The sequence below is a fragment of the Streptomyces sp. NPDC047841 genome, assembly GCF_040704085.1.
GTDB classification, from domain to species: domain Bacteria; phylum Actinomycetota; class Actinomycetes; order Streptomycetales; family Streptomycetaceae; genus Streptomyces; species Streptomyces argyrophylli.
This window is the reverse complement of the sequence record NZ_JBEYRP010000003.1, coordinates 115,344-170,314: the sequence shown is the minus strand read 5'-3', so window position 1 is coordinate 170,314 and position 54,971 is coordinate 115,344. Positions and strand designations below refer to the sequence as shown.

Sequence of the window (54,971 nt, the reverse complement as noted above, 5' to 3'; positions counted from 1 at the left end):
GGTGATCCGGTCGGCGACGGCGGTCACAGCGCGTCCAGGTCGAGCTTGGCCGCCGCCTTCTGGATGTCGTCCTGGTGCTTGAGGATCACCCCGAGGGTGTCCCGTACGACGGTCCCGTCCAGCGTCCCGGCGCCCAGCGCGAGCAGGGTGCGGGCCCAGTCGACGGTCTCCGCGACGGACGGCGCCTTTCGCAGGTCCATCGCGCGCAGCGCCCCGACGACCCGGACCACCGACTCGGTCAGCGCCGCGCCGAGGCCCGGCACCTTCAGCCGTACGATCCGCCGCTCCAGCTCCTCCTCGGGGAAGCCGATGTGCAGGAACAGGCAGCGCCGGCGCAGCGCCTCGGACAGCTCGCGGCCGGCGTTGGAGGTGAGGACGACGAACGGGCGGCGGGTCGCGGTGACCGTGCCCAGCTCCGGGACCGTGACCTGGAAGTCGCTGAGCACCTCCAGCAGCAGCCCCTCCATCTCCACGTCGGCCTTGTCGGTCTCGTCGATGAGCAGCACGGTCGGCTCGTCGCCGCGGATGGCGGTCAGCAGCGGGCGGGGGAGCAGGAACTCCTCGGTGAAGATGTCGGTGCGGGTCTCGTCCCAGCTCTCGCCGCGGCCCGCGCTGATACGCAGCAGCTGCTTGGCGTGGTTCCACTCGTACAGCGCCCGGGACTCGTCCACGCCCTCGTAGCACTGGAGCCGTACCAGCCGGGCCCCGGCCACCTGGGCGACGGCCTTGGCCAGCTCGGTCTTGCCGACCCCGGCGGGGCCCTCCACCAGCAGCGGCTTGCCCAGCCGGGCGGCGAGGAACACGGTCGTGGCGACGGCGGGGGAGGCGAGGTAGCCGGTCCCGGCGAGGCGGGCGGAGACGTCGTCGACGGACGTGAACAACGGGGCCTCCGGCGAGGTCGGGGACGGGGTCCGTGAGGAGCGGTTGGCGCTCTCCTATCTAAGCGCTTGTTCAGCTTGCGCGCCATGCTGTACACCGATCGGTCTCCTCCGCCCGGCGTCGCGGTAACCTCGCAGTATGACCAGCAAAGAGAAGGCGTCCCCCCGCGACCGGCTGCTCGACGCCGCCGCACGGCTCACCTATCGCGACGGCGTCTCCATCGGCATCGAGGCGCTGTGCCGGGAGGCGGGCGTCTCCAAGCGGTCGATGTACCAGCTCTTCGAGAGCAAGGACGAGATGCTGGCCGCCAGCCTGGAGCGGCGGATGCCGGCGTACCAGGCCCGGCTGACCCACCCCGATCCGGCGGCCGTGACCCCGCGCGAGAGCATCCTGTACGTCTTCGAACAGATGGAGAAGGGCTCCGTGGAACCCGAGTACCACGGCTGCCCGTACCTGGCCGTGCTGGTCGAGGTGAAGGATCCCGGGCATCCGGCGAGCGTGGTCGCCCGCGAGGCCAAGGACACCCTGCTGAGCACCTTCCGCGAGGCCGCGCAGCGAGGTGGCGCGCGGGACCCCGAGCTGCTCGCCCGCCAGCTCCTGCTCGTCTTCGACGGCGCCAACGCCCGCGCCGGCGCCCGGGTGGAACACCTGGACGACGGACTCGCCACGACGACGGCGACGGCCCTGCTGGACGCGGCGGGAGTCCACTGACGCGGATGCGTACGCGGCCCCGGCCGCAGGCCACATGCCGCTTGGCTGGGGTCGGCGGGGCACAGGGGGGCCGGGTGGGGGTCGTTGCGGGCGCGCCTCGGTGCCGCCGCCAGGCTGGGACGGGCAGGGGCACGTACCGCCTCGCTGTGGGCGGGCGGGGCGCGCATCCCCCTGCCGGCCCCCCCCGCCGGGGCCCCACGGCACTCGCCGTCCCCGTCCGGGTCACCACAACGTGCCGCCGGGCTCGTCCGTCCGGTGCAATGGAGCCGTGATCGCCCCTCCGGACGACTGCCTCGCGCGCAACGAGTGGATCTGCGGCGCCTATCTGAGCACCCGCCGCCAGATCCTGCTCGACGCGGTCGTCCAACACCTTCGGCTGACCTTCCTGGCGGTCCTCGTCGCCATGGTCATCGCGCTGCCGCTGGCGGTGCTGGCCCGCCGCTGGGGCTGGGCGGCCGGGCCGGTCCTCGCCGTGACGACGATCCTCTACACCATCCCGTCGCTGGCCATGTTCTCCCTGCTCCTGCCGCTCTACGGCCTCTCGGCCACCCTGGTCGTCGCCGGGCTCGTGCTGTACTCGCTCACCCTGCTCGTCCGCAACATCCTCGCCGGCCTGCGCGCGGTCCCGGAGGAGACCCGGCAGGCCGCGCGGGGTCTCGGCTACGGCCCCGTCCGCCTGCTGCTCACCGTGGAGCTGCCCCTGGCCCTGCCCGCCGCGATGGCCGGCCTGCGCATCGCGACCGTCTCGGCGGTCTCCCTGCTCACGGTCGGGGCGATCGTCGGCTTCGGCGGTCTCGGCAACCTCATCTACGCCGGCATGAACACCTACTTCAAGGCGCAGGTGCTCACCGCGTCCGTCCTGTGCGTGCTGATCGCCGTCGCCGCCGACCTGCTCCTGCTGGGCGTGCAGCGGCTGATCACCCCCTGGACGCGGGCGGCCCGCACGTGAGCACCCTCGCCGCCGCCTGGGACTGGCTGGCCGACGCCGCGCACTGGCCGGGCGACGACGGCATCCGGCACCGGCTGCTCCAGCACCTCCTGCTCACCGTCGGCTGCCTGGTCCTCAGCTGTCTGACCGCGCTGCCCGTCGCGCTCGTCCTCGGCCACCTCGGCAGGGGCGGCGCGCTCGCCGTGAACCTCTCCAACGTCGGCCGGGCCGTGCCCACCTTCGCCGTGCTGGTCCTGCTCCTGCTGACCCCGGTCGGGAGGTGGGGGGACGGCCCCACGGTGGTCGCCCTCGTGCTGTTCGCCGTACCGCCGCTGCTCACCAACGCCTACGTCGGCATGCGCGAGGTCGACCAGGGCGTCGTCCAGGCCGCCCGGGGCATGGGCATGACCGGCCGGCAACTGCTGTTCCGCGTGGAGCTGCCCCTGTCGCTCCCCCTGCTGCTGAACGGCGTGCGGATCGCCGCCGTCCAGCTCGTCGCCACCGCCACGATCGCCGCGCTCGCGGGCGGCGGCGGCCTCGGCCGGATCATCACGGCGGGCTTCAACCTCGCCAGCACGCCCCAGGTGGTGGCGGGCGCCCTGCTCGTCGCGGTGTTCGCCCTGCTCGTCGAGGGCGTCTTCGAGATCGCCGAGCGAGTGGCGCCGGCATGGGTGCGGGGCGGCCGATGAGAGCCGGAGCCCGTGCCGCACTCGCCACCGCCGCCCTCCTCGCCCTGGGGGCCTGTGCCACCGGCCCGTCCCTGGAGGACCGCGGGCAGGTCACCGCGCCGCCCGGGGACAGCCGTCACCTGACCATCGGCTCGGCCGGCTTCACCGAGAGCGATCTGCTCGCCCAGATGTACGCCCAGCTGCTCGACCAGGCCGGCTACAGGACGTCCCTCCTCACGGTCGCCAACCGGGAGCTGTACGAACCCGCCCTGGAGTCCGGCCAGATCGACGTCGTACCCGAGTACGCGGCGACCCTGGCCGACTGGCTGAGCGCCAGGACCCACGGCGCGGACGCGCCCCCGGCCGGCTCGCCCGACCTCGACACCACGATGAAGGCCCTGCGCGCCCTCGCCGCACCCCGCGGCCTCACCGTCCTTCCGCCCGGCCGGGCCGTCGACCAGAACGCCTTCGCGGTGACCGCCGCCTACGCCCGCCGCCACCACCTCAGGACCCTCGGCGACCTCGGCGACTCCGGGCTGAAGGTACGGCTCGCGGCGGGCGACGAATGCGTGCGACGGCCGTACTGCGCGCCCGGTCTGAAGAAGGTGTACGGCATCGACGTCACCGGCGTCGACCCCAAGGGCGTCGGCACCACCCAGGCCAAGCGGGCCGTGCAGGAGGGACGCGACCAGATGGTGCTGACCACCACCACCGACGCCACCCTCGACGCCTTCGGCCTGGTCCTGCTCGCCGACGACAGGCGACTGCAGAACGCCGACTACGTCGTCCCCGTCGTCAACCGCGCCCGCGCGGGCGGCCCCGGCGTGGCGAAGGCGCTCGGCAGGCTGAACGACGTGCTCACCACCGCCGACCTGGCCGCCATGAACCGGCAGGTCGACAGCTGGCGGCGGCTGCCCGCCGACGTGGCCCGTGCCTACCTGAAGGACAAGGGCCTGCTGAGGTGACCCGGGTCAGGCGTCCGCCACCGAGTCGAACGGCACCTGCCCCCGCGTCACCCCGCGCGCGTCGGCGTCCACCGAGCGGCGCAGCGCCTCGTGCAGCCTCGCCGGGGTCAGCACACCGAGGAACCGGTCCCCGTCCAGCACGGCGACCCACCCGGCGTCGTGCTGGAGCATCACCCCGAACGCCTGCTTCAGCGGTGCGCCGACCGGCACCCAGGCGGTCATCCGGTGGGCGAGGTCCCTGACCGTGCCGCCCGCCGGCAGCTCGTCGACGCCGACCCAGCCGTGCAGGTCACCGCCCGCGTCCAGGACCACCGCCCAGCGGGCGCCCGCGGACCGCAGCCGCTCCAGGGCCCGCGCGGCCGGCTCGTCCGGGCGGGCGACGGGCGGCTGCTCCAGGTCGTCCGGCTCGATCGCGGTGACCGACAGCCGCTTCAGCCCGCGGTCGGCGCCCACGAAGGAGGCGACGTACGGCGTCGCGGGCGTCCCGAGCACCGCGCCCGGCGTGTCGAACTGCTCGATGCGGCCCTGCCCGTACACGGCGATCCGGTCGCCGAGCCGGACGGCCTCCTCGATGTCGTGCGTGACCAGCAGCACCGTCTTGCGCACCGCCGCCTGCATCCGCAGGAACTCGTCCTGCAACTGCTCCCGCACCACCGGGTCGACCGCGCCGAACGGCTCGTCCATCAGCAGCACCGGCGGGTCCGCGGCCAGCGCCCGCGCCACCCCGACCCGCTGCCGCTGACCACCGGACAGCTGCTGCGGGTAGCGCGGCCCGTAGGTCTTCGGATCCAGCCCCACCAGGTCCAGCAGCTCGGCCGCCCGCGCCCGTGCCCTCGACCGCTTCCAGCCGAGCAGCGCGGGCACGGTCGCGGTGTTGTCGAGGACGGTGCGGTGCGGGAAGAGGCCCACCTGCTGGATGACGTACCCGATCCGGCGGCGCAGCCGGACCGGGTCGACGGCCGCGACGTCCTCGCCGCCGACGAGGATCCGGCCCGAGGTCGGCTCGATGAGCCGGTTCACCATCATCATGGTCGTCGTCTTGCCGCACCCGGAGGGCCCGACGAGCGTGACGAGTTCCCCCTCGGCCACCTCGAAGGAGAGACCGTCCACGGCCGTCGTACCGTCCGGATACCGCTTGGTGACCTGCTCGAACCGGATCATTCCCTCAACGTACGGCAGGACGCGGCCCGCCTCATTCCGTCGTGCCCCGACCGGCGGACGCCCGGGGGTGCGGTCAGCCGAGCAGGATCACCTCCAGGGTGCGGGGGCCGTGGACGCCCTCCACCCGGTCCAGCTCGATGTCGCTGGTGGCCGACGGGCCGGAGATCCAGGTCAACGGGCGGGTGGGGTCGAGGCGTTCGAGGGCCTGGGGTACGGAGGAGACGACCTGGTCCGGGACGCGCACGACACAGATGTGGTGGTCCGGGACGAGCGAGATGCGGCGGCGGCCCTGGTCGGGGGAGCCGTCGAGCACGATGGTGCCGGTCTCGGCGATGGCCACGGCGCATCCCGTCACCACGCTGTCCACCCGGTCCAGCCGCTGGGCGGTGTCCGCCGCCCGGTCGTGGATGCGTACGGGACCGGCGGCGGACAGCCACTCCGGCGGCAGCCCCGGAGGAACCAGCACCTCCTGGGAGCCGCGCTCGGCCAGCAGCCGCATGACGAGCAGCGGCAACTCCTCCGCGTCGCAGCGGTGCACGACGGCCCGGTAGTCCACCAGGTTCTCCGCCAGCAGCTCCACCGTCTCCTCGGTGGTCCGCCGCCCGTGCTCGCGCAGGTAGTCCCGGGGCACGGCCTCCTCGTACGGCACCTCGTCCGCGGGCACGTCCGCGAGCGCGCGCCGCACCCGGCCCAGGATCCGCTCCCTGCTGCTCACTTCGCACCGTCCTTCCCGCCGCGCGTCCGCTGCCACCAGTCCCGGAACGGTTCGGGCGGTAGGGCCGGCAGGTCGCGGGTGCCGGTCCACGCCCGGCCGGGGCCGGGCAGGGTACGGGGGTGCAGCCGGCGGGTGCGGGAGGCCAGCCGCTGGCCCGTGCGCAGGGCGCCGGGGTGCGTGAACGCCCAGCGTGCCGCCCGCATCGCCGCCCGTTCGGCCGCGTGCCCCTTCGCCGGCCGGAGCACCACCGTGTTGCCCTGCCGCACCGCCGGACCGCCCTCGACCACCCGCTCCCGCAGGTGCACCAGCACCTCGGGGATGTCGATGGCGACCGGGCACACCTCGTAGCAGGCCCCGCACAGGCTCGACGCGTACGGCAGGGAGGCGTCGATCTCGCTCGCCGTGCCCCTGAGCTGGGGGCTGAGGATGGCGCCGATGGGGCCCGGGTAGACCGAGCCGTACGCGTGCCCGCCCGCCCGCTCGTACACCGGGCACACGTTCAGGCAGGCCGAGCAGCGGATGCAGCGCAGCGCCTGGCGGCCGACCCGGTCGGCGAGGGTGTCGGTGCGGCCGTTGTCGAGCAGGACCAGGTGGAAGGCGCGCGGACCGTCGCCGTCCGTCGTGCCCGTCCACGTGCTGGTGTACGGGTTCATGCGCTCGGCGGTCGAGGAGCGGGGGAGGGTCTGGAGGAAGACCTCCAGGTCGCGCCAGGTGGGCACCACCTTCTCGATGCCGACGACCGAGATCAGCGTCTCCGGCAGGGTCAGGCACATCCGGCCGTTGCCCTCGGACTCCACGACGACCAGCGTGCCGGTCTCGGCGACCATGAAGTTGGCGCCGGAGACGCCGACCTTGGCGCGCAGGAACTTCTCCCGCAGGTGCAGCCGGGCCGCCTCGGCGAGTTCGGCGGGCGTGTCCGTCAGCCCTTCCGGGGCCGGGCGGCCCCACTCGCCCATCTCGGTGCGGAAGATGTCCCGGATCTCGCCCCGGTTGCGGTGGATGGCCGGGACCAGGATGTGCGAGGGGCGGTCCTTGCCCAACTGCACGATCAGTTCGGCGAGATCGGTCTCGTAGGCGCGGATGCCCGCGGCCTCCAGGGCTTCGTTGAGGCCGGTCTCCTGCGTGGCCATCGACTTGACCTTCACGACCTCCGACTCGCCGGTCTCCTTGACCAGCCGGGCGACGATCCGGTTGGCCTCCTCGGCGTCCGCCGCCCAGTGGACCGTGCCGCCGGCCGCGGTGACCGACTCCTCCAACTGGACGAGGTAGCGGTCGAGGTGGCGCAGGGTGTGGTCCTTGATCCGCCGGCCCGCCTCGCGCAGCGCCGCCCAGTCGGGCAACTCGCCCACCGCCTTGGCCCGTTTGGCCCGGATGGTGTGGGTGGCGTGGCGCAGGTTGCCCCGCAGGACGGGGTTGCGGACGGCGTCGTGCGCGGCCTTCGGGAAGGCCGGCATGCCGAGATAGGTTCCGTTCATACCGCCGGTTCCTCCTCCGTGCTCGCCAGGATCTCCGCGATGTGCACCGGCCGCATGCCCGTGCGCAGCCGGGTCATCGTGCCGCCGAGGTGCATCAGGCAGGAGTTGTCGGCCGCGCACAGCACCTCCGCGCCCGTCGACTCGGCGTTGCGCACCTTGTCGGCGCCCATCGCCGCCGACACGTCCGCGTTCTTCACCGCGAACGTGCCGCCGAACCCGCAGCACTCGTCCGCGCCGGGCAGCTCGACCAGTTCAAGCCCCTTGACGGCCTGGAGCAGCCGGCGCGGCCGGTCGCCCAGCCCGAGCCCGCGCAGCCCGTGGCAGGTCGGGTGGTAGGTCACCGTGTGCGGGTAGGAGGCGCCGACGTCCGTCACCCCGAGCACGTCGACCAGGAACTCCGTCAGCTCGTACGTCTTCGGCACGACCGGCGCCAGCGTCCGCGCCAGCGCGTCCCCGCGGCCCTCGGCCCGGGCCCGCTCGCCCATGCGGGGATACAGCTCCCGCACCATCGCCCCGCAGGACCCGGACGGGGTCACGATCGCCTCGTACTCCCCGAAGACATCGGAGAAATGACGGGCCATAGGCTCGGCCTCATGCCGGTAGCCGGTGTTGTAGTGGGCCTGCCCGCAGCAGGTCTGCGCCATCGGGAAGTCGACATCGACACCCAGTCTGGTCAGCAGCTTCACCACGGCCCGGCCGGTGTCCGGATACAGCGTGTCGTTGACACAGGTCAGGAACAGGGCGACACGCATCGCGGCTCCTCGGTGTCGGTCATCGGACGAGTGCAGAGTAATCGGCGGGCGGCGCCGAGGGGAGACCGCGGCTCACCGCGTGGCGAGCCGGGACTGGGCCGCCCGCCACGGGCCGGTGTCGCCGCGGGGCGTGTACCGGGTGAGCGGGTGGGTCCGGACGAGCAGCCGGCGCAGGGCGGCGAGATCACCGGCGAGCCCGTCCGCGCGGGCCTGCACGAGGACGTTGCCGAGGGCCGCCGCCTCGGTGGCGCCGGCCACCACCGGCAGCCCGCAGGCGTCGGCCGTCAGCTGGCACAGCAGCGCGTTGCGGGTGCCGCCGCCGACCAGGTACACCACGTCCACCGGATGGTCGGCCAGCCGCTGCGCGTCCAGCACGGCCCGCCGGTGGGCGAGGGCCAGCGAGTCGAGGATGCAGCGGGTGATCTCGGCCGGGGTCCCCGGCACCGGCTGCCCCGACGCGCGGCACGCCCCGGCGATCCGCTCGGGCATCCGCCCCGGCGCCAGGAACTGCTCGTCCCCGGCGTCCACCACCGAGCGCAGCGCCGGCACGCCGGCCGCCTCCCGCAGCAGCGCCCCCAGATCCGGCTCGCCCCAGGCCCGCAGGCACTCCTGGAGCAGCCACAGCCCCATGATGTTGCGCAGATAGCGGACGGTGCCGTCGAGGCCCAGCTCATTGGTGAAGTTCGCGGCCCGGCTCTCCTCGGTGAGCACGGGAGCGGACAGCTCCAGGCCGGCCAGGGACCAGGTGCCGGTGCAGATGTAGGCGAAGCGCTCCCCGTCCGCCGGGACGGCGGCCACCGCCGACGCGGTGTCGTGCGAGCCGACGGCCGTCACCGGCACCGGACCGGTCAGGCCCGTCTCCGCCAGCACCTGTGGCCGCAGCGTTCCGGCCGGATCGCCCGGCTGCCGCAGCGGAGCGAACAGGCCGAGGTCGATCCCCAGCCGCCCGGCGACCTCGTACGACCAGTCCCGGGTCCGGGGATCGACGAGCTGGGTGGTGGAGGCGTTGGTCAGCTCGGTGCCCTGTTCGCCGGTGAGCCAGTACGTCAGCAGGTCCGGGATCAGCAGCAGCCGCCCGGCGTGGGCGAACTGCTCCGAGGCGCGGGCGGCCGCGAGCTGGTAGAGGGTGTTGAACGGCGCGTACTGGATGCCCGTCGCCGCGTACAGCTCCGCCGCCGGCACGGTCGCCCACACCTTCTCCGCGACCCCCTCGGTGCGGGCGTCGCGATAGTGCACCGGGTTGCCGAGCAGTGCCCCGTCGGCGTCCAGCAGGCCGTAGTCGACGGCCCAGCTGTCGACGCCCACGGAGGCGAGCCGTCCACCGCAGTGGGCCCCGGCCGCCCGCAGTCCGTCGAGGACACCGCCGTAGAGCGCCAGGACGTCCCAGCGCAGCCCCTCCGGTACGCGCACCGGCCGGTTGGGGAACCGGTGCGCCTCGCTCAGCTCCACCGAGTCCGCGCTCACCCGCCCCACCATCACCCGCCCGCTGGACGCGCCGAGGTCGACCGCGGCGTACGACTTCACGCCCGCGCTCATCGCAGGAACGCGGCCGCCACACCCGCGTCGACCGGGATGTGCAGTCCGGTGGTGTGGGTGAGGTCCCCGCCCGTGAGCGCGAACACCGCGTTCGCCACGTGCTCGGGCAGCACCTCGCGCTTCAGGATCGTCCGCTGCGCGTAGAACTCGCCCAGCTTCTCCTCCGGCACCCCGTACACCGCGGCCCGCTGCGCCCCCCAGCCGCCGGCGAAGATCCCGGACCCGCGCACCACACCGTCCGGGTTGACGCCGTTCACCCTGATCCCGTGCTCGCCCAGCTCCGCGGCCAGCAGCCGTACCTGATGGGCCTGGTCGGCCTTGGTGGCCGAGTAGGCGATGTTGTTGGGCCCGGCGAAGACGGCGTTCTTGGAGGCGATGTACACGATGTCGCCGCCCAGCCCCTGCGCGGTCATCACCCGCGCCGCCTCCCGCGACACGAGGAAGGACCCGCGGGCCATGATGTCGTGCTGGAGGTCCCAGTCCTCGACCGACGTCTCCAGCAGCGGCTTGGAGATGGAGATCCCGGCGTTGTTGACGACGAGGTCCACCCCGCCGAAGGCGAGGACGGCCGCGTTGAACGCGGCGGCGATCCGCTCCTCGTCGGTGACGTCCACGGTGACGGCGACGGCCTTGTCCGGCCCGCCCAGCTCCTCGGCGACGGCCACGGCGTTCTCGCCGTTCAGATCGGCGACGACGACACACGCCCCCTCCGCCACCAGCCGGTGCGCGATGGCCCGCCCGATGCCGCTGCCGGCCCCCGTCACCAGCGCGACCCGGGTGGCGAGCGGCTTGGGCTTCGGCATCCGCTGGAGCTTGGCCTCCTCCAGCGCCCAGTACTCGATCCGGAACTTCTCGGCTTCCTCGATCGGCGCGTACGCCGACACGGCCTCGGCCCCGCGCATGACGTTGACGGCGTTGACGTAGAACTCGCCCGCCACCCGGGCGGTCTGCTTGTCCTTGCCGAAGCTGAACATGCCGACGCCCGGGACGAGCACCACGGCGGGGTCGGCGCCGCGCATGGCGGGGGAGTCGGGCAGGGCGTGCCGCCGGTAGTAGGCGGCGTACTCCTCGCGGTAGGCCGCGTGCAGCTCCCGCAGCCGGGCGACGGCGTCCTCCAGCGGCGCGGCCGGCGGCAGGTCCAGCACCAGCGGCCGGACCTTGGTGCGCAGGAAGTGGTCGGGGCAGGAGGTGCCGAGGGCGGCCAGCCGGGGGTGCTGGGCGCGCGCCAGGAAGTCGAGGACGACCTCGGAGTCGGTGAAGTGCCCGACCTGCGGCCGGTCCTGGGACGCCAGACCCCGGACGTACGGCGCGAGCGCGGCGGCCCGCTCCCTGCGCTCGGCCTCGGGCAGGGGCTCGTACCCCGCGACGACCGGCCCGAACGGCTCCGCCTTCCCCTTCTCGGCGAGGAACGCCTCGGCGGTCCGGATGATGTGCAGCGAGTTCCGCTCGCACTCCTCGGACGTCGATCCCCACGCGGTGATCCCGTGCCCGCCGAGCACGCACCCGACGGCCCGCGGGTTGGCCTCCTTGATGGCGGCGATGTCCAGCCCGAGCTGGAACCCGGGCCGCCGCCACGGCACCCACACCACGCTGTCCCCGAAGCACTCGGCGGTCAGCTTCTCCCCGTCGGCGGCGCACGCGAGCGCGATCCCCGAGTCGGGGTGCAGGTGGTCCACGTGCGGGGCGTCGACCAGACCGTGCATGGCGGTGTCGATGGAGGGCGCGGCCCCGCCCCTGCCGTGCAGGCAGTAGTCGAACGCGCCGACCATCTCGTCCTCGCGCTCGACACCGGGGTACACGTCCACGAGGGCGCGCAGCCGGTCCAGGCGCAGCACGGCCAGCCCCGGTTCGGTGAGCGTGCCCAGGTCGCCCCCGGAGCCCTTCACCCACATCAGCTCTACATCGCCCCCGGTGACGGGATCGGTGGCGGTGCCTTTCGCCGACGCGTTCCCGCCGGCGTAGTTGGTGTTCCGGGGATCGGAGCCGAGCCGGTGGGAGCGATCGAGGAGGGCGTCGACTTCGGGATGGGTGGTCATGACTACGGGTTCCTTCCGGGAGAGGGGGCGTGGTGAAGGGCGCGGGGCCGTGTCGGTACGCGGCTCCGCCGCGTGGGCGCGACGGGCCGGGACGGACCCGCACCCCGCGACGGCGCTTCAGGGGCAGACGCTCACGCCCCCCAGCCGGCCTGCTCGCCCCCGACCCGCTCGGCGACGATCCGCTCGGCCCAGCCGGACCGGGCGTACGCGCCCATCGGGTCGGGGTCCAGCCCCAGCTCCTGGCGGACCTCGCCGAGAAGTCCGCGCACATCGGTGTTGTACGCGTCCATCAGCACGGCGTTGGCCCCCAGCACGTCACCGGAGGACTGCGCCTCGGCCAACGCCGCCCGGTCGACCAGCAGCGCCTTCGCCGTGGCCTCCTGCACGTTCATGACCGACCGGATGATCGCCGGGATCTTCGCCTCGATGTTGTGGCACTGGTCGAGCATGAACGCGACGTCGGCGGTGAACCCTCCGCCCCGGATCACCTCGTACATGATCCGGAACAGCTGGAAGGGGTCGGCCGCACCCACCATCAGGTCGTCGTCGGCGTAGAAGCGCGAGTTGAAGTCGAACCCGCCGAGCCTGCCCTCCCGCAGCAGCAGCGCCACGATGAACTCGATGTTGGTCCCGGGCGCGTGGTGCCCGGTGTCGACGACCACCTGGGCCTTGTCGCCGAGCTTCAGGCAGTGCGCGTAGGCGGTACCCCAGTCCGGCACGTCCGTCGTGTAGAACGCCGGCTCGAAGAGCTTGTACTCCAGCAGCATCCGCTGCCCGTCGCCCAGCCGCGCGTACACCTCGGCCAGCCCCTCGGCCAGCCGGTCCTGCCGGGCCCGTACGTCGTCCTGCCCGGGGTAGTTCGTCCCGTCGGCGAACCACAGCTTCAGGTCCCGTGATCCGGTGGCGTCCATGATGTCGACGCACCGCAGCAGGTGGTCGACGGCCTTGCGCCGCACCGCCGCGTCCGGGTGGCAGATGCTGCCCAGCTTGTAGTCGTCGTCCTGGAAGGTGTTGGAGTTGACCGCGCCCAGCCGCACCCCCCGCTCCTCGGCGTACTTCGCGAGCGCCGCGTAGTCCTCCACGGTGTCCCACGGGATGTGCAGGGCGACCGTCGGCGCGACCCCGGTGAAGGCGTGCACCTGGGCGGCGTCCTCCAGCTTCTCCCAGGGCGTGCGCGGCACACCGGCCTGGGCGAACACCTTGAACCGGGTGCCCGAGTTCCCGTACGCCCACGACGGCGTCTCGACGGCCTGGGTCTTGAGCGCGGCCTTCACCGCGGCGAGGTCGGTCACTTGGGGGCTCCTGTGGTGTCGGGGGGGACGACTGAGCGGATGTCGGACGGAACGACCGAGCATGGGAACGCGTTTGTGAAACGATTCAGGACGGCAAGCTAGGTGCCGCCCGCAAGGGTGTCAAGGACTCCGACGCACCCCGTCTTCCGTGATCGGGCCGTGACCTTTGGCTATCGCAAGTTTTTCGACACGGACCCATTGACGTGACATGACTGTGGTGCCTACGGTCCCCGCAATCCACTTGAAACCTTTCACGACACCGTGGCGGCCTCGCGGCCCCTTCGCCGGTGTCGTCGAGGAGCCCCCATGACCCACCCGCCTGACACGGGACCGGCCCCGGTGCTGGCACTGAAGGGCGTCTCGAAGTCCTTCGGCGCCGTACGCGCCCTGAGGGACGTCTCCCTGGAGCTGCTGCCCGGCGAGGTGCACGCCCTCGCCGGTGAGAACGGCGCGGGCAAGTCGACGCTGATCAAGACCCTCGCCGGAGTGCACCGGCCGGACGCCGGTCAGGTGCTGCTCGACGGCGAGCCCGTCGTCTTCCACGGCCCCGGCGACGCCCGCGACGCCGGCATCGCCGTGATCTACCAGGAACCCACCCTCTTCCCCGACCTGTCGATCGCCGAGAACATCTTCATGGGCCGCCGTCCCCGGCGCGCCCTCGGCCGGATCGACCACAAGGCCACCCACGCCGCCACGGCGGCCCTGATGCGGCGGCTCGGCGTCGACCTCGACCCCGACCGGCCGGCCCGCGGCCTGTCCATCGCCGACCAGCAGATCGTGGAGATCGCCAAGGCGCTCTCCTTCGACGCCCGGGTCCTGATCATGGACGAGCCCACCGCCGCGCTGACCGGCAGCGAGGTGGCCCGCCTCTTCGGTGTGGTCCGCACCCTGCGCGAACAGGGCGCGGCCGTGCTGTTCATCTCGCACCGGCTGGAGGAGATCTTCGAGATCTGCCAGCAGGTCACCACGCTGCGGGACGGCGCCTGGATCGCCAGCGAGCCGCTCGCCGGCATGAGCGAGGACGACCTGGTGCGCCGCATGGTCGGCCGCGACCTGGCCGAGCTGTATCCGAAACAGGAGGTCCGCGCCGGCGAGGTCGTGCTCAGCGTGCGGCGGCTGACCCGCGAGGGCGTCTTCACCGACGTCTCCTTCGAGGTCCGGCGCGGTGAGATCGTCGGCCTCGCCGGGCTGGTCGGGGCCGGCCGCACCGAGGTCGCCCGGGCCGTGTTCGGCGTCGACCGCTGGGACGCGGGCGAGGTCGAGGTCGGCGGGCGCCGGCTGACGAACGGCGCCCCGTCCGCCGCGATGGCGGCCGGACTCGCCCTCGTGCCGGAGGACCGGCGGGCCCAGGGACTGGTCATGGACATGTCCATCGAGCGGAACATCGGCCTGACCGGACTCCGTACGACCGCCCGGGCCGGGCTGGTGAACCGGACCGCCGAACGCAGCCGGTCGCTGGACTGGGCCGTGAAGCTCCAGGTGAAGTACGCCCGGATCGCGGACGCCGTCTCCACCCTGTCCGGCGGCAACCAGCAGAAGGTCGTCCTCGCCAAGTGGCTCGCCACCGGCCCCCAGGTGCTCATCGTGGACGAGCCGACCCGGGGCATCGACGTCGGCACCAAGGCCGAGGTGCACCGGCTGCTCAGCGAGCTGGCCGCCGACGGCGTCGCCGTCCTGATGATCTCCTCCGACCTGCCCGAGATCCTCGGCATGGCCGACCGGGTCCTGGTGATGCACGAGGGCCGGATCACCGCCGAGATACCCCGCGCCGACGCCACCGAGGAGACCGTGATGGCCGCAGCCACCGGGAGGGCCGCCGCATGACGGTCACCACCGACGAGACCCCCGTCGCCGGGGCGCCCCGCTCCGGCGGCACCCGGCTGGTCGACCGGGTCTTCAAGATGCGCGAACTCGCCATCCTCGCCGTCTTCCTGGTGATGATCGCCGTCACCCAGGCCGGCAACAGCGAGTTCCTGTCCGAGCAGGGCATCAAGGACCTGCTCCTCAACGCGACGATCCTGGTGCTGGTCGCCACCGGCCAGTCACTGGTCGTCCTCAGCCGCAACGTCGACCTGTCCGTCGGCTCCACACTCGGCATCAGCGCCTTCGCCGCCGGAACCTACCTCCAGGGCGGCGGCAACGCGGTCGTCGCGATCCTCCTCGCCGTCCTGCTCGGCATCGGCCTCGGGCTGCTCAACGGCCTCCTCGTCAGCCTCGGCCAGGTCCCCGCCCTCGTCGTCACCCTCGGCACCCTGTACGTCATCCGGGGCGTCGACTCCATCTGGGTCGGCTCCCGCCAGATCACCGCGGCCGACCTGCCCGGCGGCTTCGTCGACTTCGGCTCCGGCGGCGTCTCCGCGATCCCCTGGCTCGCCGTGATCGCGCTGGTGGTGCTGGTGGCGACGGGCTACTACCTCAAGCACTACGGCAGCGGGCGGGAGCTGTACGCCCTCGGCTCCAACCCGGAGGCCGCCCGGCTGGCCGGCATCCCGGTCCGCAAGCGCATCCTCGCCGCGTACACCTTCTGCGGAGCGCTCGCCGGACTCGCCGGCGCCATGTACCTGGCCCGGTTCGGCAACGTCGACTCCGGCACCGGCAACGGCTACGAACTCACCGTCGTCAGCGCCGTGGTGGTCGGCGGCATCGCCTTCACCGGCGGCTCCGGCAGCGTCTACGGCGCCGCCCTCGGCGCCCTGCTGCTCACCTCGATCAACAGTGTGCTCCCCGCGCTCGGCGTCAGCTCCGTGTGGGTGCTCGCCATCAACGGCGTCCTGCTGCTGCTCGCCATCGCCGTCGACCGGGTCGTGGCGCTGCGCGTGGCCGCCGCCCTGAAGAAGAAGTCGGCCCCCAGGAGGTCCGCCATGGCGAAGGAGAAGGCCGGTGCCTGAGTCGCTCACCCGCGCGGTCCGCTGGGACACGGTCGTCGGCGCGCTGCTCATCGTCCTGTTGCTGCTGTCGTTCGGCTTCGTCGACGGCTTCGGCAACGCCCTCAACCTGTCGTTCCTCATCGGCAACACGCTCCCGATCGCGCTGATCGCCCTGCCGATGACTCTGCTGGTCGTCGCCGGCGAGATCGACCTGTCCGTCGCGTCCACGGCCGGGCTGTCCGGCGCGGTGATGGGCAAGCTGTGGAACGAGGGCATGGCCATCGAGACGATCATCCCGCTGTGCCTGCTGCTCGGGGTGGCGTGCGGGCTGGTCAACGGCCTGCTGGTGACCCGGCTCGGGCTGCCGTCGCTGGCGGTCACCATCGGCACGCTGGCCGCCTACCGGGGTATCGCCCAGATCGTGCTCGGCTCCGACGCGGTGACCGACTTCCCCTCGCAGTACCTGGACTTCGCCGCCGGCCGCATCGGCGACTCCTTCCTGCCGCAGGCCTTCCTGCCCTTCCTGGTGCTGCTCGCCGTCGCCGTGGTGCTGCTGCACGCCACACCGTTCGGCCGGTCGCTGTTCGCGATCGGAGCGGGCGAGGAGGCGGCGCGGTTCGCCGGGATCCGGGTGAAGCGGACCAAGCTCCTGCTGTTCGTCGCCACGGGAGCCATGTCGGCGCTGACCGGCGTCTTCTGGGCGCTGCACTACGCCAGCGCCCGGTACGACAACGCCACCGGGCTCGAACTGTCCGTCGTCGCCGCCGTGCTGCTGGGCGGGATCGACTTCGACGGGGGCAGGGGCACGATCGGCGGTGCCGTCGCCGGTGTCTTCCTGCTCGGCGCGCTGCAGAACGTGATGAGCCTGCTGAACGTCTCCGCCCAGTCGCAGATCGTCGTCACCGGCGTGCTGCTCGTGGTGTCCGTGCTGGGCCCCCGGGTCGCGCGGCAGATCTCCCTCGCCCGGGCGGCCGGTTCCACCGGATAGCCCGTCCGCCGGCCGCGGGCCGTCCGCGGCCGGCCGCGCCCACGCGGCGGAGCCGCACCCCCACACAACCCCGCGCCCCCCGAGGGGCGCACCACCCACTCCTTACGACAAGGGGCCCATCCGATGCTCAAGCCGACCCTCCGCCGCACCTGCGCCGCCCTCGCCGCCGGCACCTCCCTCGCCCTCGCGCTCACCGCCTGCGGCGGCACCACCAAGAAGGACGTCAAGGACGACAACGCCTCCGCCGCCTCGGCCGGCAAGGCCGACCCGAACGCCGCCACCAAGAAGGGGCTGACCGTCGGCTTCCTGCCCAAGCAGGTCAACAACCCCTACTTCACCACCGCCGACAAGGGCGGCGAGAAGGCGGTCGCCGAACTCGGCTCCACGTACAAGGAGGTGGGGCCCAGCAGCGCCACCGACACCGCCGGGCAGGTGAGTTACGTCAACACGCTCACCCAGCAGCGGGTGAACGCCATGGCGGTGTCCGCGCAGGACCCGGGGGCCCTGTGCACCGCGCTGAAGCAGGCCATGAGCAACGGCATCAAGGTCGTCACCTACGACTCCGACACCAGCCCGGGCTGCCGCAACGCCTTCGTCTCGCAGGCCAGCGCCGAGGACCTGGGCCGTACCGAGGTGCAGCTGCTCGCCGAGCAGATCGGGTACAAGGGCGAGATCGCGATCCTGTCGGCCGCGCAGACCGCGACCAACCAGAACACCTGGATCGGCTACATGAAGGACGAGCTGAAGGACCCCAAGTACAAGGACATCAAGCTCGTCAAGATCGCCTACGGCAACGACGACGCCCAGCAGTCCTTCCAGCAGACCCAGGGCCTGCTCCAGGAACACCCGGACCTCAAGGGGATCGTCTCCCCGACCACCGTCGGCATCAAGGCCGCGGCCCAGTACCTGTCGGGCTCCAAGTACAAGGGCAAGGTCAAGCTGACCGGGCTCGGCACCCCCAACGACATGCGCAAGTACGTCAAGAACGGCACCGTCGACGCCTTCGAGCTGTGGGACCCGGCCAAGCTCGGCGACCTGGCCGCCCGGACCGCGGTCGCGCTGGCCTCGGGGCAGATCACCGGCAAGGAGGGCGAGACCTTCAAGGCCGGCGCCACGACGTACACCATCGGCAAGGACGGCGTGATCAACATGGGCAAGCCGACCGTGTTCGACGCCAAGAACATCGACCGGTTCGACTTCTGAGACGACGGGGGCCAGTTGATGCAGCGCGTGTGCTTCCTGCTGAAGGTCAGGGCGGACCGGATCGACGAGTACCGTGAGCGGCACGCCGCCGTCTGGCCGGAGATGCTCGACGCCCTGAAGGCGACCGGCTGGCACAACTACTCGTTGTTCCTGCGCGACGACGGCCTGCTCGTCGGCTATCTGGAGACCGACGACTTCGCCGCCGCCCAGGCCGGCATGGCCGCCACCGGCGTCAACGCGCGCTGGCAGAAGGAGATGGCACCGTTCTTCGAGTCCCTGGACGGTGCCCGGCCCGACGAGGCCATGCGCCCGCTCACCGAAGTGTTCCACCTCGCATGACGCGGGAGCCGCGCGGATGAGACCCTCCGCCACCCGGCACGGCGCCGCACAACAGGGCGCCCGCGCCGTCCCCCACGGCGGCCCGGTCGACACCGGCTCGTTCCAGAAGAACGGCCTGCTGACCTGCCCGGGCCGCCGGTACCCCGCCCGCCACACGCCGGGACGCGGCGCGCTCGTGGCCCGCCGGGCCCACGGCGGCTTCTGCCACGCCGAGTTCGCCGCCGGGCCGCTGGACCACCCCGCGTCCACGGCCTGGACCGGGTCCGCCTCCGGGGCCGCGGGGACGGCCCTCGACGGGCCGGCGCCCGCCCCGCGGTTCACCTGCCCGCGGTGCGTCACCACGCCCGAGGGCCGGCTCAGGCCCGGCCGCCGCTTCCGTGTCCCCGGCAGCATCGGCCGCAACGTCCGCGCCGGATACGGCGGTTCGCGGTGGACCGAGCCGGGGGAGGGGACCGGCACCCACACCGCCGAGCACGGCGCCGGCACCGCCCCGTTCACCGGCTCGGCGGGCCGCCCGCAGTCCGCCATCGGCCGTGTCACGGACCGCTCCGGGCGGCGCGGCACGCACGACGGCGCCGGCCGGAGCGCGCACGGACGCGCCCTACACCTGTGCGAGACTGCCTCCGCCGGCCGGCGGACGACCGGGACCCCCGTCCCGCTCCGCTCCGGTCAGCGCACCAAGTTCGTCCTCGACCGGTACGACAACGCCTGCGCCGTCCTCCCGTTCGACCGATCGCCTCAGCCCCGCGGGCCCGGACAACGTCCTTTCGTTCCCGTACCAGAGGGAGTCCGCCGGCACGACGCCCCCGGCGTCGCACGTGACCGGCTTCGCCCGGCCGGCGTGACGGTAATGTGAAGGTCGTCCCGCCGCATCCCCGTTCCCTGGAGGTCCAAGCCCGATGGCCCAGTCGGTGGGTATCAAGGACGTCGCCCGCGCCGCCGGAGTGTCGGTGGGCACGGTGTCCAACGTCATCAACCGCCCGGACACCGTCGCCGGCGAGACCCGTGCGCGCGTGCTGTCCGCGATCGACCGGCTCGGCTACGTCCGCAGCGAGTCGGCGCGCCAGCTGCGGGCGGGCCGCAGCCGGATCATGGGGCTGCTCGTGCTCGACATGGGCAACCCGTTCTTCGTGGACGTGGCGCGCGGCGCCGAGCGCGCGGCCCGCGACGCCGGGCTCGGCGTGATGGTCTGCAACAGCGCGCAGGACGCCGCCGAGGAGGCCGAGTACCTGTCGCTCTTCGCCGAACAGCGGGTGCGGGGTGTGCTGCTCACCCCGGCCGACGCCACCGGCCGCAACATCGCGGCCTTCCGCCGGCACGGCATCCCGTTCGTGCTGGTCGACCGGGTCGCCGAGGGCACCACCGAGTGCTCGGTCTCGGTGGACGACATCGCGGGCGGCGCGCTGGCCGTCCGCCATCTGGTGGACGCCGGGCACCGTTCGATCGCCTACGTCAGCGGGCCGCCCGGGCTCAACCAGGTCCGCGACCGGCGCACCGGCGCGCTGAACGCCCTGGCCGAGGCCGGGCTCGGCCCCGAGGCGCTGCGCGAACTGCCCACCGAGCGGCTCGACGTGGCCGCCGGCCGGGACGCGGGCGCCCGGCTGCTGGGCCTCGCGGACCGGCCCACCGCCGTGTTCTGCGCCAACGACCTGCTCGCCCTCGGCGTGCTCCAGGCGATGTACGCGGCGGGCGTGACCGTCCCGGACGACCTGGCGATCGTCGGCTACGACGACATCGAGTTCGCCGCCGCGGCCGCCGTACCCCTCACCTCGGTGCGGCAGCCCGCCGTGACGATGGGCGCCCTCGCCGCCGGACTGCTGCTGGAGGAGACCGAGCAGGGCGAGGGCGACGGCAAGGGGAAACGGGCGCACGAGCACCGGCGGGTCGTGCTCCAGCCGGAGCTGGTGGTGCGCCGCTCCAGCCTCGCCGCACGCTGAGCCCCGCGGTGCGCCCGCCGCGCCCGGGCTCGCGCCGAGCGGATGCGCGCGACCGGGGGCGCCGGCGGGAGGCGCCGGCCGTGCGCGCCGACCAGAGGCGCTGACCGGAAGTTCAGTAACAATCCATGATCCCGGGGCTCGGCCCGCACCGGCTCATGTGCTCAACTGGGAGACGTCCAGCCCGTCCGTCCCAGGAGACCCGTTGAGCCTCAGCTACCGCCAGCCCGGCGTCGTGCTCACCGACCACCACTTCACCGTCCCCCTCGACCACGCCGACCCGGGCGGCGAGACCATCGAGCTGTACGCCCGTGAGGCGGTGGCGAGCGACAAGGCCGGGCAGGACCTGCCCTGGCTGGTGTACCTGCAAGGCGGCCCCGGCTTCGGGGCGAATCGTTTCGTCGGACGTCAGGCCTGGCTCGACCGGGCCTTGAACGAGTACCGCGTCCTGCTCCTCGACCAGCGCGGCACCGGCCGCTCCACGCCCGCCACCCGGCAGACGCTCCCGCTGCGCGGCGGCCCCGCCGCCCAGGCCGACTACCTCACCCACTTCCGCGCCGACTCCATCGTCCGGGACTGCGAGGCCATCCGCCCCCGGCTCACCGGCGGCGCTCCGTGGACCGTGCTCGGCCAGAGCTTCGGCGGCTTCTGCACGGTGTCGTACCTCTCCCTCGCCCCCGAGGGCATCGCCACCGCGATCATCACCGGCGGCCTGCCCTCCCTGCACGCCCACGCCGACGACGTCTACCGGGCCGCCTACCCGCGCATGGAGCGCAAGGTCGCCGCGCACTACGCCCGCTACCCGCAGGACGTGGAGCGGGCCCGCCGGATCGCCGACCACCTCCTCACCCACGACGTGGTCCTGCCGAACGGCTACCGCTTCACCGTCGAGGCCTTCCAGTCCCTGGGGCAGATGCTCGGCACGAGCGACGGCAGCCACCGGCTGCACCACCTCCTGGAGGACGCCTTCGTGGTGACCCCGGCCGGCCTCGAACTGTCCGACGCCTTCCGGGAACAGGTCCAGTCCCTGCTGTCGTACGCCTCCCACCCCCTCTACGCCCTCGTCCACGAGTCGATCTACGGCCAGGACGCGCGCCCCACCGCCTGGTCGGCCGAGCGCGTCCGCGCCGAGTTCCCGCAGTTCGACGCGGCCAAGACGCTCACCGGTGACGGCCCCGTCCTGTTCACCGGCGAGACCGTCCACCCCTGGGTGTTCGACACCGACCCGGCCCTGCGCCCCCTGCGCGAGACGGCCGGACTGCTCGCCGCCCGCACCGACTGGCGCCCCCTCTACGACCCCGCACGGCTCGCCGCCAACGAGGTCCCGGTCGCCGCGGCCGTCTATCACGACGACCTGTACGTCGACGCCGGCCACTCCCTGGAGACGGCCGGCGCGATCCGGGGCCTGCGCGCCTGGGTCACCAACGAGTACGAGCACGACGGCCTGCGCACGGGTGCGCCCCACGTCCTGGACCGGCTGCTGGCGCTCGTGCGCGACGAGGTATGAGGGCGGTAAGCGGATGTTCATGCCGTAGTCAGAGGAATACTCAGCGTGATTGAAACGATATAAAATGGTGGCCTGTATCACAAATGCGCTGGGAACGATATTGCGACAGCTTCTTTGATCAAGGGAAAGCACAGGTGGGCGGGGTGACGAAGGCGGTCTGCCCGGCTTTGTTTCCCCGGCCCACATGGTGAGATGAGCGCGGTGTAAGTCGATCCATTGCTGTACATAGGAATCCACTAGGCGGCGCTGAGCCCTGGAGACCCAAAAGGCCGACGGCTCCCTGCGCCAACAGGAAGCCGCCGTATGGGATTTGACAGCGCTACCGAAAGGTGGTCGACCATCAACACCAACACCTTGCCACGCGGTGACGCGGACGCCACTGGCATAGACCAGTGTGCTGGTGCGTACGTAGTGTGCCACGGCCTCGCAGCCGGGAGCCACCGTGTGTAACACGTTCACCGACCGACAGGTCGACTTCTGGCTCGACGATCTGAACCAGTTACAGCGTCGGGACGAGCGGATCCTGTTCGGTTCCGCGATCGCCACGTGGATTATCGCGATCGCATGTTACTGCGGGGTTGCGTATTGCGGCATCACCGGGAAACCCGCGGCGACAGCTGCGTGTGTGTTCTTCGGAACCTTGATCGGCGGCTGGGGCGTCGTCCTCTTCAAAAAGGCCAAAAGGATTCGCCACCACCGCCGTGTCCGTAACCGGCAGGTCGGACAGCAGCGCAGGCAGCCCCCGGCCGCGACCTGAGCCGGCTCGCCTCCGACCCGGAGCCGCTCGTGCCGGAAGACCCCGGCCATGAGCGGCTTCGCTCCGCTGTGACGGCGACGGATCCGGCGCCGCCCCGCGTCACGGCGCACCTGGTGGCGCGGGGCGCGAGGACGTGTGCCCGCAGGTCATTAGGCTGGACCCCATGCCGGATCAGATAGCCGACCACTCCGACCTGCGCGCCGACTGCGCCCGGTGCTTCGGGCTGTGCTGTGTCGCCCTGCCCTTCGCCCGCTCGGCCGACTTCGCGCTGGACAAGCCCGCGGGCAAGCCGTGCCCGAACCTCCAGGGCGACCACCGCTGCGGCATCCACGCCGATCTGCGCCGGAAGGGCTTCACCGGCTGCACGGTCTACGACTGCTTCGGCGCCGGCCAGAAGGTCTCGCAGGTCACCTTCGGCGGGCAGGACTGGCGTACGGCGTCCCAGGAGCACGCGCGCCGGATGTTCGACGTCTTCCCGGTCGTACGGCAGCTGCACGAACTGCTGTGGTACCTGACCGAGGCGCTGGGCCTGCCCGCCGCCCGGCCCGTCCACCCCGAGCTGCGCCGCGCGCTGGAGAAGACCGAGGGGCTGACCCGGCGGACCTTCGAGGAGCTGGCCGCGCTGGACGTGGCCGCGCACCGGCAGGAGGTCAACGTGCTCCTGCTGCGCACCAGCGAACTGGTCCGGGCCGGCGCCGGCGGCAAGAGCAAGGGGAAGGGGAAGGGCCGGGGCAAGGACCGCAGGGGCGCGGACCTCATGGGCGCCCGCCTCAGGGGCGCCGATCTGCGCGGGGTGAGCCTGCGCGGCGCCTATCTCATCGCCGCCGACCTCACCGGTGCCGACCTGCGCGGCGCGGATCTGATCGGGGCCGACCTGCGCGATGCCGACCTGACCGACGCGGACCTCACCGGCGCCTTCTTCCTCACCCAGCCGCAGGTCAACGCCGCGCGGGGAAGTGCGGGGACTCGTCTGCCGGCTTCAGTGGGTCGGCCGGTGCACTGGGCAGCGGCTCGCTGAGGGGGGTTCGGCCGGTTCGGCGGGGTGATGCCGGCGGTCGTGTGCGGCTGTGTCTCGTGCGGGTGGCGTCCGGGTCGGCTCGCCCCGGGTCCCTTCGGGGCGCTGCCCGCCGGTCTCCGTGCGAGCCGGCCGCCGCTCCAAGTGCGGCGGACCTCACCGGCGCCTTCCTCCTCACCCAGCCGCAGGTCAACGCCGCGCGGGGTAGTGCGGGGACTCGTCTGCCGGCTTCAGTGGGTCGGCCGGTGCACTGGGCAGCGGCTCGCTGAGGGGGGTGCGGCCGGTTCGGTGGGGTGGTGCCGGCTGTCGTCCGCGGCCGTGTCTCGTGCGGGTGGCGTCCGGGTCGGCTCGCCCCGGGTCCCTTCGGGGCGCTGCTCGCCGGCCTCCGTGGGAGCCGGCCGCCGCTCCAGGCGCAGCCGTAGCCCTTCCGGCATCAGGGTGAGCCGTTCGGCCACGCTGAGCCGGTAGCCCGGGTCGGCCGACAGCTCGTAGCGGCGCAGCAGCAGGCCGAGGACGAGGGTCGCCTCGTGGAGGGCGAACTGGCGGCCGATGCAGGCCCGTGCGCCGGTGCCGAACGGCTTGAAGGTGTGCGGTGGCCGGGCGCGGACGGCCGCCGGGGTGAACCGGTCGGGGTCGAACCGTTCGGCGTCCTCGCCCCACACCTCCGGTTGGCGGTGCAGCATCGGCGTCAGCACCAGGGCCCACGCGCCCCGGCGCATCGGATGGTCCCCGGCGAGGACGGTGTCCCGCCGGGCCTCGCGGGCGAAGGCGGGCGCGGTCGGCCACAGCCGCAGCGACTCGTCCAGCACCCGGCGGACGTAGCGCAGCTTGGCGACCTGGTCGTAGCCGGGCCGCGGGGTGTCGCCCCAGACCTGGTCGACCTCGGCGCGGGCCCGGGCGGCGACGGCGGGGTGCAGGGCGAGGTAGTGGAGGGCGAAAGAGAGCGCGCCGGAAGTGGTCTCGTGGCCCGCCACCAGGAAGGTGATCACCTGCTTGCGGACGTTCTCCGGCGAAAGCTTCTCCCCGGTCTCCGGGTGCGCCGTCGCCAGCATGCGGTCCAGCAGGTCCCCCTCGCCGCCACCGCCGGACCGGCGCCGGGCGGCGACCAGGCCGTCGACCGTGCGGTTCAGGTGGGTCATGTCGGCCGCGTTGCGCCGGGCGGCGGCGCGCAGCAGCAGCGGGGCCAGCGGCCCCGGCACGCTGTTCAGCCGTTGCGCGTAGGTCAGCGTGCCGACCATCGCCGTGACGAAGGGGTGCGGCCGGTTCCGCTCGAAGGAGCCGAAGTCGTGCCCGAAACCGGTCCGGGCGATCGTCTCCAAGGTCAGCCGGGTCATGTCGCCCGGCACGTCCACCGTGCGCCCGGCCGCCAGGTGGCGGTCCCAGTGATCGGTGAGCCGCTCGGCGACCGCCAGCATCATCCCGTGGTAGCCCTCCATGGCCTCCCGGCTGAACCCGGGCGCCAGGACGTCGTGCGCGAGCTGCCAGTTGGGCTCGTGGTTGTAGGCGGTGAACAGGCCGTCGCCGGCCACCGGCCGCAGATTGGCGACGCCGAGGCCGACGTGCTTGGCGAACCGGGACTCGTCTGCGAGGTCGGCGACCAGCCGCGCCCCCCACACGAACACGAACTCCTTGCCGAACGCCCGCCGCCGGAAGATCGGCCCCAGCTCGCGCGCGTAACGCATCGAGTCCTGCAACGGCCGGTGCCGGTCGGCGCCGAGCACATCGCCGAGCAGCGGCAGCCGGTGCGGCGGACGGGGGATGCGGCGCAGCTCAGGCCAGCCCTGTTCGGCGCTGCGGAAACCCCTGGGCAGCCCGGTCTCCATGGTCTCCGTCGTCGCCGCCATGACGCGATCTCCCTTGATCCAGCGGATGGTTGAGCAGTGACGCGCGCGTGTTGTACGTGGGTTCAATAACGTGTTCCAGTGTGGTGCGCTTGTTGAACCGACGTCAAGTAAAGTGACGCCATGCCCGCGAACCAGGGGGAGCGCGCCCGGCGCAGACTCAGCACCGGCGAACGCCGTGAGCAACTGCTGTCGGTCGGCGCGAAGCTGTTCTCGGAGAGCCCCTACGACGACGTGTGGATCGAGCAGGTCGCCGAGATCGCCGGGGTCTCGCGGGGGCTGCTCTACCACTACTTCCCGACCAAGCGGGACTTCTTCGCCGCCGTCGTGGAGCGGGAGAGCGCGCGCATGCTGCGCATGACGGCGGCCGAGCCCGGGGTGCCGGTGCGCGAGCAGCTCACCGCCGGCCTCGACACCTACCTCGGCTACGTCCAGGCGCACGCCCACGGCTTCCGCGCCTTCCACCGTGCCGACGCGGCCGGCGACCAGGCCGTGCGCCGGGTCTACCAGCGGGCGCTGGCCGCCCAGGAGAAGCAGATCCTGGCCGCGCTCGCCGCCGACCCCGAGTTCGGGCCCGCCGCCGAGGCCGCCCCGCAGGTGCGTCTGGCGGTACGCGGCTGGCTCGCCTTCACCACCGCCGTCTGTCTCGAATGGCTGCGCGGGGAGGGGGAGTTGAGCCGCGAGCAGGTGCGCGATCTGTGCGCCCGCGCCCTGCTGGGCGTCCTCGCCTAGGCCACTCGGCCCGGAATGACCCCCTCCGCCGATGCGGAGCAGTGGCGTACGCCTGGTTGGCGTGCGTCCCGTTCTCCGCTAAGTTAGGCAAGGCTTACCTAAAGGAGGTCCGGATGGGTGACACGCGGGACTGGACGGCCGCCCCCGGCGCGGCGGAACGGGCACGCTCGGTACTGGCCACCGCCTGGTCGTGCGCGGTGACCGCGGACGGCGCGCGCGAGGAGTACGCCGGCGCGCACACCGTCACCGGGGACGGCACGGTACGGCTGGCGGTGCCCGACGACAGCGCCCTGTTCGGGGCGGTGCTGTGCGCCCCGCGCCAGGAACCCTCCGCCCTGCTGGAGTTCGCCGACGTGGCGCCCGTACCGGTGCGCCACCGCATCCGCGCCCGGCTCTTCCTGTCCGGCTGGTTCGCCCCGTCCGAGGGCACCCTCCTGTTCCGGCCCACCCGCGTGGTGCTGCGCGAGTCCGCCGGGGCCGTGGTGGTCGACCGGGACGAGTTCGGCGCCGCCCGGCCCGACCCGCTGGCCGCAGCCGAGGCACGGTTGCTCACCCACCTCGCCGACGTCCACCCCGACGCCGTCGAGCGGCTCACCCGCCTGGTGCGGCCCGAGAGCCTGCTCGCCGCGACCCGGGTGGCACCGCTCGCCGTCGACCGGCACGGACTCACCCTGCGCATCGAACGCGCCCGCTCCCACGGCGACGTACGACTGCCCTTCCACACCCCCGCCGACGACGTCACCCAGCTCACCGAGCGCGTGCACGCCCTGCTCGCCCAGGCCAGTGCCGCCGCCTGCCCCAGGGCGCTACAGCGGCAGCGCGCAGACGGCGACGGGTGACGCGAACGGCTCACCGGTCGGCCGCAGTCGGCCGCTGTCCGCGTCGACGTGGAAGACGGTCACCGTGCCCGAGCGCTGGTTCGCCGCGAACAGCAGCCGGCCGTCGGGCGAGAACGCGATCTGCCGGGGGAAGTCCCCGCCCGCCGGCACGGTGCCGAGCAGCCGCAGCCGGGCCCCGCCGTCCTCGACGGCGTACCGCGCGAGGCTGTTGTCTCCCCGGTTGGCGAGGAACGCGTACCGGCCGTTCGCCGTCACCAGCACCTGCGCCGGATAGTTGGTGCCGCCGCCGGACCCCGTCGACTGCGGCTCGCCGATCGTCAGGCGCCCGCTTCCCGGGTCGTACGCGCACACGGCCACGGTGTTGTCCACCTCGTTGGCCAGGTAGGCGTACCGGCCGCCCGGGTGGAAGGTCAGGTGGCGCGGCCCCGCGCCGGGCCGGGTGCGCGCCCGCGCCACCTCCGTGAGCGTGCCCCTCACCTGGTCCAGGCGGTAGGTGTAGACCGTGTCGGTGCCCAGGTCCACGGCGAGGACGTGCCCGCCGTCCGGACTGGTGAGGAACTGGTGGGCGTGCGGCCCCTGCTGGCCGGGGCCGGGCGGCGGAGAGCTGTGCGTGACCAGGGCGGTGCGCTCACCCAGCGCGCCGGAGGCGCCGATCGGGTGCACGGCGACGCTGCCCGAACCGTAGTTCGCGCTGAGCAGCCAGCGCCCGGAGGGATGCACCGACAGATGGCACGGGCCCGCGCCGCCGGTGCTCCGGGTGCCGAGGACGCGCCGGTCCGCGAGGCGCACGGCCGTCACCCCGCCGTCCTCCCGCTCGTCCACCGCGTACAGCGTGCGGCCGTCCGGGTACACGGCGAGATACGACGGGTCGGGGACCCCGGTGAGCGTGCCCGCCCCGGTGATCCGGCCCGACTCCGGGTCGTACGACGCCAGGCCGATGCCGGTGCCGCCGCCCTCGACGGAGGTGTAGGTGCCCACGTACAGCGGGCGCGGCCCGGACGGCTTCCGGGGCGGCGGGGCGGCCTCCGGCTTGTCCCGCCCGGCCGGCGGGGCCACCGGCGGGGCCGCCGGGGACGGCACCATCACGACCGCCGCCGTACCGGCCACGGCGCCGACGAACCGGCGTCTGGTCCAGCCCCCCTGCCCCCGCTCCGGGTCCCGGTCCCGCCGGGGGCGGGAGGATGCTCCTCCCGCCGTCTGTGCCTGCGTACCCATGCCGCTACCCCAGGTCGTCGGTCGTCCCCTTCGTGACAGCCACCTTGGCCCGCGCACGTCGCCGGGGGCAAGCCGGCCGGCAGCCGTCACGCGGTGCGCGACGCCGGCGCTGCCTACCAGTCCCCGTCCGCCACCGGCTTGCCCGGCACGTCCTTCAGGGGGGTCACCTGGCCGGGGGACGGCGCCTGCCACGGCTCCAGGTCGTCCCCGAGCCACTCGCCGACCGGCTCGACCGCCTCCAGGGCGCCCGTGGGCGCGAGGCCCTCGGCGTCCGCGTCGTAGTAGTCGTACCAGGGCAGGCCCGCCCGGGTGTACGCCGCCCGGTCCACCGGTGACGGCGGCGGTGTCTCGCCGGTGATCCGGCGCCATTCCGGGGGTGTGACCAGGTGCACGAACACCCGCCCCGCGGGCTGCTCGGACCAGTCGCCCAGCGGCCGGTCGTCCCGGTACACCTCCTGCCGCATCGAGCCGCCGACGCCGAGGCCCATGGCCGTGGCGCGGGGCGGGGGAGCGGCGCCCGGGGCGGGCGGGCCGCCGAAGGCCATGGGGGGCGGGGACGGCGGTGATCCAGGGGGCCCGCCCGGGGCCGGGGCGGACATGGGCAGGGCCGCACCGTAACCGCCGCGCGCGCCGGCCAGGCGCCGCTGCCGTTCCCGCTCCTGGCGCCGCCACCCGGCGAGAGCGTCCTCCTTCAGCGGGAACGACTGGAGCTGGACGCCGCCCCACACCTCCTCGCCGGTGACCTGCCCCTCCACGGTCGCGCCCAGCCCCAGCGGGACGGCCACGAACTGGCGGACCGTGCCCTTGCCGGAGTTGATGCCGTCCAGCCAGGGCTGGCGGGGCAGCACCACGTAGTTCTGCGGACGCCGGGACAGCCGGTCGCACCAGGGCTCGCCGGAGACCGCGCACACCTTGCCCACACCGACCTGGAGCGCGGCCGGCTCCGGCGCGGCGAAGCTCAGCCACATCGCCTCGCGCAGGTACACCGGCAGCATGACGCCGCCGCGCGCCCGCATCCACTCGGGCACCCGGCCGGCGTGGTCGGCCACCCGCCGGACCGGGAACTCGCCCAGCCCCGGCGGCAGCGGATGCGTACCGCTCTCGGGCAGGCGCAGCGTGCGGACGAACCGCACCGCCACCCCGCCGGGCAACCGCAGCGTGTTGCCGTCGATCCGCACTCCGTCAGCGGTCATCCGTGCGCTCCGTCTCCTCCGGCGCCGTCACCGGCCGGCCGGACACCCCGTCTCCTGCGACGCCGTACACCCCCGCGCTCGGCCGCGGCGCCGGACCGCCCCCGCGGCCTCCTCACCGATCACGCGCACCGAACCCCGCGCGGTTCCGCCACAGCTCCTCCTGGACCCCGAGGCGGTCGCGCAGCCAGGCGATCCGGGGCAGCTTGGCCCGGTGCCCGCGCGAGACCCGGTCCAGCTCCTCCAGCAGGCGGCGGGTGCGGTGCTCGGTGTTCAGCTCGTCGATGATCCTGGTCGTCTCGGTCAGGACGGCCCCGAGCAGCTGCCAGTGCGCCCAGTCCTTGCGGATCTCCTCCTGGAGCAGCTCGGCCAGCCGGTCCCGGGTGCCGGCCGCCGTGTGCAGCTCGGCCGACAGCCGTGCCTCCGCCGACTCGGCGTTCTCGCTCAGATGGGTCGTCACCAGCACCGCGAAGCTGACCACCGCGTCGGCGATCTCCGACAGCAGCTGCTCCACGGTCGCCCCCACCCGGGGCGGGAACAGTTCCTGCGACCCACGGGCCTTCGCCAGGTCCGTGAACGAGCGGGCCAACACCCGGAGCACCACCGTACAGATCTCCAGGGTGTCCAGGCCCGTGCGCAGCACGACCCGGTGCAGCAGCCCCTCCTTCACGCGTGGATTGAGCCGCAGACTGTCCTCCGCCTGCCGCAGTGCCGCGTCCACCCGCACGATGTCGTGGTCGAGCCGGCGCGCCTCGTGCAGCCGCTCGGCCGCCCGCTCCCAGGGGATCCGGCCCCCGGCCTCCTCGCCCATCCGGAGCATCAGCTGGCGCACCCGGCGGGCCAGGTCCTCGATGGACCGGCCGGCCTCGTCCACCCACACCGGGGGTGGCAGCAGCAGGTTGCAGGCGGTGCCGACGACCGCGCCGATCAGCGTCTCGACGATCCGCGCCCAGGCGGTGAACCCGACCGTGGTGACCCCGAGCACCAGCATGGCGCTGATCGCCACCTCGGCCACGTACTCGTCGACGCGGACCAGGTGGCCCACGGCCAGCGCGGCGACGATCAGCAGGGCCAGGCTCCACCAGGTCAGGCCCACCAGCACGCTGAAGGCGATGGCGACCAGGACGCCGGCGACCACCGAGTTGACCCGGCGGATGCCGTTGGTGAGCGTGGCGTAGAAGGTCACCTGCACGACCAGCAGCGCGGTCAGCGGCGCGGTGAGCGGGGCCGGCTCGGGGCTCAGCCGGAGGGCGATGACGTAGGCGATGGTCGCGGCCGTGGCCGACCGCAGTGTCTGGACGACCACCGGCTCCCGACGGCGCTTCGCCAGTCGCAGTAGTCCCGTGGTCAACTTTCGTTCGCGCATCCCTTGGCCTGTTCCCGTTCATCGGGTGCGTCGAACGTAGCTGTTTGCGGACTGGTTCCGCCTGATGTGCGCCAGGACGTTTACGCGTACAGCTTGTCGATGAAGGCGGCCAGATTGCCCGTCGTGCGCGCGATCTGCTCCTCCAGCGTCAGGCTCTCCTCGAACCGGGCGCCGGACTCGGGGATCTTCCTTCCGCGCACGTACAGGGAGCAGGCCAGGTCGGTGCACATGTACAGCCCGACCGAGTTGCCCTCACGGCCGGCCGCCCCCGCCTTCCGCGCGGTCATCAGCGACACCCCGCCGCCGGGATGCGTGGTCAGGCACACCGAACACATGCTCCGGTGCAGGAAGCCGCGCTGCGAGGGCGGGAAACGCAGGGCCACGCCGACGAGCCGGTCGTCCCGCTCCATGACCAGATAGCTGCGGTCGGGAGCGCCCGGATCGCGCCAGCCGAGGAAGTCCAGCTGGTCCCAGGGGCGGTCACCGAGATCGCGTGGGACGGCCAGGCGCTTGGCCTCGCCCTTGGAGCAGTTGATAAACGAGTTGCGGATGTCCTGCTCGGTGAGCGATCTCATTGAGGGTCCCTTCCAGTGTTCCGGTGTTCCGGTCGCACGGTCGCAACCTAGAACCTCTAGGCTGACGGCTATCCTATTTAGTTACAGGGGGGTAGGCCAATGGATTTCCGGTGGAGGCCGCCCGGGCTGCCACGGCGTGCCCGGCGAGCGCTGGACCACGTCACCGGCACCGCGTCCGGTCCGCCGCTCGACCCGGACCTGCGGATCACGCTCAACTTCCACCCCGACCGGGCCTCGGGCGGACTGCCGATCCTGGAGTCGCTGGCCCGGGACGGCGCGTACCACTCGCAGTTCGTCACCGGCACCAGCAACGGCGGGCTCACCGCCCACCCGGGCGGCGACCGCACGCGCTGGGAGAGCCGGATGTTCGGCGGCGCCTACGACGACGCCGGCCCGGCCGAGCGCCCGGTGTACGGCGCGCTCGACTTCCGCCGCCAGGTGGTCGGCGCGGCCCCCCGCTTCGGCTCCTCGCACCTCAGGCTCCGCGGAGCGGTCCTGGCCCGGGCCACCTTCTGCTACCCGGACAGCTCCACCGGGCCCGGCGACTTCGGCGTGACCGGCGCCATGCCGCTGATCGCCCTCGCCGAGGCCGACCGGCAGGACGCCCTCAACGACTACGTCGAGGCTCATGTGCACGGGGGTGTGCTGCTCGAACGGGACGTGGAGGCGCTGGTCCTGGACGCGAGCTACCGGGGCACACCGGTGGAGACGGCCGCCCGGCGCCTGCCCTTCCCGCTCGCCTGGCACCCCGGCTACCGCCTCACCGTCACCGAGCTGCGCCGGCACGCCGACTACCGCGGCCCGGAGTACGCCGACCTCGGCGCGCGCATCGCCGAGCGGGGCCTCATCACCCCCCGCGTCATCGGGGACGCGGCCCGCAGCGGCCGGTACGACCTCCAGTCCCTCAAGATGGTCTGGCACACCCTGGCCCGCTTCGGCTCCCCGGAGGGCGCGGGAACGGCGAGAACGCCCCCGCCGGAGCGCAGCCGCTGAGGTTCGGGGGGAGGAGGGGGCTGCGGCCGGGGGTTCGGCGGGTGCGGGCGCTGCCGCTGGGGCTTTGCGGGTGTCGCTGCGGGGAGCGTGCCGCTTGCCGTGGCCGGTGCGGGTGCTGTCGCCGGGGGCTTTGGCGGATGCCGTCGTGCGGAGGCCCCCGCTTAGGCTTCGGCGGGTGCTGCGATGGAGAGCATGCCGCTTGCTGTTGACCGTACGCCGACTGCTCACTCACCACGTCGAGTTGCACGAGCGGCCGACCAGCCGCCAGGCGGACCTCCTCGCCGCCGCCAACCCGTGCCCGCCCGAGCGCGCCGCCCTCGCCGCCCTGCCCGGCGACGACCCGCGCACCCTGGTGGAACTGGCCGAGGACCACCCCGCCCTGCGCGGCGCCCTGGACTGGCCGCTCCTGCTCGACCTGCTGCCCCCGCTGCGGCCCGTGTTCAGCGCCGCGCCCGAGGACGGCGCCGCCCTCGTCCAGCACCGCATCGCCGCCGAGGCCGGTGAAGTCCGGGAACTGCTGGGCGACGGCGCCCGGATGGCTCCCGGCGTCCGCGCGGCCTTCCGTACCCTGTACCGGGAGCGGACCCCCGGCACCTACGAGGCCGCATCTGAGCCGCCGGGGGAGGGGTGCGGGGTTGCGGGACACGGAGGAACCAGCCCGGCCGGGAGGGGGTGCGCCCGCCCGGCGGCACCCGCAACACCGTCGCCTTCGGCCGCTCCAAGCGGCTGCGGCTCGCGCTGTGCCGCGCCTGTCCCCACCCGATCACGCTGGTCGAGACGGTCCCCCGCGCCGGAACGTGCCGCTGCACTGGACGAGATCAAACGTCTCCGCCTTAGCTCATAGCGTGAACTAAGGGTTGGGGAAATGTCGCGCCCCGGCTGTCCGAAGGGGTATGTTGCAGGTCGGGCAGGGTTCGTGAAGGGAGCCACATGGCGGCACGCAACGGGCGCACGGTACGCGACCTGAGACGAGGCAACCGGACGGCGGTGCTCCAGAGGCTGTACTTCGACGGCCCGCTCAGCCGGTTCGAGCTGGGCCCGGCCACCGGACTCAGCTCCGGCTCGGTCAGCAACGTGGTCGCGGACCTGATCGCCGACGGACTGGTCGAGGAGGCCGGCAGCGTCGACTCCGACGGCGGCCGGCCACGCACGCTGCTGCGCGTCGCCCCGCACAGCGGCCAGATGATCGGCGTGGACGTCGGCGAGACCCGCGTCCGGGTCGAGCTGTTCGACCTGGCCCTCACCGAACTCGCCCGCGTCGAACGCCCGTTGACCCCCCAGGGCTACGACGTCGACGTCATCACCGGCCACATCCGCGACGGCGTCGCCGAGGTCCTCACCGCCGAACAGGCCGTCCCCGACCGGCTGCTCGGGGTCGGCGTCGGCGTCCCCGGGATCGTGGAGCACACCCCGGACCGGGGCGCCGTGGTGCACGGGCAGACCATCGGCTGGGACGCCGTCCCGCTGGAGCAACTGCTCCGCTCGGCCTCCGGGCTCCCCGACGGGGTGCCGTACTTCATCGACAACGGGGCCAAGACGCTCGGCCAGGCAGAGATGTGGTTCGGCGCGGGACGCGGCGCCCGCAACGCCGTCGTCGTGCTCTTCGGCTCCGGCGTCGGCGCCTGCCTGGTCACCCCCGAGGTCGAGCACGGGCGGGCCGTGGAGTGGGGCCACCTGACGGTACGGGTGCGCGGGCGCCGCTGCCGCTGCGGTGCGCCCGGCTGCCTGGAGGCCTACGCGGGCGCCGAGTCGCTGCTCGCCCGCTGGCGCGAGGAGGGCGGCCGGCCGCCCGAGGACACCGACGAGGAGACCGCGCTCACCGCGATGCTCGCCGCCGCGTACCCGTCCGAGGGCGGTACCGCCGACCCGGTCGCGCTGGCCGTCCTGGAGGAGACCGCCGAGTACCTCGGCGCCGGCCTGTCCGATCTGATCAACCTCTTCCAGCCCGAGCGGATCCTCATCGGCGGCTGGGCCGGGCTCCAGCTCGGCACGCGGTTCCTGCCCGCCGTACGCCGGCACGCCGCCACGTACGCGCTGCGGCACCCGGCCGACAAGGTGACGATCGACCTCGGCCGGCTCGGCCCGGACGCGGTCACCGTCGGCGCCGCGATCCTGCCGCTCGCCGACTTCTTCGCCAGCGGCGGCCGCCGTCCCGAACCGGCCGCCGAGGACCGCCTGCCCGCCTGGCGAACCGCCCTTCAGGAACGCGCCCCGCACTGAGAGGCGGCCGGCGGTGACCCTGGACGCCTCGGCACCGGGCCGGCGTCCACCGGATCTCCTCCCTCTGTGCCGTGTCCGGCCGGGACGCGCCTCGGGTGGACCGTTGGCCGGCGGTTCCCGGGCCGGCAACTGACGCGTTAGGGGCGCCGCTCCGGGCATCGGGCGCCCTGCGGTCAGTCCGACGGCTCCTGCGGCGTCGGCTGCTCCGACTGTGCCGTGTCCGGCCGGGACTCGACCCGGGGGCCGGTGCCGGCCTCGTCCGTGTCCGGGACGACGTCCTGGTCCGCCTCCTCGCCGGCCGCGCGCCTCGTGGACACGTCCCAGGGGTCGTCCTCGGGCCGGGCCTGCTGGTCGGGCATGTCCCGGGGCACCGGCCGCTGCTCCGCCCCGGACCCGGGTTTGCGCACCGTCATGGTCTTCTCCGCTCCTCGTCGGCTCGTTCGGTGCTCCCCACGCGCTCAGCCGACCTTGCGCCCGCGCATCGGCTCGGTCTCCATCCCGCCGCCCTTGCGCAGGCCGTCCAGGAACTCCTGGATCACCTCGGTCGCCGTGTGCCGGGGCTCCCAGCCCAGCTCGGCGCGCGCCCGCGCGCAGTCCATCAGCGGCAGCCGCAGCACGGCGTCGAAAAGGTGCGGCGAGGCGGGCAGCAGGTGCAGCCCCCAGGCGGCGGCGATGGCCGTGCGGGCCGCCGTACGCGGCAGCCGTACCGCCCGGGAACCGAGCAGCTCGGCGAGCACCCCGGCGTCCAGCGCGGGATCGGCGGCCAGGTTGAAGGCGCCCCGGGCGCTGTCCGAGCGCACCGCGAGCCGGTAGGCCTCGGCGGCGTCGTCCGTGTGCAGCGCCTGGACCCGCAGACCGGGGATGTCCGGCAGGAACGGCAGCAGGTCCGGCCGGGCCAGCGAACCGGGCAGGAACCGCCCGCCGAAGATCCGCCGCTGCTCGCTCGCCGACTCCCACTTGAACAGGAACGCCGGGCGCATCCGGACCACCCGCACCTCGGGGTGGTCGCGCTCGAACACGTCCAGCGTGCGCTCCAGGTAGGCCTTCTCCCGGCAGTACGCGGCGTCCGGCCAGCCGTGCGTCGGCCAGGACTCGTCCACCGGGCAGTCCTTCGGGCCCGGCGAGTACGCCCCGACGGAGGAGGCGTGCACCAGCACCGGTACCCGGGCCGCGGCGACCGCCTCGAACACCCGGATGCTGCCGAGCACGTTGGTCCGCCAGGTGGTGGCCGGATCGTGTGTCGGCTGGAAGGCCCAGGCCAGATGGATCACGGCGTCGGCACCCTCGAACCGCTCGGCGAGGTTCGCCTGGTCCCCGGCGATGTCGACGGCGGACCACTCGGTCTTCGGCGGCGACCACTGGGGCGTCCGCCGGGCCAGCCCGCGCACGGACTTGATGTCCGGGTCCTCGGAGAGCAGGCGCACCACGCTGGTCCCGACATTGCCGGTGGCGCCCGTCACGACGACCCTGCTGCCCGCTGAGCTGCTCACCTTCGGCTCCTCTCGTCGGCGCGGCGGAGGCTGCGACGAGCGGCCGGGTACCCGGCCGCCGCGTCCGCACACGCGGCACGGGGGGCATGAGGAAGCCCCGGCCGTGACGGGGGAATCACGACCGGGGCGGTCAGGTGGTGGGGGCGGATGGCGGTCGCCTCTCGGCGAGACGCTCCACAGGGCTTCAGCCGAACGATCGTCCCTGTGGGCAAAAGGTGAGGCCCGGGGACACTGTCCCATCCGCACCCACGGTTTGTTCAACGGGCAACCACACTCGGGTGTTCCGGCCCCCCACGTGACGTGTGTCACCCGGGGGACGGCGGGGGACGGCTCACTCCAGCGGGCTCCCGGCCAGCCGCGCCAGCAGGTCCGCGGGGTCCGCGTACACCGCCTCCGCCCCCGCCTCCTCCAGGTCGGCCCGGGGAATCCCGCCGCACAGCACGCCCAGACAGCGCACCCCGGCCTTGCTGCCCGCCCGCATGTCCCACACGGTGTCCCCGACGAACACCGCCCGCGAGGCCGGCACCCCGGCCAGCTCCAGCGCGTGCTGCACGGCCTCCGGGTTGGGTTTGCCCTCCTGGACGTCGTCCGCGCTCGCCGTGGCCGTGATGGCGTCGTCCGCGCCGATCGCCCGGCGCAGCGCACCCAGCTCCGCGCCGCTCGCCGACGTGGCGAGGACGACCGTCCAGCCGTCCCCGTGCAGCCGCCGCAGCAGCTCGCCGGCCCCCGGCAGGGCGGGGAGCCGGTCGAAGTACTGGCCGTACAGCGCCGTGTGCGCGGCGCTCAGTTCCGCGTCCTGGTCCCGGTCCCGGTCGTCGCCGAGGAGATGGGCGACGAGGTCGGTGGAACCGAGGCCGACGGCCCGGTGCACGGCGTGCATGGGCACCTCGTGGCCCGCCTGCCGGAACGCCTCCCACCAGGTCACGACGTGCAGGTGATTGGTGTCGACAAGCGTCCCGTCGACGTCGAACACGGCGGCGCGGTCCATTCCAGGTCCTCTCCGTCAGCCCCGGGTCCTGCCTGCCGGCCCCGGGTCCTCGCTGTCAGCTCTGGGAGCGGGTACCACGCCCGAAACCCGCCACGCGTGCCGGCAGCCGTCCCTCGCGCGTCCAGCCCAGCAGCTCGTCGGCCGACCAGGTGGTCACCACCCGCTCGGGCGGCACCCCGCACTCCTCGGCGCGGGCGCAGCCGAGGATCTGCCAGTCCAGCTGGCCGGGCGCGTGCGCGTCGGTGTCCACCGAGAACAGCACCCCCGCCTCGACCGCCCGGCGCAGCAGCCGCCGGGGCGGGTCCAGCCGTTCCGGGCGGCTGTTGATCTCCACGGCGGTCCCCGACTCGGCGCACGCGGCGAACACCTCGTCCGCGTCGAACTGCGACTCGGGCCGTCCCCGGCCCGTGACCAGACGCCCGGTGCAGTGCCCGAGGACGTCGGCGTGCGGATCGCGCACGGCGGCGACCATCCGCCGGGTCATGGACCGGGCGTCCATCCGCAGCTTGGAGTGGACCGACACCACGACCACGTCCAGCCGCTCCAGCAGCTCCGGTTCCTGGTCCAGCGAGCCGTCGTCCAGGATGTCGCACTCGATGCCGGTCAGCAGCCGGAACGGCGCCCAGCGCGCGTTCAGCTCCGCGACCACCGCCAGCTGCTCGCGCAGCCGCTCGGGCGAGAGCCCGCGGGCCACGGTCAGCCGCGGCGAGTGGTCGGTGAGCACGGTCCACTCGTGCCCCAGCCCGGCCGCCGCCCGCCCCATCTCCTCGATCGGGCTGCCGCCGTCGGACCAGTCCGAGTGCGTGTGGCAGTCCCCGCGGATCAGCGCCCGCAGCCCGGCCCCCGGACCCTCGGCGCCGGCCGGCTCCCCGGCCTCCTCCTCCAGCTTGCGCAGGTACCCGGGCACCTCACCGCCCAGCGCCTCCCGCACCACCTGCGCGGTCTTCGGCCCGACCCCCTTCAGCGACTCCAGCGTCCCGGCGGCCGCCCGCTCGGCCACCTCGCCCTCGGGCAGCGCGCCCAGCGTCCGGGCGGCGGTGCGGAAGGCCCGTACCCGGTAGGTGGGCGCGAGCGCCCGCTCCAGGAGGAACGCGATCCGGTCGAGGGCGGCGACGGGGTCCATGAGAACCAAGGGTGCACCAGGCGCCCGGGAGCGGCGCGGGGAACCGCGCGCCCGGCCGCGGGCCGCCCGCGGGCCCATGCCGTCCCGGCGGTGGCGGGGCCGTTTGTGCCCACCGCCCCCGGGTACTGCGTGACCGTCCACGTGACCCACCGTGAGGAGGCTCGTCATGTCCGTACCGGATGCGCAGCGAACGGCCGTGGTGACCGGCGCGGACAGCGGCATCGGCCGGGCCACCGCCGTACGGCTGGCCGAGGCGGGCCTGGACGTCGGCATCACCTGGCACACGGACGAGAAGGGCGCCGAGCAGACGGCGCGGGAGGTCCGCGCGCACGGCCGCCGCGCCGCCGTGGGCCGGCTGGACCTGACCAGGCCGCCCGAGGCCGCCGACGCCGTGGACGAGCTGTGCGAGGAGCTCGGCCGGATCGACGTGCTCGTCAACAACGCCGGCACCGGCACGATGACCCCCTACCTCGACCTGACGCTCGCGGATGTGCGCCAGGTCCTGGACGTCGACCTCGTCGGCCCCTTCCTGCTCGGGCAGCGGGCCGCGCGGCGGATGATCCGGCAGGGCGACGGCGGCCGGATCGTGAACGTCACCTCCGTGCACGAGCACCAGCCGCGGGTCGGCGCGGCCCCGTACTGCGCGGCCAAGGGCGGGCTGGGCCTGCTCACCCAGGTGATGGCCCTGGAGCTGGCCGAGTACGGCATCACCGTGAACGCGGTCGCGCCGGGGGAGATCGCCACCCCGATGACCGGCCAGGAGGACACCGACGTGCGCGCCGAGCGCCGTCCCGGCGTGCCGCTCGGCCGGCCCGGCGACGCGCGCGAGGTCGCCGCCGTGATCGCGTTCCTCGCGAGCCCGGACGCCTCCTACGTCACCGGCGCCTCATGGAGCGTCGACGGCGGCATGCTGCGCATGGGACCGCAGGCCGGGTCCCATCTGACCAGCGACGACTGGCGGCGGCCCTGAGGAGGCGGGGACGACGCGACGAGAGCGGGGGGAGAGCGCGGTGAGGCTGCGAACCAGTTCGTCCGACGGCCCCGGCTACCGGCGCGTCCGCTGCGGCCGGGGCTTCCGCTACCTCGACAGCGCCGGCGAGCGGCTGACCGATCCCGGGCAACTCGCCCGCATCCGCGCCCTGACCATCCCGCCCGCCTGGCGCGACGTGTGGATATGCCCCTGGCCCAACGGCCACCTCCAGGCCGTCGGCACCGACGACGCCGGGCGCCGGCAGTACCTGTACCACGAGCGGTTCCGGGCCGAGCAGGACAAGGCCAAGCACGAGCACGTGCGGCTGGTGGCGCGGGCCCTGCCCGAGCTGCGCGCCAAGGTGGCGCTGGACCTGGCCGGGCGCGGGCTGAGCCGGCCGAGGGTCACCGCCTGCGCGGTCCGCCTGCTCGACCTCGGCTTCTTCCGCATCGGCAGCGACCGGCACACCCGCACCAGCGAGACCTACGGCCTGACGACCATGCTCCGCGAGCACGTCAGCTGCGCACGCGGCGAGATCACCTTCGGCTACCCGGCCAAGGGCGGTACCGAGATGGTCCGCGCCCTCGTCGACGACCAGGTGCACGCGGTCGCCCGGTCCCTGCTGCGCCGGCCGCGCGGCGGCGACCGCTTCCTCGCCTACTGGGACCGCGGCGCCTGGCACGACCTGCACGGCGACGACCTCAACGAGGCCCTGCGCCGGCTGTCCGGCACCGACGTCACCGCCAAGGACTTCCGCACCTGGCACGCCACCGTGCTGGCCGCCGTGGCGGTCTCCGTGACCACGCCGGGCGCCCGGGCGACCGAGGCCGCCCGGCGCCGGCAGATCGCCCGGGCGGTGCGCGAGGTGAGCCACTACCTGGGGAACACGCCCGCGGTGTGCCGGGCGTCGTACATCGACCCGAAGGTCTTCGAGCTGTTCGAGCGGGGCGTGACCGTCGCCCCCGTGCTCACCCGGCTGGGCGAACACGGGGAGTTCGGGCGTCCGGCCACGCAGGGAGCCGTCGAGGCGGCCGTACTGGATCTCCTCGCGGGCTCCGGTGGACGACCCGTCGGCGCGGGTTGCGTTCTACCCTCGATTGCATGACCGAACAAGCAGCTCCCTACATCTCCCGCCCGCGGATCCTGGTCCTCGGTGTGTGCCCGGGCCGGCACGGCGAACCGCCCTTCCGGATCATGGAGATCGACGGTGAGGTGGTCGGTGAGGCCAGGACCATCACGGACGTGCTGGAGACGGCCGCCTCCTACGGCATCCCCATCCACGACCTGGACGACCCGGACGCGGTCCGCTGGGTGGGCGGCGACAAATACACCTGGACGCTGCACTGACCCGTCGGCGGGGCAGGCTCAGCCGACCGTCCACTTCTGGTTGGCGCCGCCCGTGCAGGTCCAGATCTGCAACCGGGTCCCGTTGGCCGAGTTGTTCCCGGTCACGTCCAGGCACTTGTTCGCCTGCGGGTTGACGATGTCGCGGGCCGCCGGGAGGGCCCACTTCTGGGCGGCGCTGCCGTTGCAGTCCCACAGCTGGACGGGCGTGCCGTCGGCGGTGCCGCCGCCGCTGACGTCCAGGCACTTGCCGAGCGCGCGGAGCGTGCCGTCCGAGCCCACCGTCCACGACTGGGCGGCCGTGCCGTTGCAGTCGTAGAGCTGCACCGGGGTGCCGTTCGCGGTGTTCGCGCCGGCTACGTCCACGCACTTGCCCGCCAGACCGCGGATCGGGACGTCGGCGGCGCTGTCGCTCGTCGTCACCGACACCGAGTCCACCACCAGCGTCTGCGGGAACTGCGTGGAGCCGTCGGGGTCGCCCGGCCAGTAGCCGCCGACCGCGAGGTTCAGGATCAGGAAGAACGGCTTGTTGAACACCCAGGTCTTCCCGCCCAGGTCGGCCGGGGTCCGCCGCTGGTAGACGTTGCCGTCCACCGACCAGGTGATCGAGTCGGGCGCCCAGTCGACGGCGAAGGTGTGGAAGGCGTCCGCGAAGGCCTGCCCGTTCGGCAGCGAGTAGGGGGCGCCTATGCCGCCCGAGCCGGAGTAGCCGGGGCCGTGGATGGTGCCGTGCACGGTGGAGGGTTCAAAGCCGACGTTCTCCATCACGTCGATCTCGCCGGAGTCCGGCCAGTTCACCGGCGTGCCGAGCATCCAGAACGCGGGCCACATGCCCTGGCCGCGCGGGATCTTCATCCGCGCCTCCACGTGGCCGTACTGGGCGTTGAACTTCCCGGCGGTGTTCAGCCGGGCCGAGGTGTACTGGCAGCTGCCGTACCAGCACTGGTAGCCGGCCGGGTTCTCCTTGCGGGCCGTGATCACCAGGTGGCCCTGGCCGTCCAGGGCCGCGTTCTTCGTGCCCGAGGTGTAGTACTGCCGCTCGTGGTTGTTGACGTTGTCGCCGGTCTCCAGCGTCCACTTCGAGGAGTCGACCGCGGCGCCCGCGGGCCCGTCGAAGGTGTCGGAGAAGGTGGTGACGGCCGCCGCCGCGGGGGCGGTGGTGCCGGCCTGGGCCGGGCCGACGGCGGCGGAGCCGATCAGTGCCGCGGACAGGGCGGCGAGGAGACATCTGCGGAGCAGGCGTGGGGAGGCCATGGCTCTCCGTTCATGTGGGGGCGTGAGCGGTGCGCCTCTTGATTTAAGGAGTGAGATAAGGGCCCGTCAATACTCTGGTACGGACCTGCTGCTGACGGCTCGCCACCCACCCGGCACCTGCCCTCCGCCGACGCTCAGCCGGCGGAAGGCTCGCGCACGCGCCGGTGCACGCCCCGGCCCAGCCGCCGCCCCAGCAGCAGCCAGCCCAGCAGCGCCCCGGTCGTGTTGAGGATGACGTCGTCGATGTCGAAGGCCCGCCCGGTGACCAGCGCCCCCTGGACCAGCTCCACCATCAGCATCACGAGGGCCGTCAGCCCGAGCACCTGGAGCACGCCCCGGGCACGCGGCGCGAGGACCGGCACCAGCACCCCGAACGGCACGCCGAGCAGCACGTTTCCGCCCAGCTGCCGGAGCGCGTCCCGCATCGACGCATCCTCCAGGTAGGCCCTGAGCGAGCGGCCCGGGTGCAGGTTGCTGTGCGTCAGCGGCACCGACGCGGGCGACGGCTGGAGCGTGATGCGGGCCAGGGCGACGGCGAACGCGACCATGCACGCGAAGGCGATGAGGATCGCCAGCAGCCGGGCGGGCAGCGGCCACACGTGCCGGGGGCGGCCCTCCGCGGCCGGCTGCCGGTCGGGGGCAAATCCGGGGCGCGGCCTGCCGGCCGGCCACCACCTCCGGGCGGAGCGGGGACGGACCTCGTCGGCCGGCTGCTGCTCCCGGGCGGGGCGGACCTCCTCGGCCGGCTGCTGTTTCCGGGGGGCGCGCAGGATGCCCGGCAGGCGCTGCACGGTACGGGCCATGTGGTCCTCCACTCGTCATCTTCCGCGTCGTGAACGTCGGTTACCCGCGTCGCGGCCCGGGATTCCCGCCGCCCGGCCCCTCCCAGGGTTTCCGTTCACGCCTGAGGGGCGCTCCGGGCGCGGAACCGCGTGCCGCCGCTCCCGCCCGGCTCCGGTGGTGCTTGGATGCCCCCAGCGGCATTACGGACACATCGCCGCACATCCGAGCAGGGCGGACCGAGGAGGTGCCGCATGACCCGTCGTACGGCAGCCCGCGCCATTCTCCTTGCCGCCGGTGAACTCCTCGCCTGGTGGGCGGCGCTCGCACTGCTGTGGCTGGTGCTGATCAGCACGGTCGACACCCTGGAACGGATCGTCGGCGCGAGCTGCGCCGTCGTGGGCGCGGTCCTCGCCCGGGCCGGGCGGCGGGCGGTGACGTGGTGGTGAACGGCTGGATCCTCGCGGCGACCGTCGAGCTGGGCGGGGGAGGCGCGGCCGCCCTGTGGGGCGTGACCACCGGCCCGCCGGCCCGCCGGGTCGTCGCCCAGAACATGACCACCTCCGCCGTCTGCCCGGCCCTGCTGCTCCTCGCCCAGGGCTACGGCCGCCCCTCCTACCTCGACCTCGCCCTGCTGCTGGCCCTGCTCGGCCCGGTCGGCACCCTCGTCTTCGCCCGGCTGCTCGCCGACGACCTGGCCGGGCAACGGCCGAGCGCGTGGCCGCTGACCTGGGCGGCGGCGGGCCTGGGCGCGGCGGTCGTGCTCGCCCTGTGCGTGGCCGGCACGCCGGGCCGGGCGACGGTGAAGCTCCTGGTGATCGGCGCCCTGCTGATCAGCGGCAACCTGATCGCCTCCCGCGCCCTGGCGGGCGGATTCCAGGGGGTGCGGGGTGGCTGACGGGACGCCGGGTGCGGCCGGTGGCCGGTACGCCCCGTGCGACGGGCGCGCGCCGGCCCGTACGGAGAAGGCGGGTGCCGCGTGTCCGACGCACTGATCGTCGTCGCCCTGCTGCTCGTGGCGGGTTCCGCCACCGCGGCCGTGGCCCAGCGCGACCCCGCCCGCCAGGCGCTCGTGCTGTCCTACCTCGGCGTGCTGCTGGCCGCGCTGTTCACCGTGCTCCAGGCCCCGGACGTCGGCCTGTCCCAGCTCGCCGTCGGCTCCGTCCTCACCCCGCTGCTGATCATGCTGTCGGTGCGCAAGGTCAGACGCCGGGGCCGCTCGAAGGAGGGCGCCGAGTGAACCGGCTGCGGCTGTGGCTGCTGGCCGTCGGCGGCACGGGCCTGGCGGCCCTGCTCACCGCCGCCTGCCTCGGACTGCCCGGCTTCGGCGGGTCCCGCCACCCGTACGGCGACCGCGCCCTCCACGCCTCCCTCTCCCGGCACACCGCCAACACCATCGCCTCCGTCAACTTCGACCAGCGGGCCTACGACACCCTCGGCGAGATGAGCATCCTGTTCGCCGCCGTCCTCGGCTGCGTGGTGCTGCTGCGCGAGGCCCGCGACGAGCACCGGGCGCGGCCCGAACCCACCGAGGTGGCCCGTCCGGTCCGCCGCTACGCCCTGCTCGTGCTGCCCGTCGCCCTGGTCACCGGCCTGTACGTCATCGCCCACGGCCAGCTCAGTCCCGGCGGCGGCTTCCAGGGCGGGGTCGTCGCCGCGACCGCCCTGCACCTGCTCTACCTCGGCGCCGACTACCACGCGCTGGAACGCGTCCGCCCGCTCGGCGTCTACGAGACCACCGACGCGCTCGCCGTCTCCTCCTACCTCGTGCTCGGCGCCGCCGGAGTCCTGGCCGGCACCGCGTTCCTGGCCAACACCCTGCTGCCGTACGGCACGTTCAACACGCTGTCGTCCGGCGGCGCGGTACCCCTGCTGAACGCGGCCATCGGCATGGAGGTGGCGAGCGCGGTCGTCGTCCTGCTCGCCCACTTCCTGGACCAGGCCGTGGAGATCGAGGAAGAGCCCGGGAGGGGAACCCCGTGATGCACGTCCTTCCGTACCTGGTCGGCGCCTACGTCTTCCTGACGGGCTGCTACGGCCTCGCCACCAGCCGGAACCTCATCCACGCCGTCGGCTGCCTCGCGGTCTGCCAGTGCGCCACCTACGTCCTGCTGCTGGCGGTCGGCTACCGCGACGGCGGCACCGCGCCCGTCTTCTCCGACCTGAAGCCCGGCTCCCGGCCGGTGGTCGACCCGGTGGTGCAGGCGCTCACCCTCACCGACATCGTCGTCGGCGCCACCGTCACCGCGCTGCTGCTCGCCCTCGTCCTGCAGATCGCCAAACGGCACGGCACGGTCGACCCCGACGAACTGCGGGAGCTGCGCGGCTGATGCACCACCTGATCCCGCTGCTCGCCGCGGTCCCGCTGCTCGGCGCCGCCCTGCTCGTGGCCACGGGCCGCCGCCTGCCCCGGATCGCCGCCGAGATCACCGGATTCGTCTTCTCCGGCGGTACGGCCGCCCTCGCGCTCGTGCTGCTGCTGAACTCGTCCCCGCCGATGACCGAGTGGGTCGGTGGCTGGCTGCCCGTCGACGGCGAGAGCGTCGGCATCCTGGTGGTCGGGGACGGCCCGGCGCTCGGCATGGCGGCGCTGGCCTCACTGCTCACCCTGGCCGCGCTCGCCTACTCCTGGCGCTACTTCGACGAGCCCCCGCGCGACCGCACCGGCTCCTTCACCGCGCTGATGCTGGTCTTCCAGGGCGCCATGTGCGGCTTCGCCGTCGCCGGCGACCTGTTCAACGCGTTCGTGTTCTTCGAGCTGATGAGCGTGGTCGCCTACGCCCTGACCGGCTACCGCATCGACGAGGCCAAGGCGGTGCAGGGCGCCCTGGCCTTCGGGATCGTCAACTCCCTCGGCGGGTACGCGATGCTGACGGGCATCGCCCTGCTGTACGCCCGTACCGGCGAGCTGGCCATGGTGAAGATCGGCCGCGGGCTCGACGCCGCCGCCGGGCAGGGCGGCCCGGACGCGCTGGTCCTCGCCTCCTTCGTGCTGGTGCTGACCGGGCTGTTGGTGAAGGCGGCGGCCGTGCCGTTCCACTTCTGGCTCCCGGACGCGCACGCCGTCGCCCCCACCCCGGTCTGCATGCTCCTGTCCGGCGTCATGGTGGAACTCGGCGCCTACGGCGCGTGGCGGGTGTACGGCACCGTCTTCGCCGGACCCGGCGGCATCCCCGCCGCCGACCTGACCCGCGCCCTGGTCGCCCTCGGCACCCTCACGGCCGTGACCGGCGCCGTCATGTGCTGGTACCAGCGGCACGTCAAACGGCTCCTGGCCTGCTCCACCGTCGCCCACACCGGCCTGTTCCTCGTCGGCCTGGGCGTCCTCACCCCCGGGGGCGACGACGGGGCGGCCCTGTACCTCCTCGGCCACGCCGGCGTGAAGGCCGCGCTGTTCGCCTGCGCGGGCGTCCTGCTGGACCGGTTCGGCAGCGTCGACGAGCACGCGCTGCACGGCCGCGCCCGGGGACAACTGCGCGCCCCCGGCGTGATGTTCGCCGTCGGCGCCCTCGGCCTGGCCGGCCTGCCGCCGTTCGGTACGGCGCTGGGCAAGTCGATCACCGAGGAGGCGGTCGGCGGCCCGCTCACCGTGGTGTACGTGGCCGCTTCCGCGATCACCGCCGGCGCGGTCCTGCGGGTCACCGCCCGCGTCTTCCTGGGCCTCGGACCGCGCCCCCGGGACGCCGAGTTCGAGACCAGCGGCTCCGGCGAGGAACCCGAGACGTCCGGCCCGCTGCGCCGCGTCCCGGACACCATGACCACCGTGCCCGCCGTGCTGCTCGCCGCCGCCCTCGCCTCGGGGTGACCCCCGGCTTCGGGGCCCTGGTCGCCCGCTCCGTCAACGAGGCCGGCTCGGGCGGCGCGTACGCCCCGGCGCACTGGACCCTGACCGGCGTCCTGCTGGGCGTGGCCTCCACCGTGCTGGCCGTGGCCCTGGCCGGCCTCGCCGTCACCCGCCCGGGCTGGGTGGCCGCGCCCGGCTGGGCCACACCCCTCAGGCGCCTGCAGTCCGGGCACGTCGGCGACTACGTGGCCTGGCTGCTGGTGGGCGCGACCCTGCTGGGGGCGCTGGCCCTGCCGGGCATCCTGGGTTCCTGATCAGGTTCCGTACGTGACGCGCACCTCCGTGAAGCCGAGGGAGCGCAGCAGGCCCTGGAGCATACCGGTGGTGTTGTGCTCGGCCCGCGCGGTCAGCCCGCTGGTGCGCGCCGCGTCCCCGATGTGCCGGACGGCGAGTTTCTGCACGGCCTGCTCGCTGTTGGGGTTGTCGGAGAACAGGTCACCGAGCCGGTCCAGCAGCCCGCGCTGCTTGGACACGGCGTAGGAGTGGTCGGGGTCGAGGGCCGGTTTGCCGAGCCGCGCGTGCGGCAGCCGGATGGTTGCGGACGTACGGTCGTCATTGACCGTCACGTCCTTCTCGCCGACCCGGCCCAGGTCGACGTAGGCGTCCACGGTGCCCGCGCCGACGTACAGGGTGCGGGTGCCGCGGATCGCGTCGGGCAGGAACTTCGCGTCCTTGTCCAGGTCCACGACGACCTGGAAGTTGCCCGACGCGGCGTCGTAACGGCTCATGTCCTGGATGGACTTGAGCAGGGCCGGGCCGGAGCGGTCGTGGGTCTCGGTGCCGAACAGGTCCTTGATGCCGGGCAGTACGGCCAGCCGGATGCCGGCGAACAGTACGGCGAGCACCAGCACGAGCGCCGCCACGGCCTTCGCCCACCCCGGCAGGCGTCTCACGGAAGTCGTCATCGCGACGGTCCTCCTTCCTGTTGACCGCATGCCCGCCAACAGCCGGAGCAGACCGGCGCGTCGGCCGAATCGTGCGCATGACGTAGGCGCGGCGGTCAGCGCCGGGGCGACCGCGCCGGAGAGGCGAGGGCGGTGGACCGGCCGCCCGACGCCCCGGCCGGACTGGGCGGCCGGCGGCAGACCGGTGTCACAGCGAGCCGGACGCGGCCCCGGAGCGGGCCAGGGCCGCGTCCAGGCTCGGGTGTGCGGGCAGCAGCCGGGTCAGACCGGTGACCCGGAACACGCGCAGCGTCAACGGGTGCGTGCACACGAGGTGCAGCCGCCCGCCACGCTCCAGCACCCGGGCGCGCGCCCGGTACAGCAGCCGCAGCCCCGAGCAGTCGAAGAACTCCACGGGCCGCAGGTCGATCACGACCCGGGCCCCGGGCCGGTCGGTGGCCCGGTCGACGAACGGGGCGATCTCCGTCGCCGAGACGATGTCGATCTCACCCCGGAACTCCAGCACCGTGTGCCCGCGGTACGCGTACATGCCCAGTTGCCGGGGGAGAGGCACGGGTTCGTGTCGCACCTCGCCACCACCTCCCACCCGCGCCCGGACGTCGTTTCCCGATCGTCAAGTTACCCTCGATGGAAGGAATTTGAGCATGTTCGATTGACATATGTCTTCGAGTTTGCGGCGTCTCGGCGCGCCGCACCTCAGTCCACCAGCAGCACCAGCTTCCCCGTCGTGCGCCCGGTCTCGCCCAGCTCGTGCGCCTTCGCCGCGTCGGCCAGCGGGAACGTCCCGGCGATCGTCGCCTTCAGCCGGCCGGACTCCGCCAGCTCCGCGACCGCCCGCATCCCGGCCCGGTCGGCGTCGACCAGCATCCGCACCGCCCGCACCCCGAGCCGCTCGGCCTCTTCGTGGAACTCCGCGGAGCCCACCGGCACGATCGACACCACGACCCCGCCCGGCCGCAGCACCCGCAGCGAGCGCACGGAGGTCTCGCCGCCGAGGGTGTCCAGGACGACGTCGACGTCCCGCACCGCCTCCGTGACGTCCGTCGTGTGGTAGTCGACCGGCTCGTCCACACCGATCTCGCGCAGGAAGTCGTGCTTGCCCGCGCTCGCCGTCCCGATCACGTGGGCCCCGCGCGCCTTGGCGATCTGCACGGCCACATGGCCGACGCCGCCGGCCGCCGCGTGGATCAGCACCCGCTGCCCCGGCCTGACGTCCGCGTGCTCGGTCAGCGCCTGCCAGGCGGTCAGGGACACCAGCGGCAGCGCGCCCGCCCGCACGTGGTCGAGGGAGGCCGGCTTGTGCACCAGCGCCCGGGCCGGGACCGTGACGTACTCGGCGTGCGAGCCGTGGCCGAAGGGGTAGGGCACCATGCCGAAGACCTCGTCGCCGGGCCGGAACGCGGCCACGCCGATCCCCGTCTCCGCGACCTCGCCGGAGACGTCCCAGCCGAGGACGAACGGGGGCCGGCCCAGGAACCCGCCGGTGGCCCGGTGCTTCCAGTCGGTGGGGTTCACCCCGGCGGCCCGCACCCGGACCAGCACCTCGTTCGGACGCGGCTTCGGCCGCTCGACCCGCACTTCCCTCAGGACCTCGGGACCGCCGAGGACGTCCTGGCTGATGGCTCGCATCGTGTTCACATCGCTCATGGTCACCCAGCCTGCCCAAGTCCGCCCGGCCGGGAAATGGCATGAATGCCAACCTTCGATAGGATCGTGCCATGCGTGGCACACCGAGTCCCGAACGCGTGGTCGTCCTGGCCCTCGACGGCGTCTACCCCTTCGAGCTGGGCATCCCCAGCCGCATCTTCGGTGCCGCCGACGGCCACTACGAGGTGTTCACCTGCTCGGTCGACGGCCGCCCGGTGCGCACCAACGCCGACTTCACCATCGGTGTCGCCCACGGCCCCGAGATCCTCCGGACGGCCGGCACGGTGGTCGTCGCCTCGATGGCGCCCGCCCACATCCCCACCGAGCTGCCGGCGGAGGTCGCCGCCGCACTCGGCCTCATCCGCCCGGACGCCCGCATCGTCTCCATCTGCACGGCCGCCTTCGTCCTCGCCGAGGCCGGACTGCTCGACGGCCGCCGGGCGACCACCCACTGGCAGGTGGCCGGCCTGTTCCGCCGCCGCTACCCCCAGGTGGACCTCGACCCGGACGTCCTCTTCGTCGACGACGGCCGCATCCTCACCTCCGCGGGCGCCGCCTCCGGCGTCGACGTCTGCCTGCACATCGTCCGCACCGACCACGGCAGCGAACTGGCGAACGCCGTCGCCCGCCGCTGTGTCGTGCCCCCGTTCCGGGACGGCGGCCAGGCCCAGTACATCGAGCAGCCGGTCCCCGAGAACGGCGCCGCCGGCACGGCCGCGACCCGCGCCTGGGCGCTGGAACGGCTGGACCAACCGCTCACCCTGGCCGACCTCGCCGGGCACGCCCGGATGAGCCTGCGCACCTTCGCCCGCCGCTTCGGCGACGAGGTCGGCCTCAGTCCCGGCCGCTGGCTGATCCAGCAGCGGGTGGCCCGCGCCCGGCACCTGCTGGAGGCCAGCGACCTGCCGGTGGACCGGATCGCCGCCGAGGTGGGCTTCGCCACCGGCGCCTCGCTGCGCCAGCACCTGCACGCGGCGATCGGGGTGTCCCCGCAGGCCTACCGCAGGACCTTCCAGCGGGCCCGCTGAACGTTCCGTCCGGCTCCGGCGTCGAAGGACCGCACAGAGCACGGGAGAACAGGGGCGGCAATGCGCGCAGGGCTGGTGGCGACGGCGGTACTGACGGCCGTGACGGTGGGGGCGGTGGCGGGGTGTGACGACGGGCCCCGGCCCGGCCTGGTGGTGCAGGGCAGCCCTCCGGCGACCCCCTACAGCGGTCCGCTCTCCATCCCCACCAGGCAACTCGACGAGAGCACACCCCGGGCACTGCGCCTGGCCTCCGGGGCGGCCGGCCGGGCACTGGAGTGCGACGGGCAGATCTTCGAGGGCGCCGGACCCGACGGGTGGAGCGGGTCCGACGGCGGGGACACCCCGCAGGAGGGGCTGGCCCTGTACTTCCGCATGGTCCAGCCCGAAGTGCCCGACCACGGATACCGCGTGGAACGCGAGGAGACGGACCGGGTCCTGTACTCCTACGACGTGGACGGCCGCACCAAAGTGGCGGTCGTGGTGGCCAGGGACCAGAAGGGGCGGCCCGGCTGGGGCCCGGAGACGTACGCCTCCTGCGACCCGGCCGAACTCCCCGAGAGCTTCACCGCCACCACGGACTGGCAGATCTGGACCGACCGCGCGGGCCGCAGGGTGCCGGTGTCCCGGCTGCACGGCTCGCCGGGGCCGGAGCACTGCGGCTGGCAGTCCGCCGACTTCCTCGCCCTGGACGGCCGGACCTACGCACGCGACCCCGAGGGCGTGCTGGGCCGGGACGGACTGCTCCGGGCGCCCTACCGCGCGAAGGTCCGCATGCCCGCCGATGCCCGGGACACCGGGTACCACTTCCGCGAACGGCGGCTGTGGCTGACGGCGGACGAGGACACGGCGTACGTCCGCACGGGCCACGGGGTGGAGGCGTGGCCGCGGGTGAAGCGGGGCGTGGGGTGCGACTGACCGGCCGGGAACGGCCGACTCGCCGATCCGCTCCGGCCCGCCCGGACACGCCCCGGGCGACTCCGTGCGGGGACCGGGGCCCACGGCCACACTGATCGGGACCATCACGCCGAGGAGGCCGTACGCCATGACCCCGCCCCCCGCCCGCACCCCCGGACAGCGCAAGAAGGACACCCTGCACCGACTGGAGCACGACGTGGACGCCTGGGTCGCCACCGCCGGCCCCGACGGTGCGGCGCCGTACCTCGTGCCGCTGTCGTTCGTGTGGGACGGCAGCTGCCTGCTGATCGCCACCCCGGCGGACAGCCCCACCGGCCGCAACCTCGTGGCCACCGGCCGCGCCCGCCTCGGCATCGGCCCCACCCGGGACGTCGTCCTGGTCGACGGCGGCGTCCGCGCGGTGACCCCCGAGGACCTGCCCGAGGAGGACGCCGAGGTCTTCGCCGGGAAGACCGGCTTCGACCCGCGCCGACTGGCCGCCCGCTACCTGTACTTCAGGGTCTTCCCGGAGCGGATCCAGGCCTGGCGCGAGGAGAACGAGCTGCACGGGCGGGAGTTGATGCGCGACGGACAGTGGCTGCCCGCCGACTGAATCCGGCGGCCGGGGATATCCGCTGGGAAGAGGACACATCCCGGGAGGACCCATGACACTGGTGAAAACGGGCGTGGTCGTGCTGGACTGCGCCGAGCCCGAGAAACTCGCCGAGTTCTACCGTGAGTTGCTGGAGGGGGAGCGGGTCAGCGCGTCCGCCAACCTCGTGGAGATCAGGGGCGCCGACGGCGTGCGGCTGGCCTTCCGGCGCGACGTCAACGCGACCCCGCCCAGCTGGCCGCGCCCGGAGAACTCCCTCCAGGCCCATCTGGACTTCCTCGTCGAGGACTTGGACGAGGCCGAGCGACGCGTGGTGGGACTCGGCGGCCGGCCGATCGAGACGAGGGACGCGGCGGGCCCGTACGAGGAACGGGGCTACGCCGACCCGGCCGGCCACTCCTTCACCCTGCGCCTGCTGCCGCCGACGGCGCCGAAGCAGGGCTGACCGAGGCGAAGCAGGGCGGACCGGCCGCGGTGGTGCCGGGGCAGGGGTGCGCCCCGGCGCCGCGGCCGTGGCCGGCCGGGACGCCGGGGCGGGGGGTGGCCGGTCAGTCCCGGCCGCCCTTGTCGGTCGCCGGCCACACGCCTGTGGTCCGGGCGATGGCCTTCGCGCCGGTGCGGTCCACGGCGCTGCGCACCACCGCGAAGATGGCGCCCTGGACCGCGGCGGCCAGCAGGATCTCGCCCCAGCCGCGGTCCTGGTCCAGGGCGTCGGGGGCGTCCTCCTCGTGCCGGATCGCCATCCACGCCTTGCGGAAGGCCATACCGGCCAGCGCGCCGCCCGCCCAGCTGAGTACGAATCCCACCGGCTGATAGGCGAGAGGGAGCTTCTTCTTCTTGTTCTTGGCCATGTGTGACTACTTCCTCGTCATCCGGCCCTCATGCGGGCCGACCCTGCGGGGCCACCCGTTCGCCCGGGGGCACCGGACCCGGCGGTGTGCCGTCACCGAACGGCCGGCCGCCCAGCTCGGCGCGGCCGTGCGGGCTCAGCCAGCCGCCGAGGTCCGGGCCGAGCGGCACGATGCCGGTCGGGTTGATACCGGTGTGCACCTGGTAGTAGTGCCGCTTGATGTGGTCGAAGTCCACGGTGTCACCGAACCCCGGCGTCTGGAACAGGTCCCTGGCGTACGCCCACAGCACCGGGTGCTCCGCAAGCTTCCAGCGGTTGCACTTGAAGTGGCCGTGGTAGACCGCGTCGAACCGCACCAGCGTGGTGAACAGCCGGATGTCCGCTTCCGTGAGGGTGTCACCGACCAGATACCGCTGTCCGGACAGCCGCTCGCCGAGCAGTTCCAGCCGCCGGAACACCGCCGTGCACGCCTCGTCGTACTCCTTCTGGTGCGTGGCGAACCCGGCCCGGTACACCCCGTTGTTCACGTCCTCGTAGACCTCGGCCATCACCTCGTCGATCTCGTCGCGCCGGCCGGCCGGGTACAGGTCCGGCGCGCCGGCGCGGTGCAGGGCCGTCCACTCGGTGGCCAGGTCCAGGGTGATGCGCTGGTAGTCGTTGGTGACCAGCCGCCCGCTGGGGACGTCCACGAGCGCGGGCACGCTCACCCCGCCGGGGTAGCCGGTCTCGCGCTTGTCGTAGGCCTCGCTGAGGAACCGGATGCCGAGCACCGGGTCCCGGCCGTCCGGGTCCAGGGTGAACCGCCAGCTGCGGTCGTCCTGGACCGGATCGGTGACCGCCATCGAGAGCGCGTCCTCCAGACCCAGCAGCCGGCGCGAGATCACCGCGCGGCTCGCCCACGGACAGGCGCGGGAGACCACCAGCCGGTAGCGGCCCGCCTCGACCGGCCAGCCGTCCCGGCCGTCGGCGGTGATCCGGTCCTGGAAGTGGCTCCTGGACCGGCTGAAGGTCCGGTGTCCGTAGGCACGGTTGCCGTCGCCGCTCATGTCTCCTCCTCGCCGAACGGGTGGTCCTGGCCACCGCGTTCCCCGTTTCAGCCGACCGGCACGGTGTGAGCGGCCCGGTCGGGGGCAACCGGCGAGAGATGAGCGGGACATCCTCGGAACACGAGCCGGCCGCACGAACGGCCGAGGACAACAGAACACCCCCGTCCGACACCCCGGACGGCAGCCCGGCGCGGGCGCATGCCCCGGGCGGCGTACCGGCACGGGCTGAGGCTCGGGACGGCAGCCCGGCGCGGGTGCGGACATCGGATCGCGCGCCAGCGCTGGGGCAGACCCCGGACGGCGTACCGGCACGGGCCCCGGCTCCGGACGGCGCGCCGCAACGGGAACACGCCCCGGGTGGCGTGCCAGTACGGGCTGAGGCTCCGGACGGCGTGCGGGTGCGGGCAGAGGCCGCAGGGGGCGCGCAGCGGGGGGTTAACGCCACGGAACCCACGAACCGCGCCACCGACCGGACGGCGTCGCCGTCCCACGCGTCGCACGCGGATGCGTCGGCGGCACACGCCCAGGACGGCGAACCCGGTGCCGCGCGCGGTGACGACGGTGGCGGTCACGACGGGCGGGCCGGTGCCAAGGGCGACCGGCACACCAAGATCACCGTCCTCGTGGCGCTCGCCGCCAATCTGGTGATCGCCGTCGCCAAGGCGGTGGGCGGCGTCCTCGCGGGCTCGCCCGCGCTGCTGTCGGAGGCCGCGCACTCGGTCGCCGACAGCCTCAACGAGGTCTTCCTGCTGGCCGCCCTGCGCCGCAGCCGCCGCCCCGCCGACGCCCGGCACCCCTTCGGCTACGGCAAGGAGCGCTTCTTCTGGTCGCTGCTGGCCGCCGTGGGCATCTTCGTCATGGGCGGCTGCTTCTCCTTCTTCCAGGGCGTCGAGGCGCTGCGCAACGGCGCCGAGGAGAAGTTCAGCGGCTATGTGGCGGGCCTGATCGTGCTGGGCGTGGCCCTGCTCGCCGAGGGCCTGTCACTGCTGCGGGCCCTGCACCAGGTGCGGCGGCAGGGCGGCGGCCTCGGCGCGCTGCGCGACCCGGCGCTGCGCACGGTGGTCGCCGAGGACGGCACGGCGGTGCTCGGCGTGACCCTCGCCATGATCGGCATGGCGCTGCACATGGTGACCGGGCAGGTCGTGTGGGAGGCGTCCGCCTCGCTGGCGATCGGCGTGCTCCTCGTCTACGTCGCCTACCGGCTCGGCCGCGACGCCCGCGCCCAGCTGATCGGGGAGGCCGCCGACCCGGAGCTGAGCGGCAGGATCCGCGCGCTGCTGCGGGCGCAGCCGGAGATCGACAGTGTGGAGGCGCTGTTCACGATGAAGATGGGCCTCGACTCCACGCTGGTCGCCGCCCGCGTCGACCTGGCGCCGGGCATGGACAGCGAGCGCGTCGAGGAGGTCGCCGTGCGCATCAAGCGGTCCCTCGCCCGGACGTTCCCCGAGGCCGACCAGATCTTCTTCGACGTGACCGACCGGCCGGCGGGCGAGGCA

General features: G+C 73.6%; 56 protein-coding genes and 2 pseudogenes (2 of these 58 cut by a window edge). 33 read left to right on the top strand and 25 right to left on the bottom strand.

Annotated features, from left to right (window positions below):
- Together AB0947_RS05395 and AB0947_RS05390 are read right to left on the bottom strand one after the other, a co-directional pair.
- Positions 1-27, bottom strand: partial view of a VWA domain-containing protein gene (locus tag AB0947_RS05395; RefSeq protein ID WP_366748922.1) — the 5' end (the start) only. 1,329 nt of this gene lie to the left of the window's left edge; the window shows 27 of its 1,356 coding nt (coding positions 1-27); its start codon is at positions 25-27; its stop codon lies beyond the left edge, outside the window.
- Positions 24-881, bottom strand: coding sequence for a MoxR family ATPase (locus tag AB0947_RS05390; protein WP_366748921.1), 858 nt, complete (start codon positions 879-881; stop codon positions 24-26). The genes AB0947_RS05395 and AB0947_RS05390 overlap by 4 nt, the downstream gene beginning before the upstream one ends.
- 136 nt (positions 882-1,017) lie before the next feature.
- On the opposite strand from AB0947_RS05390, the gene AB0947_RS05385 reads away from it, so the two are divergent.
- The 4 genes from AB0947_RS05385 to AB0947_RS05370 all read left to right on the top strand — a co-directional run bounded on the left by AB0947_RS05385 (position 1,018) and on the right by AB0947_RS05370 (position 4,151).
- Positions 1,018-1,590, top strand: coding sequence for a TetR/AcrR family transcriptional regulator (locus AB0947_RS05385; RefSeq protein WP_366748920.1), 573 nt, complete (start codon positions 1,018-1,020; stop codon positions 1,588-1,590).
- A gap of 268 nt (positions 1,591-1,858) precedes the next feature.
- Positions 1,859-2,539 (top strand): ABC transporter permease, encoded by a 681-nt coding sequence (locus AB0947_RS05380; protein WP_366748919.1) that lies wholly within the window; start codon positions 1,859-1,861, stop codon positions 2,537-2,539.
- On the top strand, positions 2,536-3,207 hold the full coding sequence (locus tag AB0947_RS05375) for an ABC transporter permease subunit (protein ID WP_366748918.1): 672 nt from the start codon (positions 2,536-2,538) through the stop codon (positions 3,205-3,207). The genes AB0947_RS05380 and AB0947_RS05375 overlap by 4 nt, the downstream gene beginning before the upstream one ends.
- A complete protein-coding gene (locus AB0947_RS05370; RefSeq protein WP_366748917.1) occupies positions 3,204-4,151 on the top strand; it encodes an ABC transporter substrate-binding protein in 948 nt (315 codons plus the stop codon). The genes AB0947_RS05375 and AB0947_RS05370 overlap by 4 nt, the downstream gene beginning before the upstream one ends.
- 6 nt (positions 4,152-4,157) lie before the next feature.
- Here the strand turns inward: AB0947_RS05370 and AB0947_RS05365 are convergent, their stop codons facing one another.
- The 7 genes from AB0947_RS05365 to rhaI all read right to left on the bottom strand — a co-directional run bounded on the left by AB0947_RS05365 (position 4,158) and on the right by rhaI (position 13,118).
- Positions 4,158-5,312, bottom strand: a complete 1,155-nt coding sequence (locus AB0947_RS05365; protein WP_366748916.1) for a betaine/proline/choline family ABC transporter ATP-binding protein — start codon at positions 5,310-5,312, stop codon at positions 4,158-4,160.
- Between the two features lie 73 nt (positions 5,313-5,385).
- Entirely contained in the window at positions 5,386-6,027 is a 642-nt protein-coding gene (locus tag AB0947_RS05360) for a lactate utilization protein C (RefSeq protein WP_366748915.1), read from the bottom strand.
- Positions 6,024-7,502: a lactate utilization protein B gene (locus AB0947_RS05355; protein WP_366748914.1), complete on the bottom strand. Its 1,479-nt coding sequence runs from the start codon at positions 7,500-7,502 to the stop codon at positions 6,024-6,026. Before AB0947_RS05355 ends, AB0947_RS05360 begins: the two co-directional genes overlap by 4 nt.
- Positions 7,499-8,254, bottom strand: a complete 756-nt coding sequence (locus tag AB0947_RS05350) for a (Fe-S)-binding protein (protein WP_366748913.1) — start codon at positions 8,252-8,254, stop codon at positions 7,499-7,501. The genes AB0947_RS05355 and AB0947_RS05350 overlap by 4 nt, the downstream gene beginning before the upstream one ends.
- A 72-nt stretch (positions 8,255-8,326) precedes the next feature.
- Positions 8,327-9,790: a rhamnulokinase family protein gene (locus tag AB0947_RS05345; RefSeq protein WP_366748912.1), complete on the bottom strand. Its 1,464-nt coding sequence runs from the start codon at positions 9,788-9,790 to the stop codon at positions 8,327-8,329.
- Entirely contained in the window at positions 9,787-11,826 is a 2,040-nt protein-coding gene (locus AB0947_RS05340; RefSeq protein ID WP_366748911.1) for a bifunctional aldolase/short-chain dehydrogenase, read from the bottom strand. The genes AB0947_RS05345 and AB0947_RS05340 overlap by 4 nt, the downstream gene beginning before the upstream one ends.
- A 131-nt stretch (positions 11,827-11,957) precedes the next feature.
- Positions 11,958-13,118, bottom strand: a complete 1,161-nt coding sequence (gene rhaI, locus AB0947_RS05335; RefSeq protein ID WP_366748910.1) for an L-rhamnose isomerase — start codon at positions 13,116-13,118, stop codon at positions 11,958-11,960.
- A 306-nt stretch (positions 13,119-13,424) separates the two neighbouring features.
- On the opposite strand from rhaI, the gene AB0947_RS05330 reads away from it, so the two are divergent.
- The 10 genes from AB0947_RS05330 (at position 13,425) to AB0947_RS05285 (ending at position 23,731) form a co-directional block, all read left to right on the top strand.
- Positions 13,425-14,942 (top strand): sugar ABC transporter ATP-binding protein, encoded by a 1,518-nt coding sequence (locus AB0947_RS05330; RefSeq protein ID WP_366748909.1) that lies wholly within the window; start codon positions 13,425-13,427, stop codon positions 14,940-14,942.
- A complete protein-coding gene (locus AB0947_RS05325; protein WP_366748908.1) occupies positions 14,939-16,006 on the top strand; it encodes an ABC transporter permease in 1,068 nt (355 codons plus the stop codon). The genes AB0947_RS05330 and AB0947_RS05325 overlap by 4 nt, the downstream gene beginning before the upstream one ends.
- Entirely contained in the window at positions 15,999-16,973 is a 975-nt protein-coding gene (locus tag AB0947_RS05320) for an ABC transporter permease (protein ID WP_366748907.1), read from the top strand. Before AB0947_RS05325 ends, AB0947_RS05320 begins: the two co-directional genes overlap by 8 nt.
- A gap of 123 nt (positions 16,974-17,096) precedes the next feature.
- Positions 17,097-18,176 (top strand): rhamnose ABC transporter substrate-binding protein, encoded by a 1,080-nt coding sequence (gene rhaS, locus AB0947_RS05315; RefSeq protein ID WP_366748906.1) that lies wholly within the window; start codon positions 17,097-17,099, stop codon positions 18,174-18,176.
- Between the two features lie 18 nt (positions 18,177-18,194).
- The gene (locus tag AB0947_RS05310; RefSeq protein WP_366748905.1) at positions 18,195-18,515 is read left to right on the top strand and encodes an L-rhamnose mutarotase; all 321 of its coding nucleotides are present in this window, start codon (positions 18,195-18,197) and stop codon (positions 18,513-18,515) included.
- 16 nt (positions 18,516-18,531) lie between these two features.
- A complete protein-coding gene (locus AB0947_RS05305; protein ID WP_366748904.1) occupies positions 18,532-19,371 on the top strand; it encodes a hypothetical protein in 840 nt (279 codons plus the stop codon).
- Positions 19,372-19,414: 43 nt separating this feature from the next.
- On the top strand, positions 19,415-20,452 hold the full coding sequence (locus AB0947_RS05300) for a LacI family DNA-binding transcriptional regulator (RefSeq protein ID WP_366748903.1): 1,038 nt from the start codon (positions 19,415-19,417) through the stop codon (positions 20,450-20,452).
- Positions 20,453-20,654: 202 nt separating this feature from the next.
- Positions 20,655-21,956 (top strand): alpha/beta fold hydrolase, encoded by a 1,302-nt coding sequence (locus AB0947_RS05295; protein ID WP_366748902.1) that lies wholly within the window; start codon positions 20,655-20,657, stop codon positions 21,954-21,956.
- 442 nt (positions 21,957-22,398) lie between these two features.
- A complete protein-coding gene (locus AB0947_RS05290) occupies positions 22,399-22,713 on the top strand; it encodes a hypothetical protein (RefSeq protein ID WP_366748901.1) in 315 nt (104 codons plus the stop codon).
- Between the two features lie 163 nt (positions 22,714-22,876).
- A complete protein-coding gene (locus AB0947_RS05285; RefSeq protein WP_366748900.1) occupies positions 22,877-23,731 on the top strand; it encodes a pentapeptide repeat-containing protein in 855 nt (284 codons plus the stop codon).
- A 227-nt stretch (positions 23,732-23,958) separates the two neighbouring features.
- Here the strand turns inward: AB0947_RS05285 and AB0947_RS05280 are convergent, their stop codons facing one another.
- The gene (locus AB0947_RS05280; protein ID WP_366748899.1) at positions 23,959-25,572 is read right to left on the bottom strand and encodes a cytochrome P450; all 1,614 of its coding nucleotides are present in this window, start codon (positions 25,570-25,572) and stop codon (positions 23,959-23,961) included.
- 120 nt (positions 25,573-25,692) lie between these two features.
- On the opposite strand from AB0947_RS05280, the gene AB0947_RS05275 reads away from it, so the two are divergent.
- Together AB0947_RS05275 and AB0947_RS05270 are read left to right on the top strand one after the other, a co-directional pair.
- Positions 25,693-26,301, top strand: a complete 609-nt coding sequence (locus AB0947_RS05275; RefSeq protein ID WP_366748898.1) for a TetR/AcrR family transcriptional regulator — start codon at positions 25,693-25,695, stop codon at positions 26,299-26,301.
- Between the two features lie 113 nt (positions 26,302-26,414).
- A complete protein-coding gene (locus tag AB0947_RS05270; RefSeq protein WP_366748897.1) occupies positions 26,415-27,140 on the top strand; it encodes a DUF2470 domain-containing protein in 726 nt (241 codons plus the stop codon).
- Here AB0947_RS05270 and AB0947_RS05265 read toward each other — a convergent pair.
- From AB0947_RS05265 to AB0947_RS05250, 4 genes are all read right to left on the bottom strand, one after another.
- Positions 27,108-28,223, bottom strand: coding sequence for a lactonase family protein (locus AB0947_RS05265; protein WP_366749177.1), 1,116 nt, complete (start codon positions 28,221-28,223; stop codon positions 27,108-27,110). The two genes, AB0947_RS05270 and AB0947_RS05265, sit on opposite strands and share 33 nt — an antisense overlap.
- Before the next feature lie 245 nt (positions 28,224-28,468).
- Positions 28,469-29,548 carry a hypothetical protein gene (locus tag AB0947_RS05260; RefSeq protein ID WP_366748896.1) on the bottom strand — a complete coding sequence of 360 codons (1,080 nt, stop codon included), beginning with the start codon at positions 29,546-29,548 and terminating at the stop codon, positions 28,469-28,471.
- Positions 29,549-29,660: 112 nt separating this feature from the next.
- Positions 29,661-30,911, bottom strand: coding sequence for an aromatic acid exporter family protein (locus AB0947_RS05255; RefSeq protein WP_366748895.1), 1,251 nt, complete (start codon positions 30,909-30,911; stop codon positions 29,661-29,663).
- Between the two features lie 80 nt (positions 30,912-30,991).
- Positions 30,992-31,486 (bottom strand): FBP domain-containing protein, encoded by a 495-nt coding sequence (locus AB0947_RS05250; protein WP_366748894.1) that lies wholly within the window; start codon positions 31,484-31,486, stop codon positions 30,992-30,994.
- A gap of 99 nt (positions 31,487-31,585) precedes the next feature.
- Here AB0947_RS05250 and AB0947_RS05245 point away from each other — a divergent pair, with 99 nt between their 5' ends.
- The 3 genes and pseudogenes from AB0947_RS05245 (at position 31,586) to AB0947_RS05235 (ending at position 34,699) form a co-directional block, all read left to right on the top strand.
- Entirely contained in the window at positions 31,586-32,479 is an 894-nt protein-coding gene (locus AB0947_RS05245; protein WP_366748893.1) for a DUF3626 domain-containing protein, read from the top strand.
- 205 nt (positions 32,480-32,684) lie between these two features.
- A pseudogene (locus AB0947_RS05240) lies at positions 32,685-33,089 on the top strand (hypothetical protein); the annotation flags it as partial.
- Positions 33,090-33,409: 320 nt separating this feature from the next.
- Positions 33,410-34,699, top strand: a complete 1,290-nt coding sequence (locus tag AB0947_RS05235; protein WP_366748892.1) for an ROK family transcriptional regulator — start codon at positions 33,410-33,412, stop codon at positions 34,697-34,699.
- Positions 34,700-34,872: 173 nt separating this feature from the next.
- On the opposite strand, the gene AB0947_RS05230 is transcribed toward AB0947_RS05235, so the two are convergent.
- The 4 genes from AB0947_RS05230 to AB0947_RS05215 form a co-directional block, all read right to left on the bottom strand.
- Complete coding sequence (locus tag AB0947_RS05230) at positions 34,873-35,112, bottom strand: hypothetical protein (RefSeq protein WP_366748891.1); 240 nt, start codon at positions 35,110-35,112, stop codon at positions 34,873-34,875.
- Between the two features lie 45 nt (positions 35,113-35,157).
- Positions 35,158-36,189 (bottom strand): SDR family oxidoreductase, encoded by a 1,032-nt coding sequence (locus tag AB0947_RS05225; RefSeq protein ID WP_366748890.1) that lies wholly within the window; start codon positions 36,187-36,189, stop codon positions 35,158-35,160.
- A gap of 331 nt (positions 36,190-36,520) precedes the next feature.
- Entirely contained in the window at positions 36,521-37,177 is a 657-nt protein-coding gene (locus AB0947_RS05220) for an HAD family hydrolase (protein ID WP_366748889.1), read from the bottom strand.
- Positions 37,178-37,232: 55 nt separating this feature from the next.
- Entirely contained in the window at positions 37,233-38,300 is a 1,068-nt protein-coding gene (locus AB0947_RS05215; protein WP_366748888.1) for a PHP domain-containing protein, read from the bottom strand.
- A 166-nt stretch (positions 38,301-38,466) separates the two neighbouring features.
- On the opposite strand from AB0947_RS05215, the gene AB0947_RS05210 reads away from it, so the two are divergent.
- From AB0947_RS05210 to AB0947_RS05200, 3 genes are read left to right on the top strand one after another with little or no spacing between them, the layout of a single operon-like run.
- Positions 38,467-39,270 (top strand): SDR family oxidoreductase, encoded by an 804-nt coding sequence (locus AB0947_RS05210; protein ID WP_366748887.1) that lies wholly within the window; start codon positions 38,467-38,469, stop codon positions 39,268-39,270.
- Between the two features lie 40 nt (positions 39,271-39,310).
- Complete coding sequence (locus AB0947_RS05205; protein WP_366748886.1) at positions 39,311-40,375, top strand: DNA topoisomerase IB; 1,065 nt, start codon at positions 39,311-39,313, stop codon at positions 40,373-40,375.
- Positions 40,372-40,617 carry a hypothetical protein gene (locus AB0947_RS05200; RefSeq protein WP_366748885.1) on the top strand — a complete coding sequence of 82 codons (246 nt, stop codon included), beginning with the start codon at positions 40,372-40,374 and terminating at the stop codon, positions 40,615-40,617. The genes AB0947_RS05205 and AB0947_RS05200 overlap by 4 nt, the downstream gene beginning before the upstream one ends.
- A gap of 18 nt (positions 40,618-40,635) precedes the next feature.
- Here the strand turns inward: AB0947_RS05200 and AB0947_RS05195 are convergent, their stop codons facing one another.
- The gene (locus AB0947_RS05195; protein ID WP_366748884.1) at positions 40,636-41,868 is read right to left on the bottom strand and encodes a family 16 glycosylhydrolase; all 1,233 of its coding nucleotides are present in this window, start codon (positions 41,866-41,868) and stop codon (positions 40,636-40,638) included.
- A gap of 134 nt (positions 41,869-42,002) precedes the next feature.
- On the bottom strand, positions 42,003-42,671 hold the full coding sequence (locus AB0947_RS05190; protein ID WP_366748883.1) for a VanZ family protein: 669 nt from the start codon (positions 42,669-42,671) through the stop codon (positions 42,003-42,005).
- Between the two features lie 231 nt (positions 42,672-42,902).
- Between AB0947_RS05190 and AB0947_RS05185 the strand changes: the two genes are divergently transcribed.
- From AB0947_RS05185 to AB0947_RS05160, 6 genes and pseudogenes are all read left to right on the top strand, one after another.
- On the top strand, positions 42,903-43,097 hold the full coding sequence (locus AB0947_RS05185) for a hypothetical protein (protein ID WP_366748882.1): 195 nt from the start codon (positions 42,903-42,905) through the stop codon (positions 43,095-43,097).
- Positions 43,094-43,546 carry a monovalent cation/H+ antiporter complex subunit F gene (locus AB0947_RS05180; protein ID WP_366748881.1) on the top strand — a complete coding sequence of 151 codons (453 nt, stop codon included), beginning with the start codon at positions 43,094-43,096 and terminating at the stop codon, positions 43,544-43,546. The genes AB0947_RS05185 and AB0947_RS05180 overlap by 4 nt, the downstream gene beginning before the upstream one ends.
- 81 nt (positions 43,547-43,627) lie before the next feature.
- On the top strand, positions 43,628-43,888 hold the full coding sequence (locus AB0947_RS05175) for a hydrogenase subunit MbhD domain-containing protein (RefSeq protein ID WP_366748880.1): 261 nt from the start codon (positions 43,628-43,630) through the stop codon (positions 43,886-43,888).
- Complete coding sequence (locus AB0947_RS05170) at positions 43,885-44,631, top strand: MnhB domain-containing protein (protein WP_366748879.1); 747 nt, start codon at positions 43,885-43,887, stop codon at positions 44,629-44,631. The genes AB0947_RS05175 and AB0947_RS05170 overlap by 4 nt, the downstream gene beginning before the upstream one ends.
- Positions 44,631-44,978: a sodium:proton antiporter gene (locus tag AB0947_RS05165; protein ID WP_366748878.1), complete on the top strand. Its 348-nt coding sequence runs from the start codon at positions 44,631-44,633 to the stop codon at positions 44,976-44,978. Before AB0947_RS05170 ends, AB0947_RS05165 begins: the two co-directional genes overlap by 1 nt.
- A pseudogene (locus AB0947_RS05160) lies at positions 44,978-46,746 on the top strand (complex I subunit 5 family protein). Before AB0947_RS05165 ends, AB0947_RS05160 begins: the two are co-directional and overlap by 1 nt.
- Here AB0947_RS05160 and AB0947_RS05155 read toward each other — a convergent pair.
- From AB0947_RS05155 to AB0947_RS05145, 3 genes are all read right to left on the bottom strand, one after another.
- A complete protein-coding gene (locus AB0947_RS05155) occupies positions 46,747-47,397 on the bottom strand; it encodes a DUF4230 domain-containing protein (RefSeq protein ID WP_366748877.1) in 651 nt (216 codons plus the stop codon).
- A 187-nt stretch (positions 47,398-47,584) separates the two neighbouring features.
- Entirely contained in the window at positions 47,585-47,965 is a 381-nt protein-coding gene (locus AB0947_RS05150) for an anti-sigma factor antagonist (RefSeq protein ID WP_366748876.1), read from the bottom strand.
- Between the two features lie 128 nt (positions 47,966-48,093).
- Positions 48,094-49,044 carry an NADP-dependent oxidoreductase gene (locus tag AB0947_RS05145; RefSeq protein ID WP_366748875.1) on the bottom strand — a complete coding sequence of 317 codons (951 nt, stop codon included), beginning with the start codon at positions 49,042-49,044 and terminating at the stop codon, positions 48,094-48,096.
- Positions 49,045-49,115: 71 nt separating this feature from the next.
- Between AB0947_RS05145 and AB0947_RS05140 the strand changes: the two genes are divergently transcribed.
- From AB0947_RS05140 to AB0947_RS05125, 4 genes are all read left to right on the top strand, one after another.
- The gene (locus AB0947_RS05140; RefSeq protein ID WP_366748874.1) at positions 49,116-50,072 is read left to right on the top strand and encodes a helix-turn-helix domain-containing protein; all 957 of its coding nucleotides are present in this window, start codon (positions 49,116-49,118) and stop codon (positions 50,070-50,072) included.
- A gap of 60 nt (positions 50,073-50,132) precedes the next feature.
- Positions 50,133-50,987 (top strand): hypothetical protein, encoded by an 855-nt coding sequence (locus AB0947_RS05135; RefSeq protein WP_366748873.1) that lies wholly within the window; start codon positions 50,133-50,135, stop codon positions 50,985-50,987.
- A gap of 127 nt (positions 50,988-51,114) precedes the next feature.
- Positions 51,115-51,579: a pyridoxamine 5'-phosphate oxidase family protein gene (locus AB0947_RS05130; RefSeq protein WP_366748872.1), complete on the top strand. Its 465-nt coding sequence runs from the start codon at positions 51,115-51,117 to the stop codon at positions 51,577-51,579.
- A gap of 52 nt (positions 51,580-51,631) precedes the next feature.
- Positions 51,632-52,024, top strand: a complete 393-nt coding sequence (locus AB0947_RS05125; RefSeq protein WP_366748871.1) for a VOC family protein — start codon at positions 51,632-51,634, stop codon at positions 52,022-52,024.
- 103 nt (positions 52,025-52,127) lie between these two features.
- On the opposite strand, the gene AB0947_RS05120 is transcribed toward AB0947_RS05125, so the two are convergent.
- Positions 52,128-52,430: a DUF4235 domain-containing protein gene (locus tag AB0947_RS05120; protein WP_366748870.1), complete on the bottom strand. Its 303-nt coding sequence runs from the start codon at positions 52,428-52,430 to the stop codon at positions 52,128-52,130.
- A gap of 28 nt (positions 52,431-52,458) precedes the next feature.
- Positions 52,459-53,475 carry a glutathione S-transferase C-terminal domain-containing protein gene (locus AB0947_RS05115; RefSeq protein ID WP_366748869.1) on the bottom strand — a complete coding sequence of 339 codons (1,017 nt, stop codon included), beginning with the start codon at positions 53,473-53,475 and terminating at the stop codon, positions 52,459-52,461.
- A gap of 611 nt (positions 53,476-54,086) precedes the next feature.
- On the opposite strand from AB0947_RS05115, the gene AB0947_RS05110 reads away from it, so the two are divergent.
- A protein-coding gene (locus tag AB0947_RS05110) for a cation diffusion facilitator family transporter (protein WP_366749176.1) crosses the window boundary here: on the top strand, positions 54,087-54,971 show its 5' portion. The gene runs 42 nt beyond the window's last position; the window shows 885 of its 927 coding nt (coding positions 1-885); the start codon lies at positions 54,087-54,089; the stop codon falls past the right edge of the window.

What these genes read in the sequence shown, in the direction of transcription:
- AB0947_RS05270 (WP_366748897.1), top strand. Translation starts at nt 26,415, where the DNA reads ATGGGTGACACGCGGGACTGGACGGCCGCCCCCGGCGCGGCGGAACGG.
- AB0947_RS05300 (WP_366748903.1), top strand. Translation starts at nt 19,415, where the DNA reads ATGGCCCAGTCGGTGGGTATCAAGGACGTCGCCCGCGCCGCCGGAGTG.
- AB0947_RS05220 (WP_366748889.1), bottom strand. Translation starts at nt 37,177, where the DNA reads ATGGACCGCGCCGCCGTGTTCGACGTCGACGGGACGCTTGTCGACACC.
- AB0947_RS05200 (WP_366748885.1), top strand. Translation starts at nt 40,372, where the DNA reads ATGACCGAACAAGCAGCTCCCTACATCTCCCGCCCGCGGATCCTGGTC.
- AB0947_RS05185 (WP_366748882.1), top strand. Translation starts at nt 42,903, where the DNA reads ATGACCCGTCGTACGGCAGCCCGCGCCATTCTCCTTGCCGCCGGTGAA.
- AB0947_RS05280 (WP_366748899.1), bottom strand. Translation starts at nt 25,572, where the DNA reads ATGGCGGCGACGACGGAGACCATGGAGACCGGGCTGCCCAGGGGTTTC.
- AB0947_RS05145 (WP_366748875.1), bottom strand. Translation starts at nt 49,044, where the DNA reads ATGAGCGATGTGAACACGATGCGAGCCATCAGCCAGGACGTCCTCGGC.
- AB0947_RS05305 (WP_366748904.1), top strand. Translation starts at nt 18,532, where the DNA reads ATGAGACCCTCCGCCACCCGGCACGGCGCCGCACAACAGGGCGCCCGC.
- AB0947_RS05250 (WP_366748894.1), bottom strand. Translation starts at nt 31,486, where the DNA reads ATGAGATCGCTCACCGAGCAGGACATCCGCAACTCGTTTATCAACTGC.
- AB0947_RS05330 (WP_366748909.1), top strand. Translation starts at nt 13,425, where the DNA reads ATGACCCACCCGCCTGACACGGGACCGGCCCCGGTGCTGGCACTGAAG.
- AB0947_RS05255 (WP_366748895.1), bottom strand. Translation starts at nt 30,911, where the DNA reads ATGCGCGAACGAAAGTTGACCACGGGACTACTGCGACTGGCGAAGCGC.
- AB0947_RS05235 (WP_366748892.1), top strand. Translation starts at nt 33,410, where the DNA reads ATGGCGGCACGCAACGGGCGCACGGTACGCGACCTGAGACGAGGCAAC.
- AB0947_RS05345 (WP_366748912.1), bottom strand. Translation starts at nt 9,790, where the DNA reads ATGAGCGCGGGCGTGAAGTCGTACGCCGCGGTCGACCTCGGCGCGTCC.
- AB0947_RS05265 (WP_366749177.1), bottom strand. Translation starts at nt 28,223, where the DNA reads ATGGTGCCGTCCCCGGCGGCCCCGCCGGTGGCCCCGCCGGCCGGGCGG.
- AB0947_RS05245 (WP_366748893.1), top strand. Translation starts at nt 31,586, where the DNA reads ATGGATTTCCGGTGGAGGCCGCCCGGGCTGCCACGGCGTGCCCGGCGA.
- AB0947_RS05190 (WP_366748883.1), bottom strand. Translation starts at nt 42,671, where the DNA reads ATGGCCCGTACCGTGCAGCGCCTGCCGGGCATCCTGCGCGCCCCCCGG.
- AB0947_RS05340 (WP_366748911.1), bottom strand. Translation starts at nt 11,826, where the DNA reads ATGACCACCCATCCCGAAGTCGACGCCCTCCTCGATCGCTCCCACCGG.
- AB0947_RS05130 (WP_366748872.1), top strand. Translation starts at nt 51,115, where the DNA reads ATGACCCCGCCCCCCGCCCGCACCCCCGGACAGCGCAAGAAGGACACC.
- AB0947_RS05140 (WP_366748874.1), top strand. Translation starts at nt 49,116, where the DNA reads ATGCGTGGCACACCGAGTCCCGAACGCGTGGTCGTCCTGGCCCTCGAC.
- AB0947_RS05165 (WP_366748878.1), top strand. Translation starts at nt 44,631, where the DNA reads ATGCACGTCCTTCCGTACCTGGTCGGCGCCTACGTCTTCCTGACGGGC.
- AB0947_RS05325 (WP_366748908.1), top strand. Translation starts at nt 14,939, where the DNA reads ATGACGGTCACCACCGACGAGACCCCCGTCGCCGGGGCGCCCCGCTCC.
- AB0947_RS05125 (WP_366748871.1), top strand. Translation starts at nt 51,632, where the DNA reads ATGACACTGGTGAAAACGGGCGTGGTCGTGCTGGACTGCGCCGAGCCC.
- AB0947_RS05120 (WP_366748870.1), bottom strand. Translation starts at nt 52,430, where the DNA reads ATGGCCAAGAACAAGAAGAAGAAGCTCCCTCTCGCCTATCAGCCGGTG.
- AB0947_RS05365 (WP_366748916.1), bottom strand. Translation starts at nt 5,312, where the DNA reads ATGATCCGGTTCGAGCAGGTCACCAAGCGGTATCCGGACGGTACGACG.
- AB0947_RS05350 (WP_366748913.1), bottom strand. Translation starts at nt 8,254, where the DNA reads ATGCGTGTCGCCCTGTTCCTGACCTGTGTCAACGACACGCTGTATCCG.
- AB0947_RS05260 (WP_366748896.1), bottom strand. Translation starts at nt 29,548, where the DNA reads ATGACCGCTGACGGAGTGCGGATCGACGGCAACACGCTGCGGTTGCCC.
- AB0947_RS05230 (WP_366748891.1), bottom strand. Translation starts at nt 35,112, where the DNA reads ATGACGGTGCGCAAACCCGGGTCCGGGGCGGAGCAGCGGCCGGTGCCC.
- AB0947_RS05210 (WP_366748887.1), top strand. Translation starts at nt 38,467, where the DNA reads ATGTCCGTACCGGATGCGCAGCGAACGGCCGTGGTGACCGGCGCGGAC.
- AB0947_RS05285 (WP_366748900.1), top strand. Translation starts at nt 22,877, where the DNA reads ATGCCGGATCAGATAGCCGACCACTCCGACCTGCGCGCCGACTGCGCC.
- AB0947_RS05115 (WP_366748869.1), bottom strand. Translation starts at nt 53,475, where the DNA reads ATGAGCGGCGACGGCAACCGTGCCTACGGACACCGGACCTTCAGCCGG.
- AB0947_RS05385 (WP_366748920.1), top strand. Translation starts at nt 1,018, where the DNA reads ATGACCAGCAAAGAGAAGGCGTCCCCCCGCGACCGGCTGCTCGACGCC.
- AB0947_RS05275 (WP_366748898.1), top strand. Translation starts at nt 25,693, where the DNA reads ATGCCCGCGAACCAGGGGGAGCGCGCCCGGCGCAGACTCAGCACCGGC.
- rhaS (WP_366748906.1), top strand. Translation starts at nt 17,097, where the DNA reads ATGCTCAAGCCGACCCTCCGCCGCACCTGCGCCGCCCTCGCCGCCGGC.
- AB0947_RS05215 (WP_366748888.1), bottom strand. Translation starts at nt 38,300, where the DNA reads ATGGACCCCGTCGCCGCCCTCGACCGGATCGCGTTCCTCCTGGAGCGG.
- AB0947_RS05155 (WP_366748877.1), bottom strand. Translation starts at nt 47,397, where the DNA reads ATGACGACTTCCGTGAGACGCCTGCCGGGGTGGGCGAAGGCCGTGGCG.
- AB0947_RS05355 (WP_366748914.1), bottom strand. Translation starts at nt 7,502, where the DNA reads ATGAACGGAACCTATCTCGGCATGCCGGCCTTCCCGAAGGCCGCGCAC.
- AB0947_RS05195 (WP_366748884.1), bottom strand. Translation starts at nt 41,868, where the DNA reads ATGGCCTCCCCACGCCTGCTCCGCAGATGTCTCCTCGCCGCCCTGTCC.
- AB0947_RS05370 (WP_366748917.1), top strand. Translation starts at nt 3,204, where the DNA reads ATGAGAGCCGGAGCCCGTGCCGCACTCGCCACCGCCGCCCTCCTCGCC.
- AB0947_RS05310 (WP_366748905.1), top strand. Translation starts at nt 18,195, where the DNA reads ATGCAGCGCGTGTGCTTCCTGCTGAAGGTCAGGGCGGACCGGATCGAC.
- AB0947_RS05135 (WP_366748873.1), top strand. Translation starts at nt 50,133, where the DNA reads ATGCGCGCAGGGCTGGTGGCGACGGCGGTACTGACGGCCGTGACGGTG.